Origin of the sequence: Chryseobacterium sp. S90, from assembly GCF_047444895.1 — a bacterium.
Classification (GTDB): Bacteria; Bacteroidota; Bacteroidia; order Flavobacteriales; family Weeksellaceae; genus Chryseobacterium.
In genome coordinates this window covers 115,344-173,014 of sequence record NZ_JBLGCX010000007.1, presented here as the reverse complement: position 1 = coordinate 173,014, position 57,671 = coordinate 115,344, and the positions used below count along the sequence as shown (strand labels likewise).

Genomic DNA, 57,671 nt, shown 5'->3' with positions numbered 1-57,671 from the left:
TAAAGCCTTTGAATTTCATTCATTTCTGCCTGTTCAGGAGTATTAGTATTATCCTGTTCATTATTGCATGATAGAGCAATAATACTTGTAATAAGAATTACAAAAACTTTTTTTATCATTGTGTTTTTTTGGTTGGTTAATAAAAATTTGATTTCATAAAAAAAAACAAATATAGAATTTTAAATGTAACAATATTTATTACATTTAAAAAAAGATGAAATTTAACATTATTTTAATATAGATTACAAGGAAATAAGGTCTGTTTTTTTGTTTAATATACTTTACGTATTTTTGAGAAAAACCGATCAATATGAATTTTAAACCTATATTGTTAACAGCTGGAGTTTTATTTTCAGCATCTTTTTATTCTCAGAAAATGAATTATCCTAAAGCGTTAAAAGGAAGCCAGACAGATACCTATTTCGGAACTGCTGTTTCTGATCCTTTCAGAGATCTGGAAAACGATTCTGAACCTACAAAAAAATGGGTAGATGAAGAAGTAGCTTACAGTCAGAATTACCTTTCTAAAATTCCGTTCAGGGATAAAATTAAAAATCAGCTAAAGGAAATCTGGAATTATGAAAAAATTTCAGCTCCTTTTAAAGAAGGAGATTATACTTATTATTATAAAAACGATGGTTTGCAGGCGCAGTCTGTTTTGTACAGAACAAACAACAAGACCAATACCACAGAAGTATTTTTAGATCCTAATAAATTCTCGGAAAAGGGAACAACTTCACTTTCCAATCTTTCATTCAATAAAAAAGGAAACCTTGCAGCTTACTCTATTTCTGAAGGAGGAAGTGACTGGAACAAGATTATCATCATTGATGCTGTTACCAAAAAACAGATTGATGAGACTTTACTGGATGTGAAATTCAGCGGGATTTCATGGCAGGGAGACGAAGGATTCTATTATTCAAGCTACGATAAACCGAAAGAAGGAACAGTGCTTTCCGGTATGACCGACAAGCATAAAGTATACTTTCATAAATTAGGTACAAAACAGTCTGAAGATAAATTGATCTTCGGAGGAGATAAAACACCAAGAAGATATTTAGGAGCCGGAGTTTCTGAAGACCAGAGATACCTGATCATCTCTGCTGCTAACGCTACAAATGGTAATGAATTATATATCAAAGACCTTCAGAAAGGAGGAGATTTTGTACAGATTGTAAACGGATTTGATATCAATGCCAGTATTGTAGATACACAAGGTGATGACCTTTTCATTTTCACAGATAAGGATGCTCCGAATATGCGTCTTGTAAAAACTACGATAAGCAATCCGGCACCGGCAACATGGAAGGATGTAATCCCACAAACTGAAAACGTATTGGGAATTTCTTCAGGTGGAGGATATTTCTTTGCAACCTATATGATTGATGCCATAGATCAGGTAAAACAATTTGATAAAACAGGAAAACTGGTTAGAGAGATTACACTGCCTGGTAAAGGGAATATTTCAGGATTTGGAGGAAAAGAAAAAGAGAAAGATGTTTACTTTTCTTTCAGCAATTATATTACACCGGGAACCACTTATAAATTTAATGTAGACTCAGGGAAATCTGAAGTGTATCAAAAACCTAAAGTGAAGTTTAACCCGGATGATTATGTTTCAGAACAGGTATTCTATACTTCAAAAGACGGGACAAAAGTTCCTATGATGATCAATTATAAGAAAGGAACTAAACTTAACGGTAAAAACCCTACGATCCTATATTCTTACGGAGGTTTTAACATCAGCTTACAGCCTTCGTTCTCTGTAGTCAATGCGATCTGGATGGAAAATGGTGGTATTTATGCCGTTCCAAACATCCGTGGAGGAGGTGAATATGGTAAAAAATGGCACGACGCAGGAACAAAACAACAGAAGAAAAATGTTTTTGAAGACTTTATCGCTGCCGGGGAATATCTTCAAAGCAAAGGATATACTTCAAAAGAATACATGGCCCTTTCAGGAAGATCAAATGGAGGATTATTGGTCGGTGCAACAATGACGATGAGACCGGATCTTGCCAAAGTAGCATTCCCGGGAGTAGGAGTGTTGGATATGTTGAGATATAACAAATTTACAGCAGGAGCAGGCTGGTCTTATGATTATGGTACGGCAGAAGACAGTAAGGAAATGTTTGAATATCTTAAATCATATTCTCCAGTACACAATGTAAAAGCAGGAACTTGCTATCCATCAACAATGATCATCACCAGTGATCATGATGACAGGGTTGTTCCGGCGCACTCATTCAAATTTGGAGCAGAACTTCAGGAAAAGCAGGCATGTAAAAATCCTATTCTTTTGAGAATTGAAAAGAACGCAGGTCACGGAGCCGGAAGATCAACAGATCAGGTCATCAGTGAAAATGCAGATCTTATATCATTTGCTTTATTTGAGATGGGAATAAAGAAATAACTCTAAAAAAGAATAATATTTAAAAAAACAGTCAATTTTATTTAAAATTGACTGTTTTTTTTATGCGGTTGTGTTTATAATTCTTATTTTTATGCCGGATATTTAAAGTTTATTAATTCTAAATTAATTAAGTAATTATGAAAAAAAGAATTTTACTGGTTTGTGCATTGGCTGCTGGGCTGTCCAGCTTTAATGCACAGAGGTGGGAACCGGCCTCACAAAGGACATCACAAATCAGAAAAGAAGTAGAAGTTCAGTATTCTTACAGATTTGATTTGCAGTCGCTTAGAAACATTCTAAAAGATGCTGTAGAAACAGGGAAAGGAGCTCAGGCTGTTATTGTATCTCTTCCTACTGCAGAAGGAAAGATTGAAAAGTTTGCGGTATATAGTGATCCTGTTATGGAAAAATCTATGGCTGACAGATACCAATTGGGATCTTATATAGGAGTAGGAGTTGATGATCCAGGCAAATATGTAAGATTCAGTACTGCACCTACTGAAATGCAGTCAATGATTATAAAAGACGGAAAATTCCAGTTTATAGAGCCTATTACTACAGATAAGCAGGTGTATGGAGTTTTTTACAAAACGAAAAGAACAGATGCTGACCACGGCTTTGAATGTTCTACAGAAGAAAAAAGCTTAAAAGATATCAAGTCTTTAGAAGCTTTCGGGAAAAAGAATCTTTCTAATGTAGGAATTACAAACAGACCGGCAAGTACAAAATACAGAACGTATAGATTAGCACTTTCAACAACAGGAGAGTATACAAAGAAATTTGATCCGTCTGGAGGAATAACCAATACGGTTACCCAGATGAATGCTACGATGACCCGTGTAAACGGTATTTTCCAGAAAGATTTTGCCATCAAGCTTATTATTCAGGATCTTCAGAATATTATCTATACTGACCCTGCAACCGATCCTTATACAGGAAATTTAAACCTACAACTTCAGCAAACTTTAACAAGCGCGGTAGGAAATGCTAATTACGATATGGGGCATGTTTTCAATGCTTCCGGAGGTAACGGAAACGCTGGATCTATCGGATCTACATGTGTTGATCCTGCAACATCTACTTCATTGGCAAAAGGATCTGCATTTACACAGAATACAAACCCGGTAGGGGATTCTTTTGATATTGACTATGTTGCTCATGAAATGGGGCATCAGCTGGGAGGTAACCATACATTCTCACATGTTTCAGAAGGTTCAGGAGTAAATATCGAGCCTGGAGGAGGAACTACTATTATGGGATATGCCGGAATTACAGGAGATAATGTTCAGGATTTTACTGATGCTTATTTCCATTATTCTTCCGTTAATCAGATTCTTAACAGCTTAGACAGCAAGCCTGGCTGTGGAACATCAGAAAATATTACAACAAATACTGCTCCGGTAATTTCAGCTCTTCCTGCTTACAGTATTCCAAAAGGAACAGCATATTATCTTGATGCTTCAGCTACAGATACTGATCCTATTAAATATACATGGGAACAGTATGATAGTGTTGATTCTTACAACTCAATCTCAGGAGACAGCGGTTGGGGGTATAGTGCTCAAGGTGCTTTAACAAGATCTTATTTTGGTACAGCAAGTGGAAGAAGATACTTTCCAAGTCTTCCTGTAGTAATGGGAGGAGCTTTAACTGATAAAACGAAATGGGAAACTGTTTCTTATATTCCAAGAGTACTTAAATATGCAGTAACTGTTAGAGATGAGAATGCTGCTAAACCAATGTTGGTATCTGCTGAAACTACAGTAACTGTTACCAATGACGGGCCTTTCAAATTTAGTGGTCTTATTGATAATACTACGTTATATAACAATGCAGCCAATACAATTTCATGGGATGTAGCTAATACCAATGCTGCGCCTTATAATGCGGCTAATGTAAAAATTGAATATACCACAGATCTTGTTAACGGATCAACATGGACAGAACTTGTAGCTTCTACTCCTAACACAGGAAGTTATACAGCTCAAATGCCTTCAGGTTTAACAGGTCCTGTTAAATTGAGAATTTCTGCCATTGGAAATGTATTCTACGCTGTATCTCCTAAGATTATAGTTGGAACTGCTCCTACTTCAACTACAGACGCTCCAACAGGGGTAGGTTCAATAGCTGCAGGGATTTTGAAAACATCTGCTACTATCGGATGGAATAGTGTACCAGGAGCAACATATGCTATTAAATATAGAAAACTGGGAGAGACTAACTGGACAAATACTACAAGCGCTACTAATTTTGTATCGTTAAGCTCCCTTGAAGATGAGACTAATTATGAAGTTCAGGTGGCTGCAGTAGTGAATACAGTTCCTGGAACATTCTCTTCTACTTATGCATTCAAAACAAAAGGCTTAAGAACTGGTTCAGACTATTGTTTAATGACAACAGGTGGAAATAGCTTTGCAAGCTTTAGCTTTAACAGTGGTTTAGCTCAATTAAACTTAGCGAACTTAGCATATTCTCAATTAACCTATAAAACTATTTTCAGTACTTATCAGGATTTTACTGAAGATGTAACTAAACAAGTTAATTTAACCAAAGGAACGCAATATACATTGTCTTATTTCAATGTTGGTAACACAGCAGGTTATAACGACAAAATGGAAGTTTGGATTGACTTTAACAGAAACGGAGTTTTTGAAGCTTCAGAGAAAATAGGTACTAAAACAACTGTTCCTCCAGCCAATGGACAATATACAGGAACTATGGTATTCACTGTACCAGCTACAGCATATGCAGGAGATAAACTCCTAAGAATGAGAGTGGCAAATACTTTCTTTAATGCAGCTACAGGACCATGTGGCAGCCCATCAGTTCCGGTACAGGGAGGTGGTGTTATTTCACAAGGTTCGTTCAAAGATTTCTCTGTAAAAATTACAGAAACTCTTGCGGTAAATGAAACAAAAGACGTTAAATCAACTGAAATTTCAATTTATCCGAACCCTGCAGATACTTTCGTAGAAGTGAAAAATCTTAAAGGTAAGGCAGATTACAAAATCTACACTGCTGACGGAAGATTAGCTCAGGAAGGTCAGATTGATGGACAAAGAATTAATGTTGCTTCATTAATCAAAGGTATGTATGTGATCACGATAAAAGATGACAAAAACACTTACAATACGAAGCTTATCAAAAAATAAGCAGACGATATACCAATAAGAAAGGCCGGGCATTTGTCCGGCCTTTTTCTTTTACTAAATTGGAGTAAAACAGAACGTTAACAGAAGTTTCATGTTTCGTTCAAAAAAATTAACTTTACGGGGACAAAAATAATTGGAATGCGAAAGACAATTTCTGTGAAAACCCCGGATTTTAATGTATTACCTCAGGAAAGAGAGATTTATAATTTTGAAAAAGACGGCCTTGAACTCAAATCATCCTATGAGAAAAAAGATGTAAAAGATGAATCATTAACGCAGACTTCTCCAGGAATTGCTCCTTATCTGAGAGGACCGTATTCTACGATGTATGTACAGAAACCCTGGACGGTTCGTCAATATGCCGGATTTTCCACTGCAGAGGAATCTAACGCTTTTTACAGAAGAAATCTTGCCGCAGGTCAGAAAGGACTTTCAGTGGCATTTGACTTGGCAACGCACAGAGGATATGACTCTGATCACTCAAGAGTAGTAGGAGACGTAGGAAAAGCAGGAGTTGCCATCGACTCTGTGGAAGATATGAAAATCCTTTTCAATGAAATCCCGTTAGATCAGATTTCAGTATCCATGACCATGAATGGCGCGGTGCTTCCTATTTTGTCTTTCTATATCGTAGCAGCAGAAGAGCAGGGAGTAAAACAGGAACTGCTTTCAGGAACTATTCAAAATGATATTCTCAAGGAGTTCATGGTAAGAAATACTTATATTTATCCGCCTGCACCTTCCATGAAGATTATCGCAGATATTTTTGAATATACTTCGCAAAACATTCCAAAATTTAACTCAATTTCTATTTCAGGATACCATATGCAGGAAGCAGGTGCCACACCGGTACTTGAAATGGCATATACCTTGGCCGATGGGCTTGAATACGTAAGAACAGGAATAAAAGCAGGAATGAATGTAGACGATTTTGCTCCAAGACTATCATTCTTCTGGGCAATCGGAATGAATCACTTCATGGAAATTGCTAAAATGCGTGCTGCAAGATACATCTGGGCAACCCTTTTAAAGCAGTTTAATCCTCAGAATCCAAAATCTCTGGCATTAAGAACCCACTCTCAGACGTCCGGATGGTCTCTGACAGAGCAGGAGCCTTTCAATAATATTACAAGAACAGCCATTGAAGCTTTGTCTTCAGCTTTAGGAGGAACACAGTCTCTTCACACCAATGCACTGGACGAAGCCATTGCTCTTCCTACAGACTATTCAGCAAAAATTGCAAGAAATACACAGATCATTCTTCAGCAGGAAAGCGGAATATGTGATGTGGTAGATCCGATGGGAGGAAGTAATCTGGTAGAAAGCCTTACTCAGCAAATGATCGAAGAAGCGATGAGATACATCGATGAGGTAGAGCAGGAAGGAGGAATGACCAAAGCCATCGAAGCCGGAATTCCAAAAATGAGAATTGAAGAAGCTGCTGCTAAAAAACAAGCTAAGATTGACAGTGGAGAAGAATTCATCATTGGTGTTAATTCATTTAAATCTTCATTAAAACAGGATCAGATAGAAATCTTAGATATTGATAATACAGAAGTTCGCAGAAAGCAGATCGAAAGATTAAACACGATCAAAACAGACAGAAATGCTGATGCTGTTGAACAAATTCTGAATGATATCCGTGAAAGTGCGAAAACAGGAAAAGGAAATCTACTTGCATTATGTATTGAAGCTGCAAGAAGAAGAGTTACCCTTGGCGAAATGAGTGATGCCATGGAAGAAACCTTTGGAAGATATAAAGCAAATATTAAAACAATCTCTGGTGTATACGCAATGAATGCCGGTAAAAACGAATACTTTGAAAAAGCCCTGAATCTGACTCAGAAATTTGAAGAAGAAGAAGGACGCCGCCCAAGACTAATGGTAGCCAAAATGGGACAGGATGGGCACGACAGAGGAGCAAAAGTAGTAGCCACAGCATTTGCTGATATGGGATTTGATGTCGATGTAGCTCCATTGTTCCAGACTCCGGAAGAAGTGGCTAAGCAAGCTGTGGAGAATGATATTCACATTTTAGGAGTTTCTTCACTGGCTGCAGGGCACAAAACATTAGTTCCTCAGGTCGTGGAAGAACTATCCAAACTGGGGGCAGATGATATCACCATTGTGGTAGGAGGAGTAATTCCTCAACAGGATTATGAATTCCTTTATGCCAACGGTGCAGACTTTATTTTCGGACCTGGGACCAACCTTCCGAAATGTGCAGTAGAAATTTTAGAGAGATTTTTAGAAAAATAAACAGAAAAGCTTTAATTTCAATTTGAAATTAAAACGCAGCCTATGAATCTGAAAAATATAATAAAGCCTACGAGTAAAAAACTGTTTCTTCTCGTAGGCTTATTTATTATCGCTGGTGTTTTCCTGTTAGCTTCAGGGAAGAAAGATATATTCATACAAAGCTCGAAGGTCGTTGCAGATACATCTTTGGTTAAAAAGCATTTGAGAGCGCTTACCCAAACACCACAATTTAGAAATCATAAAAATATAGAGCAGCTGAATGCAGTTGCAGACTATATCCATCAGACTTTCAATACTTATGGTGACAGTACTGCTTATCAGGAATATAAAGTAGATGGAAAAATATATAAGAATGTAATTACTTCCTTTGGAACAGAAAACAAAAAGCGAATCATCATAGGGGCCCATTACGACGTTTGCGGAGATCAGCAGGGTGCAGACGACAATGCAACCGGAGTTACAGCCCTTTTGGAACTGGCAAGAATGCTTAAAGGACAAAAGTTGAAGTACAGAGTAGATCTTGTAGCTTACACCTTGGAAGAACCTCCTTATTTCAGGACTGAAAATATGGGAAGTTATGTCCATGCAAAATACTTAAAAGACAATAATATCGATGTATATGGAATGGCCAGCGTGGAAATGATTGGATATTTCAGAGATGAAAAGGGATCGCAGAGCTTTCCTTTAGGGATCCTTTCATGGTTTTACGGTGATAAAGGAGACTTTATTACTTTGGCTAAAAAGTTTAGTGGGGCAGGTCCGTTTGTAAAAAACTTTATCAACAACTTTAAAGGCTCTGAGCAGATCAAAACAGAAACCTTCTCAGCACCTAAATTTATGGCTGGAATAGACTTTTCAGATCATCTCAACTATTGGAATTTTGATTTTCCGGCACTCATGATCACCGATTCATCTTTTTTCAGAAATAAAAATTATCACAAACCCACAGACACTCTGGAAACCCTCGATACCAAGAGAATGACCAAGGTTATTGATGCTGTTTTTCTCAGTATTATTCACCTGAAGTGAAAAAAATAATTTTGATTCTCAGAAAAATTTATATATTTGCACCTGAAAATCAAGTTTAACCAATAAAAAAACGACGAAGCAATGTTCAGAACTAAACAGAATTCTACAGTTGGATTGCCCCTTATGGTGGTAAGGCTTCGCGGTTTGGTACATTCTTAGAATAACAGTACAATAAAATATCAAAACCCGAAGTCGTAGAGATTTCGGGTTTTTTATTGCGCAATATTTCAAACTCCCAGGTTTACCCGAAATCTTTTTTAGTGTCATTACAGACGAAACACGTGAATTATATCCTCACACTGTAGCCGTCTATTATTAATCCATTCAACTAATATTTTAGTTGATTAAAAGTTGTGTGAGAAAAAAACTTTACAATCTCACATCAGACTTCTGTGAACAATGGAAAATGATAACCTTCTGTTTTCCCGGCTGAGAAGCGTGAGAAGCAGAAAAAGAACAATTAGAAAAGATGTAGAAAAACAGATAAGAAAAAAATATCAACGTAGTGATGAGCTTTGGGATATCAGACGAAATATCCCATGGATTCCTTTGGATAAGCCTTATCAAAGAGGATTTGTAAGATTCTTTGTGGTAAGAGAAGATGTAATGAGATCCAAAGACGGAGATTTCTTTGAAGGAATATTGAAGAAAATTAATACTTACATGTATTCCGAAAGCCGCCAGTTTTTAAAAAAGAGAAGAAAATTCGGGCGGAGAATATATGTAGAAAGAGTACAGAAACTCAAACATATTTCTTCATATTCCTGGAATGATCCGAAGCTGGGGTTTACAACAAGAGAGAGACAGTATTTTTTGAAACAGGAAGAATATTGCCCGGCCCGGAAGTCTTATGTTCCTTACTACGAATTTATTGAACCCTGGAGATTTGCCCTGCGTACAAGACCCAATATGATTACCCATTATAAACCCGTAGACTTTGAATTGGAAAAAGAGTGTGCAGAACTGGGAGATTATTTAGGACAGCATAAAATTGTAGGAATTATCCATAAAACAATTGATGGCAGATCATATCCATGGAGAAGAAAAAGAGAAGATATTCCACTTATCAAAAGCAGGAAATATGTTACCTGCACAATGTCTGCAACAGAGATTGCAGAAAGCTTACAGGACGTATAAGTCCAACTGTTATTTAAAACAAAAACAATGGGAAATTTAAAACTAAAAGGAAAAGATATATTAAAACTGGGCTATCCAAATAATCAAAGCGTAAACGTAGCATTGGAAGTCATGAAAAGAAATTTTGCGACGAAGAATATTCACCATGTAAAAGCTCTTTTAAAGGAAATCCTGCTGAATCCGGAAGAATTTGAAAAAGATCTGACTTTCGGACAAATTGCAGAAACCCTGCTTTCATCCAAAAAAACAGAAAAAAGAATGTTGAATTCACAACGTGCTACATTTCAGATTTTTGGTAACAATATTTCAGAAGAGGCAAAAAATCAATTGTACACAGCTTTGAAACTGCCTATTTCTACTCAGGGAGCATTAATGCCCGATGCCCACAGCGGCTACGGACTTCCAATTGGTGGAGTTCTGGCGGTGGAAAATGCAGTAATCCCTTACGGAGTAGGAATGGATATTGGTTGCAGAATGAGTCTCAGTATTTTGGATACACCCATTTCATATCTTGAAGGAGCAAGAGATAAATATGAAAAAGCGCTTGCCGAACATACAAAATTTGGGATGTATGAAACGCACAAGTCTCACATAGACCATGAGATTTTTGAAAGAGATACATTCGATATGATCCCGATCTTAAGAAGATTAAAGGGAAAAGCCATTAAACAGATGGGTTCCTCAGGCGGAGGAAATCACTTTGTCGAATTCGGAGAAGTAGAAATCACCGAAGAAGATGAGCAGATTGGCCTGCCGAAAGGAAAATATCTGGGAATACTTTCTCACAGTGGCTCAAGAGGTCTTGGAGCAGAAATTGCCCAATATTACTCAAGAGTTGCGGCAGAACAGTGTCCATTACCAAAAGAAGCCCAAAACTTCGCCTGGCTGGATCTTAGCACACATCTGGGATTGGAATACTGGACGGCAATGAATCTCGCAGGAGATTATGCTTCAGCCTGTCACGATGATATTCACAGAAGGCTGGTAAAAGCGGTCGGCGGAAGGGTAAAAGCCAGAATTGAGAACCATCACAACTTTGCCTGGAAAGAAATCCATAACGGAAAAGAAGTAATTGTTCACCGGAAAGGAGCAACACCTGCCAACGAAAATGAACTGGGAATGATTCCCGGATCCATGACAGCGAAAGGATTTATCGTTCGCGGAAAAGGAAACCCGGAATCCCTGAATTCAGCATCTCATGGCGCAGGAAGAGCACACTCCAGAGGAGAATGCAGAGCCCTTTTCACTCAGCATGATATCAAGAAAGAATTAAAACTTAAAAATGTCACACTGATGGGCGGAAATGCGGAAGAAGCGCCAATGGCCTATAAAGACATCAATGAAGTAATGAATGCACAGAGTGAACTGGTAGATATTCTGGGAACATTCCAACCGAGAATTGTGAGAATGGACAGGTAATTAATCTAATACTTTACAACCTTATAGGCTTCAAAAACCTATAAGGTTTAGTAAAATGCAAAAAAAATGGAAAAATTAATACAGATCACTTCAGGAAGAGGACCTTTAGAATGTCAGTGGGTTGCCGCAAAGGTTCTGAAGACCTTTCTTGAAGAGGCCAAACAAAATACAATAGAGTACGAAATCATTCATCGTGAAAACGGTGATGAAAACCTGACATTAAAATCAGTAACCCTGCTTTTAAAAGGAAAAGACATAAACCTGCTCCTTAAAAACTGGTTGGGAACTATTTGCTGGATAGGAAAAAGCACATTCAGAAAACTCCATAAAAGAAGTAATTGGTTTATTGGAATTTTTGAATTAGAAAATGTAAAAATGATTGATTTCAATGAAAAAGATATCAGATTTCAAACAGCGAGAAGTCAGGGAAGTGGAGGACAGAATGTAAACAAAGTGAATACAGCGGTGCGTGCTACTCATATTCTGACCAAAGAAACAGTGTTTGTACAGGACTCACGTTCCCAGCTGGAGAATAAAAAACTTTCTGTTATCAGATTAAAAGAAAAGGTAATGGCAGTTTATATCCAACAGCTGGAAAGAAAACTGAAAGAAACCTGGTCTCTTCAGATGCAGGTAGAACGCGGGAATCCTGTTCGGACATTTTCAGGAACAGATTTCAAAAAGAATTACGAAGACAAGACATTCAAAAAACAAAGGAATGCCTTGAAAAATGAACTTAAAAACTACAACAATGACCTTAACTAAAAGTAAATATTATTTTGAAGCACTAGACTACTTTCCATTCAATCTTTCTGAATGTATGGATGCACTGAACTATGCTTTGTCTTACGAACCTGAAGACGCAGACAGTCTTTGCCTGATGGGAAGAGTATATTCCGAAGAACTGAAAGATTATGAAACCGCAAAGAAATACTTTGATGAAGCCATGCAGAGTAACATAGGAAATATCAATACGCCCAAATATTACATTGAATGTCTTTTGAATAATGAAGATTATAAGGAAGCCGAAAAATTAATTGAATTCGCTCTGAAATTAAAAGGAATTGACAAATCAGAAATTCTGAACTGTCTCTCCCTTCTTCATGAAAGAAACTTTGAGTATAAACAGGCCTTAGGAACACTTAAAGAAGCCAAAAAATTTGCTTACAACCGCGCGGCCCTCGAAATACTTGAAGATAGAGAGAAACTTGTCAAAGGAAAGGTAACCAGAAACAGAACTATAAAAAAGACGGAATAATCTGCTTTTTAACTTATAATAAAAATAGTATGACTGCCTCAAGAGTCAAATCATTTGACTTCTGTCATTCTGACGAAGGAAGAATCTCATTAATAACCATAAGCGTGAGATTCTTCACTCCATTCCATTTCGTTCAGAATGACAATTTTGAGGCAGTCTTATTTTTTGTTAACAGAGATCAGATAATCATACACCATTTGATGTTGGTCATCGCTCAGTTTAGCCTTTGGAGCCATTCTGCTTAATGTGTTGATCCATCCCTTGTCGTCATGTTTCGTTGGTTCTGGCAGCTTATGGCATTTTGCACAGGAATTTTCAAAAATGGTTTTTCCTTGTGCCAGCTGCTCAGATGAGGTATACTTTGGCCCTGTTACAGCCACACTTTTTGGTCCGCAGGATACCAGAAATGCTGATGCTGCGATACCGGTTAAGATGAATTTTTTCATATCCTATTTTTGTTTGATGATTACTTCTTTACAGAAACAATATAATCATAAACCCATTGGTGCTGTTCATCCGTTAATTTTGCCTTTGGAGCCATAGAATTCATGATTCCTACCCATTGCACAGGGTTATGTGAAGCAGGATCAGGTAATTTATGACATCTTCCACAAGAGTTTTCAAAAATAGTTTTCCCCTGAGCGATCTGTTCCGCAGTAGATGTTGAAGTACCTGCAGTAGCAGTGGATGTAGCAGCTTTCGGCGTACAGGAAACCAGCAAAATACCAGTAAACGAAGCCGCAGCGATGAGTTTTTTCATGTTTCTTCTTTTTGATATATAACAAATGTAATAAATTCCTTAAGCCGTTGATACAGGGCTTTCTAGTTTTAATTTAGAAGAAATAAAAATTAAATTCATGAAAGAATCAGTAATCCCGAATGAAAATATTTTAAGTCTTTTATCTCATCATTATCAGCCGGCTATTGATCATTCCCATTTTAATTATTAATTTTGAGTCAATGAAATTTTCTACAGAAGAGCTAATAGACGGAATACAGTCAGGAAACAAACGCCTGATTGCAAAAGCTATTACATTGGTTGAAAGTAAAAAAGCAGAACATAGAGTACAGGCAGAAGATCTTTTGAAGAAGATTATGCCTCTTACCGGAAATTCTGTGAGAGTAGGAGTGACAGGAGTTCCGGGAGCCGGAAAATCCACTTTTATAGAAAACTTCGGCCGGTTGGTGATTGCACAGGGTAAAAAAGTAGCTGTTCTGGCTATCGACCCAAGTTCAGCAATTAATAAAGGAAGCATTCTGGGAGATAAAACCAGAATGGAAGAACTAGCCAAAGAAGAAAATGCTTTCATTCGTCCTTCCCCAAGTTCAGGTTTTTTGGGCGGGGTAGCCAATACTACTTTTGAAACCATGATGATCTGTGAAGCAGCAGGATACGATTATATTTTGATCGAAACAGTTGGAGTAGGGCAGTCAGAAGTCCTTGTTGCTGATATTACCGATGTTTTCTTATTCCTTAAAATCATTGGAGGCGGAGACGAACTTCAGGGAATAAAGCGCGGAATCATGGAAATGGTAGACCTTATTTTCATCAATAAAGTAGATCAGGACAATCTTCAGAAAGCAAAAAATACAAGACTGGAACTGAAAAGAGCCCTGGATTTTATTCCACCTAAAGAAAAAGGCTGGAAAATTCCTGTTTTATTAGGATCAGCTTTACATAACGAAGGATTACAGGACGTTTATGATAAAATTTTCGAGTTTATTGATCTGAAAAAGAAGAGCGGTCGTTTTGAAGAAATCCGTGTTCAGCAGGCAGAGAAGCGATTTGAATATTGGGTTCAGGAATATATTTTATCCCTGATGAAAAAGAGCAATGCTGTAGAAGAAGCCTATCATATGCACAAAAAAAATGCTTCAGCGATGGTTTCCAATCCAAGTACTGAAGCAAAATTATTTGTTGAAAAATTTTTATCGAATGAAAACAGGGATTAAGGTTTCTCTTTTTCCTGTTTCACTTCAGTTTTTGAAACATATCCGTCATAACTGATTGGCTGTCTGTCATTACTTCTCATTGAGACGAAAGCTTTACCGTTTTTAAAGATCTCAATATTCATTTCTTCAACGGTTCTTACATCTTTTGGCTTAAACTTTAAAGTCCATTTTCCCTTTTTATTCTGAGTTTTAGTTACTGTAAAATCTTTTGAAGTAAATCTGTAGCTGTTATCACTTGTATTTCCATAAGTTGGATTGAATAATCTTCCGAAATATGGCAACACTACGTCCAGCGTGTTTTTACTCACATCAATAGTATAATCGCCATTCAAATTAAGCATTCTCGTTGCAGTAGCATTTGGCATTGAGTTCATGACATTGATAACATCATAATTTGTAGGATTGGCTCTTTCTGCGTGGAATGTAAATTCCTGGGAATCAATTAATGTGTCCACTGTTTTCGAGTCTAATGAGCCCTGTGATGCACAGCTCTGAAAAAAGAACAGGAATCCAAAAATCATTAGTAAAGAAATATACTTTTTCATAATGAGATAATTATTAAATTTAAACAGCAAAATGTATGCAAATATATTCTTTCTGAAATATTTTGGAATAAAAATTGTTAAGGTTGAATTATTAACACTCAAACTATGAAAGTTACACATCTATTAGGAATGGGAGCTATTGCTCTGTCGGCTGTTGCCTGTACTACAAACCCGATTACCGGAAGATCGTCTTTACAGCTGGCCAACAACTCGGAAATTTTAACAATGTCTTCGCAGGAATACAAGACGACATTGTCTAAAGGTAAAGTAATTACCGGTACGGCAGATGCAAAGAGAGTGGTAAATGTAGGAAACAGAATTAAAAGTGCAGCAGAAAGGTATTATCAGAGTATTGGAAGATCAGCAGATCTTGCGAGCTATAGCTGGGAATTTAATCTTCTGCAAAGCAATGAACTGAATGCCTGGTGTATGCCTGGTGGTAAAGTAGCCGTTTATACCGGAATATTACCGGTTACAAAAGACGATAACGGACTTGCAGTAGTACTGGGACATGAGGTTTCCCATGCGCTGGCAGGCCACGGTAACGAAAGAATTTCTCAGGCAATGGTAGCCCAGTACGGAGGTGCTATCCTGGGAGGAACAATCTCAAATTCACAATGGGCGAGTGTTTTCCAGAAGGTTTATCCTATTGGTTCACAGGTAGCTTTATTGAAATACGGAAGAGGTCAGGAATCTGAAGCAGATGAAATGGGGCTATATCTGATGTCTATGGCAGGATATGATCCGAGAGCGGCAATCCCTTTCTGGAACAGAATGGAAGCAGCTTCTACAGGAGCAAGACAACCGGAATTCTTATCCACCCACCCGAATCCAGAAACAAGAATTTCAGATATCAACAAAGATCTTCCGAAAGCTTTAGAATATTATAAGGCTGCGGGAGGAAAATTATAATTAGAATTTTAATCTTGAATAAGGCCTTATTAAATTTTTAGTAAATTTGATAAGGCTTTTTTATGTAACCACCTAAACACAATATTATGAAGAGTTTATCAATTACCGGACTTATACTTTTGGCTGTTTCTGCATTACTTTTCTATTTAACTACTGATTTTGCCGTAGAACAAATAAAAATCTCTCATATTATGGGAGTAATGGCAGGAGTAGGAATAGGGCTTATCATTGGAGGAATGGTAGGGTATGTAAGTAAAGGAAGCGCTATAAAAGCAGAACAGAAAAAAAAGGAATTCAAACAGCTGCAGAAAGACAAAGAAGAGCTTGAAAAACAGGCGGCAGACATTGCAAAACGCCAGGCTGAACTTGAAGAACAAAATAAAAACCCTCAAATTTAATTTGAGGGTTTAAAGTTGTTATTTTCGATATTAAATTAGAATTTATATCCTAAGCCTACCATAAAAAGGTTAGGTCTGTTATCATATCTGATTTCCGAACCGGAAACTCTGTTGATAAAGTTTCTTTCATCCTTACTGAAAGCTCCTTCATATCTTGCATTTACAATAAGCTTTTTGATTTCAAGCTGTGCTCCAAACTGATAACCTACTGTAAAGTCATTTTTAGCATTTTCTTTGAAATCGTTGTAAGTATTGTCTTTATTTAAATTAAAACTTCCAACAGGTCCTACAAAAACACCTAACATATTCCCCAATAGGTTGTATCCTAAAAGAACCGGAACATCAATACGGTTGCTTTTAACATCAAAAGTAGTGTTCTCTGTAGTAAACTCATTTTTAAAGTGAGTATAATAGATCTCCGGCATCACAAACAATGAAGTAGGAAGCCCCACTTTTAATGAAAGTCCGACATTGAACCCTACATTGTTTTTACCCGTTCCGTCAATGGCATCATTCACTGTTCCTTTAATATTAGACCAGGAAGGAGAGCCGGTAGGAAAAATTAAGTTAGCCTTACCTGCCAGTGAAATCTGTGCAGAAGCCCACATTGAAAATCCTATTAACGCTATACTAAGTACCTTTTTCATTATCGTCTATTTTTGTATTTGAAGTTTCAATCGTTTTATTATTCTCAAGTAAATATTCTCTCAGCTCTTTAAACAGTTCTGAAGAATAAACGAAATCAATCAGATTTTTATTGCCTGCTGTAATCAGGATATCTTTATTCCCTTCCCATTCTTTGATTCCCAGTCTTAGGTATACAATTTTCTCGCCAATCGTCATTACAGAGTTCATGTCGTGAGTATTGATGATGGTTGTGGTATTATATTCTTTGGTGATCTCGTAAAGAAGATCATCAATGATCTTTGAAGTATACGGATCCAGTCCGGAATTGGGCTCATCACAGAACAGGTATTTGGGGTTGTTGACAATCGCCCGGGCAATAGCAACTCTTTTCTGCATTCCTCCTGAGATCTCTGAAGGGTATTTTTTATCTGCCTTATCAAGGTGCACTCTTCCTATAACTTCAAAAACCCTTTTCTTTTTTTCTCTGTAGGTAAGATTGGTAAACATATCAAGAGGAAACATAATATTCTCTTCCACAGTTAAGGAGTCAAATAATGCACTTCCCTGGAAAACGGTTCCGATTTCTGAACGGAGATGTTGTTTTTCTTCCCTGTTCATGGTATTGACATTTCTGCCATCGAATAAAATTTCTCCGGAAGATGGCATATAAACATTCAATAAACTTTTTAAAAAAACGGTTTTACCGGAACCACTCTGCCCAATGATTAAGTTTACTTTTCCTTTATCAAATGAAGTTGAAATTCCCTTCAATACTTCAACATCATCAAAACTTTTCTTAAGATCTTTTACCTCAATCATCAGCTTAATATTAATTGGGTTAAAATTAATTCAGAAATGATAATGAATACCATTGTCCATACCACCGCCTGCGTACTCGCTCTACCTACTTCCAGTGATCCTCCTTTTACATTGTATCCGAAATAAGAAGGAACCGTTGCAATGATAAAAGCGAAAACTATAGTTTTGGTAAATGCATAGTAAATAAATAAATTCGGCATATACATTTGAATACCAACGATATAATCATTTTCTGTCCAGTTTCCTGTTAAAATCCCGGCAATATATCCACCACCAATACCAAATACGATACTGATAGCAATAAGAAGGGGATTAAACAGCATACAGGCAATAATTTTAGGAAATATCAGAAAATTGGGTGAGTTTACTCCCATGATATCCAATGCATCAATCTGTTCGGAAACTCTCATTGTTCCGATACTTGATGCAATATAGGAACCTACCTTACCCGCCAGAATAAGACTGATAATGGTAGGCGCAAATTCCAAAACCAAAACCGCTTTCGTAGCATATCCTACAAAAGAAGGCGGAATAGGAAAGGAAGAAGCATCAAAGTTGTTGAACATCTGAATAGCCACTACCGCTCCAACGAATATGGATGTGAAGATGACAAGTCCGAAAGAATTTACTCCCAAATCATTAATTTCTCTCATGAACAGCTTCCAGAAAACCCTCATTTTCTGAGGCTTCTGCAGGGATTTTCCCAAGAGGATCATGTATTCCCCTACTGCTGTGAAAAACTTTTTTAACATACTGCTAAATTAGACTTTTTTATTTAATTGGGCTACAGTCGGGAAGAAGACTAAAGCCTGGTTTTGTGTTAAAATTATTTCAATATTGGTCTGGTCCTGTTCTTTATTTTGCATTTTTATCTCCGCCTATCACCAGGAAAACGGTTTTTAAAATAATCACCAGATCAAGGATAAAACTCCAGTTTCTTACATAGAAAGCATCGGCCAGAACTCGTTTTTTCATCTCTACTTCCACATCTCCGAAGTCGCCGCGAAGTCCATTTACCTGTGCCAATCCTGTGATACCGGGATTTACCATACTTCTTAAGCTGTATCTCCCTATTTTTGGCTTATAATAATTATCTACGGCAAGCATATGAGGACGCGGACCTACTACAGACATTTCCCCTTTCAGTACATTGATAAACTGCGGAAGCTCATCAAGACTGGTTTTTCTTAAAAACTTACCTACTTTGGTAATCCTTGAATCATTTATTGATGTGGTTTTGGTTGTTGATTCATCATTTACAACCATTGTTCTGAATTTAAAACAATTGAAAACCTCTTCATGGAAACCATACCTTTTCTGAAGAAAAAATACGGGACCTTTGGAAGTTGCCTTGATTAAAACCGCAATAATCGGGAACACCCACGAACAGATGAAAACCAGTATAACAACAGAAAACAAAATATCAAACGTCCTTTTCATTATAAAATTAGAATAATAATCTAGAGGATATCTTGCCTGGTTAAGGACCGGCTGAGTTTGTATATATCCAAGATCATACAAGAAAAAATCGCTTTGTGTGATACTTGGAATAAGTGAAATATGAATCTTATTATCTTCTGCCAATTTAAAAATCTCATTCTGAATCCATTCACCATAGGAATTTTCCATAGATAAGAATAAGGTATGAATCCCATTCTTTTTCCAGAAAGTAACCAGCTCATTACTATTGATCTCAGAATTTTCGTATTCAAATATTCTGTATCCGTAGTCTTTACGGTCTGTAAAAATATTCTTTAGAATTTCTGTGGAATGATTATCTCCTAAAAACATCACATTCCTGTAATTAGCTCCAAGGGAACGTAAGTACTTGATCGCAAAATAGACCAATGATTTTACAAGAAAAATGAAAATGAAAAGGTAAAGCGAGAGCCAGTATATATCTGAATTGAAAAATACATTGTTACTTACCTTTCCTATAAGCAGTACGCCAAGTATAAAAAAGAGGAAGTGGATTAAAAGGCGTTCAAGAAACAAGGTGTACGTAAGGTTTCTCGGAATGTTGTATATTTTTGTCCTACCGCTAAGAAGCACCCAGAACAAAAACAACAGAATCAGAGAAAAAATATTCTGATACCAGGTTTCTTTATGGTATTTTAAACTTTCGTTTCTGCTTATAAAAAAGAATATGAAGATAGATGCAATAACCATGAGGTCAAGCAACATAATGATCGATTTCAGGTATCTAGAGTATCGAATTCTCTGCATCTATCGGTATTATAGCGGATAAGCCCAGCTAATTTAAGCTTTTTTACGGGATATTCAGATATTTGTGAGTCTGAACTGAAGCCTGCCATTCCGGGTGTTCCAGGATGAAATCTGTGATCTTAGGATACATCTCATCTCTTTTACTCCATTCACTTTGAAGATAGAGCTTACAATTTTCAGAAACTTTTGAGGCCTGTTCCTGTGCAAACGTAAAGTCATGCTGATTGAAAATGATCACCTTAAGTTCATGAGCTTTTTGATACATCTCTTCTTTAGGCAGTCCTGTTTTCTTTGGCGAAAGGGTGATCCAGTCCAGCTGTCCGCTCATAGGATAAGCTCCTGAAGTTTCAATATGCACTGTGCATCCCAGCTCTTTCAATCTGGAAGTCAGTATGTCTAAGTTCCACATCAGAGGTTCACCACCAGTCAGAACGATTGTTTTACAATGTTTTGCAGCTGTTTCTGCAATTTCTGCTGCATTCATCAGAGGATGGAGTTCCGGATCCCAGCTTTCTTTTACATCACACCAGTGACATCCTACATCACAACCTCCCAGCCTGATAAAGTAGGCGGCTTTTCCGGTGTGTGCTCCTTCTCCCTGTAAAGTGTAAAAATGCTCCATTACAGGGAGCATTTTACCTTCTTTTAATAAAATATCTTCTTCTTTATTCATTTTAAAATTAGTCGTTATAGACCGAAGTTTTGTAAGCAATGATGGTATTTTTCATCAACATCGCTCTTGTCATTGGGCCTACTCCTCCAGGTACCGGAGTAATCCAGCTTGCTTTAGCTGCACAGCTGTCAAAATCTACGTCACCTGCAAGGTAATATCCTTTTGGAGAGTCATTGTCTACTCTTGTAATACCCACGTCAACAATTACAGCTCCTTCTTTGATCATATCTCCTTTTAAGAAGTGAGGATCTCCCAAAGCGGTAATTACGATGTCTGCTTTTCTTGTATATTCTTCAATGTCTTTCGTATAAGAGTGTGTAAGGGTAACGGTAGAGTTTCCAGGGAAATCTTTTCTACCCATCAGGATACTCATAGGTCTTCCTACAATTTTACTTCTTCCGATAATTACACAGTCTTTCCCTTTAGTTTCAATATTGTATCTTTCCAGTAATGTTAAAATACCGAAAGGAGTTGCTGGCAAGAAAGTATCCATTTCAAGCGCCATTTTTCCGAAGTTTTCAGGGTGGAAACCATCCACGTCTTTTCTTGGATCAATTGCGTTGATGATCTTTTCCTGATCTATCTGGTCCGGTAAAGGCAACTGAACGATAAACCCGTCAACTGCTTTAGACTTATTAAGCTCGTCAATTTTTTCCAATAGTTCAGATTCCGAAACTGTGCTTGGGAATTTGATTAAGCTAGATTGAAATCCTACTTCTTCACAGTCTTTTACTTTTGAGTTTACATAGGCCTTGCTAGCTCCATTATTCCCTACAAGAATAGCTACCAAATGTGGAGCTCTTTTTTTGCTTGCGAGAATCTTTTCTACTTCAACCTTGATCTCTGCTTTAATTTCCTTGGATACTTTAAGTCCGTCAAGAATTTCTGCCATTTTTACTTTTTTACTTTATAGATTTACTTTTACTTTCTTTTTACTTACTATTTATTTTCTTTATAGTAATTGATCAACCCGTTGGTAGAGCTGTCATGAGAGCTTATTGCGTCATTATTTTCAAGCTCAGGAAGGATTTTGTTGGCTAATACTTTTCCTAATTCCACTCCAAACTGGTCAAAGCTGAAAATATTCCAGATAACTCCCTGAACGAAAATCTTATGTTCATATAAAGCAATCAGCTGACCTAATGAAAAAGGAGTTAATTCTTTGAATAATATAGAGTTAGTGGGTGTATTTCCATGGAAGACCTTGAAATTGATCAGTCTGTCTATTTCTTCATCAGACTTTCCAGCATTTCTAAGTTCCTCTTCAACTTCTTCCTCCAGTTTTCCGAAGGCAAGTGCTTCAGTCTGAGCGAAAAAGTTCGCTAATAATTTATCCTGGTGATCCGAAACTTTGTTTGGACTTTTTGTATAAGCAATGAAGTCTGCCGGAATCAATTCTGTACCTTGGTGGATCAATTGATAGAATGCATGCTGGCCGTTTGTACCCGGCTCTCCCCAGATGATAGGTCCCGTTTCATATTCTACAAATTCACCGTTTCTGTCTACACATTTTCCGTTACTTTCCATATCTCCCTGTTGAAGATACGCTGCGAATCTGTCCAGATATTGAGAATAAGGTAAGATAGCATAAGTAGTTGCTGCATAGAAATTACGGTACCAGATTCCAAGAAGTCCCATTAATACGGGAACGTTTTCAGAGAAATCGGCAGTCTGGAAGTGTTGGTCAGTATCAAAAGCACCTTTAAGAAGCTGCTCAAAGTTTTCATATCCTACAGAAAGTACGATACTTAATCCGATAGCACTCCAAAGAGAATATCTTCCGCCTACCCAATCCCAGAACTCAAAAATATTTTCTTCTGCGATTCCGAACTTCTTAACTTCTTCAATATTAGTGGATAAAGCTACAAAATGCTTTGCTACATCTTCCTGCTTTCCAGCCTTAAGGAACCAGTCCTTTGCTGAATTTGCATTCGTCATTGTTTCCTGAGTCGTAAAAGTCTTGGAAGCAATGATGAATAAAGTGGTTTCAGGATTTAAGTTTTTCACCACTTCTGCAATATGATTTCCGTCCACATTGGAAACAAAGTGAACATTTAATCTTGTTTTAAAATGTTTTAAAGCAGAACAAACCATTACGGGACCCAAATCTGATCCACCGATCCCGATGTTTACCACATCTGTGATCTCTTTTCCGTTGAAACCTTTATGTTCTCCTGAAATGATTTTTTCAGAAAAAGATTTCATATGATCGAGAACTCTTTTGATCTGTGGCTTGATATTTTCGCCATCCACAAGAATTTCGCGGTCTGAGAAATCTCTCAGTGCTGTATGAAGAACTGCTCTTCCTTCTGTTTCATTTATTTTATCACCGGAGAACATTCTGGAAATGGCATCCTTTAGCTGGCTTTCTTCAGCCAGTTGTAATAAAAGACCCTTCGTTCTTGAATCGATTAAATTTTTAGAATAATCAAAAAGATAGTTGTCCTTTTGCAGGGAAAACTCATTAAAACGGTTCGGATTGTAATGAAAAAGGCTTCTAAGATCAAAGTCATTTCCACCGAAGTGTTCGTCAAGTGCTTTCCAGCTATTAGTTTGTGTTGGATTTATTTTTGATAGCATATTACAGAATTTTTATCGTTCAGAAAGTCATATATCGGATGAAAATAGCTCATAATCCATAATGATTTATTTCTGATTTGCAAATTTACGGAAAAATAAAACCTCAGATAAATTTGGAGACGATAAATAACATTTTTTTAAAAAACAAAACCTCAGAGTTCATCTGAGGTTGTATAAAAAGTGTTTGGTGATAAGAATTTAAGATCTTATTCGTCCATTTCGTTCAGAATATTTTCCAGTTTTTTGGCGCTTCCTCCATAAATATATTTTGTCCATAGAACAATACTTGTGATAACCCCTAAAGTCCCTAGCAGTACGGCGATGATTAATCCCTGCTGATGAGAAGCGGTAAGCTCTGTCAAAGATTTTCCGTGCTCTTCCATTGTGTTATAGATGATAAGTCCTATTGTTACCAGGAAATGAGGAAGCAATAAAAATCCGAAAGACTGGTATCGTTCCATATTCAGGCGCAGTTCATGATATATTTTCCAAAGACTGTTTTTGGTGTTTCCTGTGTAAAGCTCCGTCTGTTTGTAAAACTTATAAAATCCAAAGAGATAATATGAAGATATTACAACCATCATGGTATAGGATACATAATAAATAATGTATTGTGAAGAAGGAAACTGAAACTGAAGAGGGAAAAAAGCCATGAGAATAATCGCTAGAATCTGCATAGGGAATTCTCTTTTCATGTTTTTCTGGATTTTTTCTATAGGGTGTTTGCTTTCCTTTAATTGCTTTATAGTGTCAGGAATATGGACATCGCTGTCTTCTTTATTCCATTGTTCTTTTAATTGATCAAAATTCATAGCCTGATTTTTTTATGATTTGCTGTATTTTTTCTTTTGTTCTGTTGAGTTTTACGCGGGCATTGCCTTCGCTGAGCCCTAGATTATTTCCGATTTCTTTGTGTGACATTCCTTCCATGAAATAAAATATGACGGCTTTTTCTAAGGAATTCAGCTCCTGAACTGCGCTGTAGAAAATTTCCAGCTGCCTGTCTTTTGTGGGATTATAATCTTCCTGCAGTACCTCAAAATGATGAGGAGCATCTGTATGATTATTGGATCTCTGTTTTTCCTTTTTTAAAAACGTAATCGCAGTATTGATGGCAACCCGATACATCCAGGTGGAGAACTCGCTGTTCCCTTTGAAATTCTGATAGGACTTCCAAAGCTGGATAAGGATTTCCTGCTGCAGATCTTCCCGGTCTTCTACAGAATCTGCATAGATCCGCGAGGCTTTGTATAAAATACCTTTGTGCTGGTTGACAAGCTTTAAAAAGGCAGTTTCAGTTGGATTACTCACTATAATTTCATGGTTAGGTTATTGTTATAAACTCGTCACAGGTTTTACTGTATAGCCCTTTGACTGAAGAAGTGGAATGATACCATTTTCACCCATCAGATGAGAACCGCCTACCGCAAAGAAGGAGCTTTCTTTTTTCATCATTTCCGGCATTATTTTTACCCAGTTTTGATTTCTGTTGGTCAGCATTGCTTTTTCCTGTCTTGCATTCATGAATCTTTCATCTTTAAAAAGACTGTAAAGAGATTGTACATTTTCATTTTTGAAAGCTTCAATCATCTGTCTGAAGAGGATTTCATATTCTTTACCCATTTTTAGTTGAGCTATGGTGCTTTTCAGATCATAGGCTTCGTTGATGGATTTCATCTGATCATCTACTTTTTCAAGCCCTTTAATACTTTTTTTATCTTTTATTGCTTTTTGAAGAAGTTCCATTTCGTAAAGCTTTACTTCGGTCTGAGGACAAGGAATTGCTTTGGTAGAAAGCAAGGCATAAAGAGTCTGCGGGTTTGAAGTGTCTACACTTTTCAGATCAGTTCCGTAATTGGCGAGAATGGTATTCAGTTCTTTGGCTTCCTCCGCAGAAAGCTGGTCAGAAATTTTTTTATCAGTCTTTTGATACATTTTTTGTAGTGACATCATTTCAGCTTGATCTGTATAATTGATTTCCATAACAAAGTTGTCAGATTTCTCCAGAGCTTTTAATACCTTAGGTTTTATTTCAAAATCTTTACTGCATAAGATATGAAAAGTCCCGGTAATATAAGAAGGCTTAGAAAGACCATTTCCGGAAACCTCCCAAAGCAGGCTGTTATCTTTGCTGTTGGTGTTGCTTTGTGCATTGGTAGTCATAGAACTCAATGATAATAACGCTGCGAATCCAAGTTTTACTAAATTTTTCATAATATTAATTTTTTTGATTTTCTGTTCTTTTAAACAGTAGGTAAAGCAGGTATTACAATCGTTACAGTTTTTTTTCAAAAAAAATAAAAACCTCCCGAAAACAGGAGGCTGTAAAATCTAAAATTATGATGATAACCAATTGGTTAGTAGAGTTTTTTATTGTTGGATTTTCGGTTGATCAGGTTTTGAAATTTTTCTTTTTCTTAAGAAATAGATCAGAGCCGCTGCAATTAGTAGAATTGGCCAGATGTTGATAAGGGCAACTATGATTCTCTGTATCAGATAAAAACCATAGACAAAACCATCTTTCGCGTCATAGATGAAATTGTATTTATATTTATTATCAATGCTTGTGGTATTGGCAACGGCAATTTCAGCGATACGCAATTGAGGTTCTTTGATATAGATGTCGATGGTGCTGTATTTCAGGTCGTCTGTCATATTCATACTCGCCAGCTTTTGAAGGTTCCCTTCAGACATATTCTCATCATCCAGCGTTACTTTATCTTTATTTGTCTTTAATTTGTTGATGTTCTCAGAAGTCTTTTGATTTCTTTTTCCTTCCAGTTCAGAATACTTGATGTTGGCCGTCACATCTTCCGCATTGATGGATCTTGAATTAAGAAATAATTTGTTTGAATTGATTGCTGTTAAAAGTTCGCCAAGCTTTTCAGTAGGAATACGTACCTGCATTCTATTTTCCGACTGGTACTTTTTAATTAACATAGCTTCTTCGTTGGAAGTGTTGTAAGTATCTTCAGAAATTACATTGCTTTGAAGATTACTGTTGGTAACAAAACCTCCAAGTTCCTGAACCGATTTTTCAATGGCGATGGTTGCGTTATATACATCTTTCACTTCCATGCTGACATCTGCTGTCTTGATGAACTGTTTGTCCTTTACCTTCATATCGGCAACAGATGAAATGCTGTCTGAAACAATAGCAGAAGCTGAATCTGTTGTAGCATAAGCATTAAGATCTGTTTCAGCAACTTCACCTTTTTTACATGAATAAATTCCTAATAAAAGCACAGCAGATAGAGATAATTTAATGTAAGTCGTTTTCATAGCGTTGATTTTTGTTGTTTTCCTTGAGTCAAAGTTCAGTCAGAATGTTTTGTAACGCTTGAAAATCAAAAGTAAAAAACTTGTAAACGGAATATTCTATTTTAATTGGTTGAAATTAAGTGTTTTGTAAAATAATAAAGGGCTTCGTGCTTTGCTTTCGGAGCAATTTTTGCTTATCTTTTACAAACCAAAATTATAATCTATCACTATGTCAAATACCTTTTCCAAAATCAGAAACGCAATAGGACTATTCACCTCCATAGATTTTGATCAGCTGAGTGCCATTTCTCAAAAAGTGGATCTTCCGAAACTGATGCATAATTTCTCAAAACTGGATGATAAACAGCTTTCCGGGCTTATGAAAATGCTTGATCCGGGAAAGAAAAAGAAAGAATTACCACCTATTGATGGCGACTTTTATGATATCTACCATACCCTTACTCCCGAACAACGTGAAATTCAGCTTAAAGTAAGAGCTTTCATGGAAAAAGAAGTAAAACCTCTGGTAAACCATTACTGGCTAAGGGACGAATTTCCATTTGAATTGATTCCAAAATTCCAGAAACTGGATATCTGCGGTGTCACTTACGAAGGTTATGGCTGCCCGGGAATGCCTTTCCTGATGGAAGGAGTCATTGCAATGGAAATGGCAAGAGTAGATGCTTCCATAGCAACATTTTTCGGAGTACAATCAGGGCTGGCAATGGGTTCTATCTATATCTGCGGGTCTGAAGAACAGAAGCAAAAGTGGCTTCCGCAGATGCAGAAATTTGAAAAAATAGGCGCTTTCGGGCTTACAGAACCGGAAGTTGGTTCCGGAGCTGCAGGAGGTCTTACTGTAACCTGTAAAAAAACACCTGAAGGCTGGGTTCTGAACGGTCAGAAAAAATGGATAGGAAATGCGACTTTTGCTGATATCATTATTATCTGGGCAAGAGATCTGGATAGCGGAGAGGTGAAAGGATTTATTGTGGAAAAAGATAATCCAGGATTTTCTGTAGAAAAGATTAAAGGAAAAATGGCTTTAAGGATTGTCCAGAACGGATTAATTACTTTAAAAGACTGTATTGTAACCGAAGAGAACCGTCTTCAGAACGCGAATTCATTTAAAGATACCGGAAAAGTACTGAGAATGACCAGAGCAGGAGTAGCATGGATGGCCACAGGCTGTGCACGAGGAGCTTATGAAAGTGCTTTGGATTATACCAGAAAAAGAGAACAGTTTGGAAGACCTATTGCTTCATTTCAAATGATTCAGGGACATTTGGTTGAAATGTTATCTAATCTTACTGCGATGCAAACTATGGTGTTCCGGTTGTCTGAAATGCAGGATGAAGGAATTTTAAAAGATGAGCATGCCTCATTGGCTAAAGTTTTCTGTACGCTCAGAACCAGAGATATTGTTTCCAGAGCAAGAGAAGTAATGGGAGGAAACGGAATTTTGCTGGAGTACGATGTAGCCAGATTTGTTGCAGATGCAGAAGCTATTTATTCCTATGAAGGAACGAAAGAGATCAATTCATTGATTGTAGGGCGTTCTATTACAGGTTTCAGTGCTTTTGTATAGCAGGTAGCAGATAATAGGTTATAGGTAGTAAAGACTACTGGTGCTGCAACCTGCAACCTATTATCTGCCATCTTAAGAAACTAAATGTTTATACTTCTCTTTGTTGTCAATAATCATCCAAAGGTTGATCAGGAACATCACCCCGGCAATACCCATTCCCATTGGAGATTTGTCCATAGTGAAAACATGGGTAACAATTCCTACCATCACTGGTAAAATAACAATAGCTCCCAATGCTCTTGTTTTTGGGAAAATAAACAGTAATCCGCCAATGACTTCTACGATACCCACTAATGGCATCAGCCAGCTGATTTCTCCGAAAGCAGAGAAGAGTTTCATTTGCTCCGGAGTAGGTTTCTCCATAGGCATATAGTTAAAAAACTTGTTTAATCCGGCATTAATAAACATAAGACCGAACAGTAAGCATAAAATGAATTTTATTATTTTCATGATTGATGATTTGATATCAAATGTAAAATAAAAATAGAATATTTTGTTATTTATTTAACATAAAATATTAAATCAATTGTTAATGTGCGTTAATTAGTGTTTTTGTATAATTTTATTGCATATCTTCGAAAAGCAAATCAAAACTATAAATCATGCTAAAAAATCTTAAAAAATTAAATCGTACGGATTTAAGAGAAATCCAAGGGGGAGGAGGTGTTGGAAAATGTGATATAGGACCGATTGGATGTCCATGTAAAATTCCACCTGGTGATCCTTGTTTAGGTGGCCCGGGAGGAAATCCTGAAGGCCCGACTTACGGATATTGTCCAGACAATCCATCTTATATCCTATGTACAGAAACTTGTCCAAATGGAACGAGTCCCTTGTGCCCTCTTCCATAACAATAAAAAAGACTGTCTTTAAAAAGGCAGTCTTTTTTATTTAAATTTAAAAGCTCAAGTCTTTAAAATAATATTATTTATTACTCATTACATATTGCTCTTAGTAATGATCAGTCCATTTCCTTCAGCGTAATATTCTTAGAAATCTTATAACTTTTCTTCTTTTTATCAGGTCTCTGTTCTTCCCCGAGTAATCTTCCCCAAGGTTTGAGATCGTCAACTCTTTCACAGATAATTTTTATAATAGCAATCGCCGGAATACACAGGAACATTCCTGCAATTCCCCAAAGATGCTCTCCTAAAAGAATTCCAATAAATGAAAATAAAGCATTGATTTTTACTTTGGAGCCCACTACAAATGGCAGGACAATATTTCCATCTACAGCATGAATCGCAATATATCCCAAAGCAACATAGATACATGTTGAAGGAGTAGACGTTGCAAAAGCTATAAAACAGGAAATTAGAAGTGAAATAAAAATTCCCAGATAAGGAATAACATTTAATAATCCGGTAAGAACTCCTAAGAGAATGGCATATTTTACTCCTAAAACTGTAAGGAGAATAGATGTTAAAACAGAAACGATAATTACCTGAAGAAAAAGCCCGAAGATATACTTCTTGGTCATGATACGGATCTCATTTACAGCTTCCTGTACACTTGTTTTATGTCTTTCGTTGAAAACGGTGACGATAAAATTATTTAAAAGCCTTCTGTAATTTAAAATAAAGATAAAAAACAGGGTGAAAAATATAATAAAGCCGAATCCCGTTGAGAAAATCCCAAAAGTAAATCCTAAAATGACTCCCGAAGAAGATAACAGTTTCGTTAATCCCTGGTTAATATAATCCACCTGTTCATCCACTTTTACATTAAATGTTTTGGAAACCCAGTGCTGCAGGCTGTTGAAAACAGTGGTAAACTGCTCCTTGAGGTGTGGAAGATCTTTGCTGAAGTCAGACAGCTGATTGGTGAAAAAATAAATAATACCACTTAGAATTATCAGCATAATAAATACTGAAGTCATTGTAGACATAGATCTCGGAAATCTTAACTTTCTTTCCATAAAAGTGGCTGCCGGCAAAAATAGCATAGCCATAAGGAATGCCAGGAAAAACGGAGCTAAAATACTCTGTCCTAATGCCAGAAGATAGCCAAGACCAATGATGGAAATGACCACAAGTGTAAGCTTGACAAGGAAAGGAAGTCTAAGAAAATTCATAATCTAAAAATCTGCAGTGTGGAATAAAAATAAGAAAACCCCTTTGAATTGAAAAATTTTTTATTCAATCCTTCAGGATTTTCTTCTATTGTATCAAATTTTATTCCATGCAACGAAGAAAAGAATGTATTTGTTGATAAAACAGAAACACGCTCTGATACTCAGAACGTGTTTCCTTATTGAGAAGTTAATATGTTATAAATTGTTTTATTCTTCAATGGCGATGTCAATGACTTCCTCCATTCTGCTGACGTAATGTACTTTCAGATCTTTTAAATAATCTTTTTTGATCTCTTCAACATCTTTTCTGTTAGCTTCACAAAGGATAACATCTTTAATTCCGGCTCTTGTAGCAGCAAGAAGTTTTTCTTTGATTCCTCCTACAGGAAGCACTTTTCCTCTTAAAGTAATTTCTCCCGTCATCGCAAGGTGAGGTTTTATCTTTTTGTTTTTAAAAGAAGAAACCATTGATGTAAGCATTGCAATACCTGCAGACGGTCCATCTTTAGGAGTTGCCCCTTCAGGAACGTGTACGTGGATGTTTTTTTTGTCCAGTTCCTCCTGTGGAATTCCCAGTTCGTCATGCTTGGCTTTAATATATTCCAAGGCAATAGTTGCAGATTCTTTCATTACCGTACCAAGGTTTCCGGTCATCGTTAATGCTCCTTTACCATTGCTTAAAATACTTTCAATATAAAGAATATCTCCGCCTACGCTTGTCCAGGCAAGACCTGTTACAACGCCGGGTACTCCGGTAATTTCTGACAAACTTTTTGGTCTTGGAACTCCAAGGATTTCATCTACTTTTTCTACTGAAATTTTTGGATCATATTCTTTTACCAAAGCAGTCTGAAGGGCTACCCATCTTCCAACGGCAGCAATTCTTTTCTCCAGAGTTCTTACACCGCTTTCCGAAGTGTGTGCTTCTATAATATGCTTAAGCTCTGCATTTCCAAGTTTGAATGACTTTGCATCCAGGCCATTTTCCTCCTGTTGTTTCTTGATTAAATGTCTTTTCGCAATCTCAATCTTTTCCTCTAAAGTATACCCGGCAATCTGAATAATTTCCGTTCTGTCCAAAAGAGGAGTCTGTATCGTTGAAAGAGAATTGGCTGTAGCAATAAACATTACTTTTGACAGGTCATAACCCATCTCAAGGAAATTGTCATAGAAAGACTTATTTTGTTCAGGATCAAGAACTTCTAATAGTGCTGAACTTGGATCACCATGAAGACCCTGCCCGATTTTATCAATCTCATCAAGTACGATTACCGGGTTTGACGTACCGGATTTCTTGATCGACTGTAAAATTCTTCCTGCCATAGCACCGATATAGGTTTTTCTATGTCCGCGGATTTCACTTTCGTCATGAAGACCACCTAAAGATAATCTCACATATTTTCTTCCTAAAGCATCTGCAATAGATTTTCCTAAAGAGGTTTTACCAACTCCCGGAGGCCCTACCAGCAATAAAATAGGAGACTTCATGTTATTTTTTAATTTTAAAACAGCCATGTGTTCCAAAATTCTTTTCTTGATATCTTCCAGCCCAAAGTGAGCTTTGTCAAGCACTTTTTCTGCTTTTGCAATATCAAAAATATCTTTTGTATACGTTTCCCAGGGAAGATCTGTAAAGAAATCCAGATAGTTTCTCTGTACATTATAGTCGGGAGAATTAGGATTCTGGCGTTGTAGTCTTCCGATTTCCTTCTGGAAATGTTCCTCTACTTCCTTATTCCATTTTTTTGTTTTAGCCTTGGCAATCAGATCTTCCACATCGCTTTCAGGTCCTCCGCCCAATTCTTCCTGAATGGTTCTGATCTGTTGATTCAGGAAATATTCTCTCTGCTGCTTGTCAAGATCCTTTGAAGTTTTCTGATGGATCTGGCTTCTCAGTTCCAGTTTTCTGAAATCTTCATGCATCATTTCGTAGCATTGATTAGCTCTTATCATCAGGTTTTTCTCTTCAAGAAGCTTTTGTTTTGCTATTGAAGAAAAATTGGCATTGGTGCAGATGAAATTAAGAAGATCATCATTATTATTGATGTTTTTGATCGCAAAATTGGCTGCATTAGGAATATTCGGATCCAGTTCAATGATCTTTAAAGCAAGATCCTTGATATTCTCAAGCAATGCTTCATATTCCTCCTGATTTTTAGGACGTGTATCTTTTAATTTTGATATTTCTGCCCTGAAATAAGGTTGATTTTCAACAATCTTTTTAATCTTGAATCTATGGAAACCTTTCGTGATCGCCGTAATATTTCCTTCCGGAAGCTTAATGATCTTAATGATCTTTGCTAAGGTACCGGTAGTATAAATATCTTTTTCGGCAGGCTGTTCCATATCCGAATTTTTCTGGCTTACAATTCCAATGAAATCTCCGTTCTTCTGGGCTTCCTCAAGAAGCTGTATAGAGGTTTTTCTCCCGGCAGTAATAGGAATTACCACATTGGGGAACATTACCATATTTCTTACGGGAAGTATAGGGAATATTTTCTGTTCGGAATTTTTATCAGTCTCAGCGAAGTCGGAAAGATTGATTTCTTCAGTTACGATATCAAATCCGTCACTGATCATTTCTTCTAAACTAATATCTTCAAATTCTATCATAGTCAATCGAATGACAAATTGTCATTTTCGTTTTTTATCGTTAAAGGGATTTTTTATAATATGCTCTGAAAACGTGTGGCATATTATAATATTCTAAAAATGCACAATACTTATGCCATTTGTTTTTTACTTAAAAATACGGTCAAAATTTCCTTTTTTAGATAATCTTTGCATTAAAAATCAAAATAAAGCAGTTCTGTTTCTGTAATTTCTTAAAAATGTGTATTTTCGCAAACTGATAAAAAACTATAATTTATAAAATGGCAATTTTAGGACAGATTAGGAGTAAGCCTTGGCTTTTAATGGGAGTAATAGCCTTAGCGCTTTTGGCGTTCTTGGTGAACCCGGATAGTATCGACAAGGTTTTTGGTAAAAATCCTGACGTTTTAGGAAAAGTAAATGGTGAGAAAATCACCCGCGAAGAGTTCAATGATCAGCTTTTCGTGTTGCAGCAGCAGGCTGAACAACAAGGTCGTCCGAAAGCCGGTCTTGAAGAGCAGGCGTGGCAGTTACTTGTACAATCTAAACTTATCAAACAACAGTTTGAGAAACTAGGCTTTGAAATGACTGATGATTATTTCTGGAACCAAATCCAGTACGATCAGATGTTTGCTCAGAATCAGCAGTTCTTTGATGAGAAAGGTAACTTTAAAACTCAAGATCTTAAAAAAGAAATTGAAACATTAAAAAACACCAATCCTGAAGGATATAATCAATGGTTGAAAACTAGAAAGACGATTGAGTACAGACTAATGGCAAGACAAGTGTTTACCAATATTTCAGCAGGTATCACTACCGGTAAGAAAGAAGCAGAAGAATTGATGAAGCAGAGAGATCAGCTTGCAGATATCGACTTTGTGAAAGTGGATTATGCGGCATATCTTCAGAAAACCAAGATCAATGTTACAACACAGGATCTAGCAGACTACATCCAGAAGCACCCTGTAATGTTCAAAGCTGAACCAAGCAGAAATATCGGTGTCGTATATTTTCCATCCAAACCTAGTGCAGCAGATGATGCAGCAACCCTGAAAGAAATTACAAAATTATATTCAGGAGGTACAGATGCAAGCGGAGGTACTGAAAATTTCCAGAATACGAAAAACGATTCTATGTTTGTAATGGCAAATTCTGATGCGCCATTCAATCCTCAGTATATGAATCCTGCTCAATTGCCTCCAACGATCAAAGATCAGATTACAGCAGCAGCAGTAGGACAGACTTTTGGACCTTATAAAGAGCAAGACGTTTATGTAGTTTCTAAACTTGTTGGTAAAAGAGCTTCAGATTCTACTTTATCAAGACATATCCTTATCGCATTCAAAGGAAGTCCTGCAGGTGAAGGAGTAACAAGATCGAAAGAACAGGCTAAGAAATTAGCAGACTCTATTGGTGCTATTGTAAAAGCAACTCCAGCTAAATTTACAGAATTCCTTAAGCTTTCCAGCGATCCGAATTCTGCAGCTCAAGGAGGTAGCTTAGGATGGACAACTCCGGAAACGCCTTTCGTTCCAGAATTCCTTGCTTACCTTGCAAGCAATCCTAAAGGAGCTACAGGAGTAGTAGAAACACAGTTCGGTTACCATATCATCAATATTGAAGATAAAAAATCAGGATCAATGGGGTATAAAGTTGCCAACCTTGTGAAAGCAATTAAACCTTCAGATGCTACTGAGGCTGAATCAGACAAAAAATCAAGAAAATTCATTCAGCAGGTTCAAGGAAAATCTTTCAACGATTTCGTGAATATTGCTAAAAAAGGAAATTACCAGTTCTCTAATCCAAAAGCAGCAAAAAGATTTGAAGGTCAGATTCAGGGCTTAGGTACTGAAAAAGATGCAGAGATTCTTACCTGGGCTTTCGATAAGAAAAGAACTAAAGGAGATACTGAACTATTTACTGTAGATGGAACAGGTGATAAAATTGTAGTTTATCTGAATGGAAAACAGGATGCAGGTCTTGCTGATCCGGAATCTGTAAGAGATCAGATTGAGACTATCGTTAAAAATAAACTGGCTGCAAAACAAATTTCTGATAAAATTACAGCAGCAAAAGCTTCAAGCTTAGATCAGGTAGCTAAATTATTTGCAGCTCCAAAACAATCTGCTCAGGTAAATCTATTGAACCCTTCAGTAGCTGGTGCTATGGAACCTAAAGTTGCCGGTGCAGCATTCGGTGTTGCAAAAGGTAAGCTTTCTAACCCGGTTGAAGGTGGAACAGGAGTTTATGTTTTGATTAAAAAATCAGAAACAATCAACAAACAACCTGGAGATCTTAAGCAGTTTACAGAGTCTCTTACTCAGAGAAGTTCTGGAATGTTCGGACAGGCTTGGATGAAGAGTCTTCAGGACAATGCAGATATTGAAGATTTTAGAATTGAGATCTGGGGTAAACTTGGAAATCAACAACAATAAAAAAATCATTTCAATGATATAAAAAGCGACAATTTTTTTTGTCGCTTTTTTTTGTATTTAACGCAGAACAATATTGGAAAAGATTTATTTAAAATGTGTTATATTTGCTTATTAGAAAAAAATTAGCAAGTGAAGTTCAGTAAAGAATTAAAAGCTGGTGTGATCACACTTCTGGCTATTGTAGGCTTTGTGGTATTGTTTCAGTTTATGAAAGGGAAAAGCCTTTTTACTACCGACAATATATTTTACGCAAAATATGATAATGTAGAAGGTCTGGCGCAGTCTTCGGCAGTTTCTATCAACGGATTGAAAGTAGGGCAGGTGGATAAAATTATTCCTCTAACCTCAAAAGACGGTAAAATTAATTTTGTTGTAAAAATTACAGTAGATAACAAATTTGAATTTTCAAAAAATTCATCATTAGAAATCTTTGAACCAGGATTAATGTCCGGCAAAGAAATGAGAGTAAACCTTGCATACGGAGGTCAGACCGCTAAAGACGGTGATACCCTGCAGGGTGCTTTCAAACTGGGAACGTTGGGAAGTCTTTCTTCTCAGGTAGGTCCGGTAAAAGATCAGCTGCAGGTAGTTCTACACAGAGTAGACTCTTTGATGGCTAATGCCAATCTGCTTGTTGATGCTCAAAACAGAGCTGAAATAAAAGCTTTATTATCCAATCTTAATAAAACCGTAGGTGCATTACAGACTACAGCAGGAAGTGTAAACAGCCTGGTAGGACACAATGATCCTAAACTTCAGAAAGTACTGGATGATGCAAGCCTTACGATGCAGAGTGGAAAAGTGACGCTGGATAAATACGGAAATCTGGCACAGAGCATTGATACTAAACAATTGAATGCAACTATCGCCAACTTGGATGCTACTGTAGGAAAACTGAATCAGGTGATTGGTGGAATAGACAAAGGAGAAGGAAGTTTAGGTAAACTGATGAAAGATGATCAGCTTTACAATAATCTGAATTCAGCTTCTTCCAACCTGAATACATTAATTGAAGATATGAAAGCGAACCCGAAAAGATATATCAACTTCTCGGTTTTCGGTAAAAATAATAAAGACTAATACACCGTATGCAGTACATCGATAACATTATTTTCCTGATTTTATTAGTGGCCGGATTTGGTTTGTTTGCCAAAAGCCTTTTAAAGATCTATAGAAATATCAGGTTAGGTCACGAAATCAACAGAAACGACAGAAAAGGAGAACGTTGGGGAACGATGGCTCGTGTAGCAATGGGTCAGAGTAAAATGACGGCACGTCCTGTTGCGGGAGTTTTGCACCTTTTTGTATATGTCGGTTTTGTGATTATTAATATCGAATTAATAGAAATCGTTGTTGATGGAATATTTGGGACACATCGTTTCTTATCAAGCATTTTAGGACATACATTTTATAACTTCTTCACTGCAACACTAGAAGTTTTAGCACTTTTGGTGGTGATTGGTGTTGTTATTTTCTTTATTCGTAGAAATTTTTACGGAGTGAAAAGATTGACAATGAAAGAACTTTTCGGATGGCCTAAAAATGATGCAAACTGGATTTTGATCATTGAATTTGCTCTGATGATGGCTTTCTTTATGATGAATGCTTCAGATTTTATTTTACAGGCGAGAGGTGTTTTTCCTGAACATGGAAGCTTCCCGATTAGTGAAATGACATTCGTTCCGTTTTTGGAAATTTTCAATTTTGACAGCGGATTTTTGATGTTCACAGAAAAAGGAGCCTGGTGGTTCCATTTTGTGGGGATTCTTTTCTTCATGAACTATCTTTATTACTCAAAACACTTACATATTATTCTTGCATTTCCAAGTACGTGGTATGCAAATCTTGATAAAAAAGGAAAATTCAATAATCTTGACTCTGTAACAAAAGAGATCAAATTAATGATGGATCCTAATGCAGATCCTTATGCTGCACCAGCTGAAGGAGCTGAAGCTGATGTACCGTCTAAATTCGGTGCTGAAGATATCTTTGACCTTAACCAGGTACAGCTGCTTAATGCGTATTCATGTACAGAATGCGGACGCTGTACTTCCGTTTGTCCGGCTAATATTACCGGTAAAAAACTTTCTCCGAGACTTATCCTGATGAAAACCAGAGACAGATTGGAAGAAGTAGGACGAAATATTGATGCAAACGGAAAATTCGTTGATGACGGTAAAAAACTGTTGAACGATTATATCACAAAAGAAGAACTTTGGGCTTGTACAACATGTAATGCATGTACAGAAGCCTGTCCGGTATTGCTTGATCCGCTTTCCATAATTTTTGAAATGAGAAGATTCCTGGTGATGGAACAGTCTGCTGCTCCACAGGAACTGAATCTGATGATGACCAATGTGGAAAATAATGCAGCTCCTTGGCAGTACAATCAGGCTGACCGTCTTAATTGGGCATCGGAAAACTAGATAATTAATCGATTTGAAAATTTGAAATTGATACAATTCTAATCATTTCAAATTTCCAGATTCTCACATTTTCAAATTGAAAAAGAAATGGATTTCAATATAAAAACAATGGCAGAATATGCTGCCGAAGGAAAAGCCCCGGAAGTTTTATTTTGGGTTGGATGTGCGGGAAGCTTTGATGACCGTGCTAAAAAAATTACAAAAGCATTTTGCAAGATATTAAATAAGATAGGGGTAGAATTTGCAGTTTTAGGACAGGAAGAGAGCTGTACCGGAGATCCTGCAAAAAGAGCAGGAAACGAATTCGTTTTCCAGATGATGGCCCTTACGAATATTGAAGTGCTGAACGCTTACGAAGTAAAAAAAATTGTTACGGCTTGTCCACACTGTTTCAATACCCTGAAAAATGAATATCCAAGCTTAGGCGGCCATTTTGACGTAGTGCACCATACTCAGTTCCTTAAAACCTTAATGGAAGAAGGAAGACTGAAAATAGAAGGAGGCGCATTCAAAGGGAAAAAAATTACTTTCCATGATCCTTGTTACCTGGGACGTGCCAATGATGAATATGAAGCTCCAAGAATGCTGCTTGAGAAACTGGATGCAGAGCTTGTAGAAATGAAGCGTTGCAAGACCAATGGGCTTTGCTGTGGAGCAGGAGGAGCACAGATGTTTAAAGAACCTGAAAAAGGAAAAAAAGACATCAACATCGAAAGAACAGAAGAAGCTTTATCTTTTGAGCCAAAGGTAATTGCTACAGGATGCCCATTCTGTAATACCATGATGACGGATGGTGTGAAACACTTTAACAAAAATACAGAAGTAGCCGTAAAAGATATCGTTGAACTTCTTGCTGAAGCAGAAGATTTATAATTGTAATCTTATACAGGTTTATGAAGGTAGAATGGAGACTCTCCTTTTTGTTTATAATTTCGATACTTGCTGCTCTTACATTCTGGAATTACCAAAACAGAGTATATGACTGGGATATGCCGGGGTATTTAGGAAGTATGTACACTTCTGAGTTCCCGAATTCACCGGATAAAGTTCGGATCATCACTTATGATGAAATAAAAAAAGAAGCTCCTGCGGACCATTATACAGACATCATCGGAATAAAGCAGTGGGATATTCCAAGGCAGTATTTCGTAAAAAATACACAATCTTTTACAGAACAATTACCCTATTTTCAAATCAAAGTAGGGTATATTCTTGTAATAACCCTTTTTTATAAGCTGGGACTTAGCTCTCCAATGGCCGTCCTGTTTACCAGTCTTATTTCTTACTTTTTTTCCGGATTATTATTGTTTTATATTCTAAAACTTCTGTTTCCGAAGAAATACTGGTTGGCAGCAGGATTAACGGTTGCCTGTATGCTTTTGCCGCCAATGACATATATGTCCAGGGTTTCCACACCGGATATGTTCATTTTTCAGTTTATCCTGATCTTTATCATCGGTTTAATAAAAAATTGGGATAAATGGGCGATGTTTGTGCTTCTGTTCTCTATTACTTTTATACGACCGGATTATATTACATTTACCCTTACTTATATTATGGCAGTTTTCTTCTTTTACTATTTCAGAGAAAAGAAGATTGATATTTCCCTTATTGCACAAGGCGCAGTACTTTTAGCGATGTATCTGACGATCATTAAATTTTACCATTATCCAGGCTGGAAAGACGTTTTTTACGACACTTTTATCGACAGAAGACCTATTATTTCGACACATCCCATCGATGTAAGTTTAAAAGACTATCTGAGTATTATTTATATCAAGATTATCTACTTTAAAAAGGTAACTTTATCTGTAAGCATCATGATCGCAATAGTATTTTGGCGTTCCAAAGATGCATGGGTAAGGATGATTTCAGTACTTTTCCTTGTAAACGTGTACATCAAATTCTTTTTCTTTCCACAGTCGGCAGCATTGAGGTTCTTCTTTCCGTTTATTTTTCCGCTTTTTATTATGATGCTCTATGTGCTGAGTAAAAAATACAATGATCTCAAACTCGAGAAAATTGCGTAATTTTGCCTTTAAGATAATAAGGGTTTGATATCATCATTTCAGAAATATCTGTTCAAGAATCAGAACTGAAAGTAATTACGCAGATCCTTGAAAAATAAATACTTACATTATGAAAATCGAAGAATCTAATATTGTAGAAACCAACGACTACAGAGTCATTATATATCCGGCTTCAAGACCTTTTGAAACTAAAGAAGCAAAGACAATTACCGAAAAACTATTTGATTTCCTTGCTACATGGGCCGCTCATGGAAAACCGCTTTCTTCTTCATTTAAAATTGAAAAGAATCAGTTTATTGTGGTGTGTGTAGATGAAGAAAAAGAAATGGCTTCAGGATGCAGCATTGATGCTTTAGGGAAGGTAATGAGAGAAATTGATGAAGAATATCAATTGGGGCTTTTCGACAGAATGAAAGCTAGTTTTGTAGAAAATGGTGAAGTGAAAACTTTAAAGCTGATTGATTTTAAATCAAAATTGAGAAATGGAGAACTTTCAGACGATATCCAGGTTTTTGACTTCTCAAAAAACACTTACCTTGACTTTTTGAGCCACTTCCTTCTTCCTTTAGAGAAAAGCTGGGCGGCTTCTATAAAATAAACACTATTAAGCTTATACAGCTGAATAATCATAAAGTGAGAACGTGTTTCTCACTTTTTTGTTTTAATGTATCTTTGCATAGATTCGAGTAAGACTAATGCCTAAAGTACTTTTTTTAACGACATCCCACAGCTATAATGATGACCGTATTTTTTATCATCAGGCAAAGGCTCTTAGAGATAATGGGTATGAAGTAAAAATATGCAGTTTATATGCAGCGTACAATGGAGTTATTGATGGAATTGAAATAGAATCCTACGCCATTCTGGAAGAAAGTATAGAAAAGAAAATGGAAACATTCCGTAAGGTTTGTGACAATTTTCAACCTCAGGCGATTATTTGTTCCGAACCTCTTGCTGTGGTGGCTTCAAAGAAATTTGTAAAAGAGCATCATGCAAGCTGTATCTTTGATGTTACAGAATGGTATCCTTCTATGTCGATGCTGGACAAGTATCGGTTTCCGGCTAAAATCTTTCAGGCCGTTAAGTTTTCTCTTATTCAGTGGTATGCAGGTTTTTTAAGCACTCATCTCATTTTTGGAGAAAGTACAAAAAAGTTTCCTTTGGCGTATTTTTTTTGCTTTAAAAAACAAATGATTCTTCCTTATTATCCGGATCTTGTTTATATCAGTGAAAATATCAAGAATCCTGAGCCTAATGCCCTTACTTTATGCTATACAGGTCAGATTTCTAAAGATAAAGGGATTGAAAATTTCTTTAAAGCTGTAGATCTTCTCCGTCAAAAAGTTCCAGCCCTTCATATTAAGATTCTGATTATCGGATCAACAGTACAGGAAAGTGATGAACTCTATTTTTCAGCATTACTGAAGAAATATTCTTTTAATAATATCGAGATCAGAAAACCTGCTGCTTTTGAGCGGTTTACAGAAGCGTTTGCAGATGCAGACCTATGTTTTGACCTTCGGGAAATCAATTTTGAAAATAATCACTCACTGCCAATAAAATTGTTTTACTTTATGGGAGCGGGAAAACCAGTGATCTATTCAAACTTGAAGGGAATCCGAAAACATATGGGCACGCTTTCATTTGGCAGTTTGGTAGATCCGCAGAATGCTGAAGCCATTTCAGAAGTTATCCTCAAATATGTAAGAAACCCGGAATTGTATCATTTGCATGCTCTCAATGCACGGAATGAATTTGAAAGAAAATATAATTGGGGAACGATAAAAGATTCGTTTGTTGATTTTGTGAAAAAATCTATTGATAAATAATTGCTATGCAGCTTACTATTATTAAAACCTTTGTCTCACGTTTTCTTATTCTGATCCTGAGTTTCGGGCTGGTGATCTATTCTACGAATATGTGGGGAAGCGAAGGAAAGGGAACCATTTCTATTGTGGTTGCCAATGCTGCAGCAGTGAGTTTTTTCAGCAGTATCTTTTCGGGAAGCAGTGCTTCCTATTTTGCCTCAAGGTTTAAAATAGAAAAAGTTTTATTATTTGCCTACTTGTGGTCTCTTCTGACGGGGCTTTTGATTCCTTTTCTATTCAGCCTGGCTTCTATTCAGAGTGAATATCTTTTGTATCTTATCGGAATTTCTGTTTTTTCTTCACTGTTATCCACAAATATTAGTTTATTTATTGGAACACAGGATATTAGGAAGTTTAATATTTATACTGTTTTACAACAGCTTATACACATCATATTTATCGGGATATTGGTATATCTCTTCAGAAAGAAAGATGTTTCAGTATACTTTCTTGCACAGATAGGATGTCTGGCGCTTCTTTTTCTGACCAGTTTTTTTCAGATCATTAAGAAATGTGATATTTCCGAAATATCATTCTGTAAAGATGTTGCCAGAAATATGTTTGAATACGGCTGGAAAACCCAACTGAGTGCATTTGTCCAGTTTCTGAACTATAGACTTTCATTTTATTTTCTTGAATATTTTGAAGGCATTGCCAGCGTAGGGATATTTTCTATCGGAGTGACTTTTTCTGAAGCGATCTGGACGATTACCCGCAGTATTGCCGTGGTTTTATATTCAGATGTAGTGAATAGTAAAAGCAGGGAAGAATCTGTAGATAAAACCAAGGATTCTTTAAAACTGACCTTTATTCTGATGATAGGTTTTGTACTGGGAATCATTATTATTCCGGCGCAGGTCTATGAAATGATTTTCGGAAAAGAATTCAGAAATACCAAAGAAATTATGCTTCTCTTATCTCCGGGAATTTTTGCCATCGCTGTGAGTGATATGGTAGGACATTACTTTTCAGGAATGAGGGAGTTAAAAATTCTCAATATAAAATCAATTGTAGGACTGGTTGTTACTGTAGTGTTTTCTTTCATTGCAATACCAAGATGGGGAATTTGGGGGGCTTGTCTTGCCACCACATCATCATATTTGGTTTCTGCCTTTCTGCTGTTCAGAAAATTTTATAGTTCTACCACCTTCAGTTTGAAAGATTACATGGTATCAAAAGAAGAGATTCAGCTTTTAAAAGAAAAATTTTTGAAGAAATAATTTACTCAGTTCAGGGGCGGAAAACAAAGTCATTTTCCTATTTTTACAAATCTATTAATTCATTGTATGTGCGGAATCAGCGGTTATTATTCATTTCATAAAAGTATTTCCTCTACAAATATTCTGGAAATGAATCAGGCGATCCAACATCGCGGGCCGGATGATGAAGGATTCTGGCTATATGACCATGAGCAGGGAATTTCTTTCTCAGGAAATGATTCTACTCCGAAAATTAAAGAACAGTTTCCGGTTTTACAGGAAAGAAGTTCTGATATTGCCTTGGGCTTCCGCAGATTATCTATTATTGATCTTTCTGAAAAAGGCCATCAGCCGATGCTTTCTGAGAATGAACAGATCATTATCACTTTTAATGGAGAGATTTATAATTTTAAAAAATTAAGAAAAGAACTTGAGTCCTTAGGCCATTCATTCCGAAGCAATTCTGATACTGAAGTTATCCTAAAGAGCTACCAGGAGTGGGGGAACTCAACCTTTGCAAAGCTGGATGGGATGTTTGCAATCTGTATTGTTGACCTTACCAATAAAAAACTTATACTGGCAAGAGATAGAGTAGGAATGAAACCACTTTTTTACCATCAAAGTGAAAAGGGAGTGGTTTGGGCTTCGGAGATAAAAGCGCTGCTGAAAAATGAATTTGTAAAGCCTGAAATCAACTGGAATGGCGTTTACACCAATTTCCTTTTTCAAACGACATTAGCTCCGCAAACATGCTTTCAGGATATTTTATCCCTGGAACCTGCTTCTATTATAACTATTGATTTAACAGGTCATAAAATTACCAAAGAAAAATTCTGGACACTGCCCCCGCCGTCTGTAAAAAAAGTTTCGGAAGAAGCAGCTGTAAGAAAAATAGATGAACTGCTTTCTGAAAGTATATCAGAACAGTTATATGCAGATGTTCCTGTAGCAGTGATGATGAGCGGTGGGATAGATTCTACTTTAATTGCTTCAAAATCAAAACCTTTCAACCCCAATATTAACACATACACCATCTCTTACCAGTTTTCTGAAGAAGAAGTGAAAAATGCATCTCTGGCTGCCAGCCATTTTGGTGTTTCACATGATATAAAAGAAGTGAGCGATGATGAAGCGCTGGAACAGCTTAAGGAAAATATTCAGCACTTTGAAGAACCTTACAGCAGTTTTGAAGTTTTGATCAATGCCGCAAAATATGCACATGACAAAGATTTTAAAGTGGTATTAAGCGGAAATGGTGCCGATGAACTTTTTGCCGGTTATTCCCATACCTTAAAGCTGAATAGATGGCTGTTGATGAGGAATTTTAACTTTGTAAAGCCTTTTATTTTTACCAAAGATAAATTTTCGCAACGGATAAAAAACTACTTTTCTCAGGATGATATGTTTGATTTTTTCAGACAGAGCCAGATCAGTATGATGCCTTCGGAAGTAAAAAGTCTTTTACAGAAATCTATTTTTAAAAACATTAACACTGATTTATCCGGTTACCATGCTTCTGAATCAAAAAGCTATTCCGGATATTTTGAATACGATATGAAATATTCCCTGTCTTCCCATCATGTATTCAGGGATGACCTGAGTGCTATGAAATATAGCGTGGAATTTCGTTACCCTTATCTGAGTAATAATCTGATCAATTATGTAGCGTCATTACCTGAGAATATCAGATTTAATGGAAGTAAGAACAAACCACTGCTGCGTAAAACAGCTGAAAAATATCTTCCTGAATCCGTTTTGAATATGCCTAAGAAAGGATTTTCTTTTCCGGTTCATTATTTCATTAAGCATGAAAAAAGAGTAAGAGATTTTATTGTTGAAAATCTTGAAAGTTTAAAAAAGAGAAACTTCTTCAATAGTGCAGTAATTGATGAGTGGTGGAATTATCAGGAACATGAGTATGACTGGGTGAAAATCTGGCAGCTGGTAACTTTTGAACTGTGGTATCAGAAATATTTTGAAAAATAAAGAAGCAGCCTAAAGATTAATATTTTACCTTTGTATTTATGATGAAATATTTTTGGAGCATACTTGTTGCAGTTTTTGCACTTGTAAGTTGTAAAAGTGATGATGATTCTTTGCAGAGAATAGATCAGTTACTTAATATCTATGTGAAAAACAGCACTGGACAGGATCTTCTGAACAGTAAAAAAACCGGATCTTATACTGGATTCTCGGTAAATGATATGTTTGGAACCAAAGATATTGCTCCGGTAAGTGTTTCTTTAAGAATGACAACGGATTCCTTATTCTATATGGAGTATCTGGCAGGAGCCAAAAGAAGAAGGCTGGATTCTATAAGTCCTGATAATCCGGGGACAGGAAATTCTTACTACTCCAGAATGCAGATTACGTATACAAAAAGTACTAATGCAAGTGATAATGTGATTGATACTTTGGAAGTTCAGTATCGTAATACACCAACGGTATTCCAGGTTTCAAAAGTTTTATATAACAAAGTTCCGGTATTTTCTAAGGATGAAAATGCTCCCACTTCGATAAATACTGTCACTATCACAAAATAATTTTTAAATTTGTACAATTGTTAGCTTATTATAAGCTAAACATCTAATATTTAACATCTAAATAAAATGTTACAAGTCAATTTTTTGCGCGACAATAAAGAACGCGTTTTAGAAGGTCTTAAGAAAAGACAATTCAAAAATCTTGAGTTGGTAGACGAGGCTATCGCTGCCGACGACGAAAGAAAAAGAATCCAGTTTGAACTAGATTCCCAGCTATCCGAAATCAACAAAATTTCGAAAGAAATCGGGCTTTTGATGAAAGAAGGGAAAAAAGAAGAAGCGGAATCTGCAAAATCTAAAACAGCACAATACAAAGAGTCGAGCTCAGAATTGAAATCCCAGTTAGAAGTTAAAGAAAATGACTTACTGAATATTCTGTACCAGCTTCCGAACATTCCAAATGAATTGGTAAAAAGCGGAGCTTCTGCTGATGACAACGAAATGATTTTCCAGTCTCATCCGGTAGAAGGTCTTGGTGAAGGAGCTATTCCTCACTGGGAACTGGCCAAAAAATACAATCTTATTGATTTTGAATTAGGGGTTAAAATTGCAGGAGCAGGTTTCCCGGTTTATTTAGGAAAAGGGGCAAGATTGCAGAGAGCTTTGGTTCAGTATTTCTTAGATAAAAACGTAGAAAAAGGATATACAGAAGTAAATCCTCCTCACGTCGTGAATGAAGCATCTGGATTTGGAACCGGGCAGCTGCCGGATAAAGAAGGACAGATGTATTATATCAACGAAGATAAACTATACCTTATTCCTACAGCAGAAGTTCCTGTAACAAACCTTTACCGTGATGTATTGCTTGAGGAGAAAGATCTTCCAATTAAAAATACTGCATTTTCTCAGTGTTATAGAAGAGAAGCGGGAAGCTACGGAGCTCATGTAAGAGGATTAAACCGTCTTCACCAGTTTGAAAAAGTAGAGATTGTAAGAATTGAAAAACCTGAGAACTCTTACGCTGTTTTGGAAGAAATGGTAGAGCACATTAAGGAAATCCTTACAGATCTTGAGCTTCCATTCAGAGTATTAAGACTTTGTGGTGGTGATACTGGTTTTGCATCTGCAATGACTTATGATTTTGAAGTATGGAGTGCCGCGCAGGAAATGTGGTTGGAAGTAAGCTCTGTTTCTAACTTTGAAACTTTCCAAGCGAACAGATTGAAATGCCGTTACAAAGGTGATGGTAAATCTCAATTGGTTCACACTCTGAACGGATCTGCAATGGCACTGCCAAGAATTATGGCGGCATTGCTTGAAAACAATCAAACAGCGGAAGGAATCAAGCTTCCTAAGAAGATTGCAGAATATGCAAGATTTGAGGTAATCAACTAAATTAATCAGTTAATTTAGTATACAATAAAAACCCACCGGATATCGGTGGGTTTTGCTTTATTCTGTAACGATAATTATTTTTTTATCAGCGTTTTTGAATTTTGAATCTTTGTCATATAGGGCTTTCAGGTCATATTCTATTCGTACAGAATAGTCGTCAACCTGTTTTAACCAGTCATGTTTACCTGTGATTGACTTTATTTTATTTTCAAATTTTAATGTTGTTCCTATATTTTTGAAAAACATCATCATCATTCCTTCCATTTGTTGAGTTTCCTCTTTTGAACCTTTAGATTGAAGAACTTCTTCAATGTTTTTAACGTTGAAAAAATCTGTATTAATGGTTAGCGTTTTTCCATCCCAGATATTGAGTAAATTTTGATCAAAGGGTAACTTTTCGTCTTTATTAAAATTTTTAATTAATTCATAATCATTAGGCGTGATATGATCCATTTTAAAGGAATAGCCAACAGGAACAGGTTTGTTGTCTTCTTTTACAGATTTCAAAAAAAACTTTTTCAGGATTTTAATAGTATCCTGATTTTCAGTTTTCAGTTTTCCTTCTTTCTTTAACATATCATACATACTTGTCCAGATGGTTGGAAATCTATCCATATCCTTGAACTTCTCCTCTTGTAATGAATCTGGTGTCATGGCCTGCATCTCAGCCATAAATTCCCTGGTATCAATATCAGTAATCATAGATGAAGCTGCATCTTTATGGTAGATTACTTCAGTATTAATGTTGCAGGATTGCAGCATAAAAAGGCTTATCAGAAATAAGACAATGGTTTTCTTCATGGTGTATTTAAATACGAATTAATGGCAGTTAACAGCTCCGTTTGGATCTTTAGAGATTGTCATGGCTTCTGCTTTTGGAGAAACATAAGGAATTCCCAGTTCAAGACCTCTTAGAATAAATAATCCTCCTAAAATAATCATGATTACAGGAACCGCCTTCAAAACTTTCACTCTGAAAGCCTGATTCATGAGATTTCCAGCCAGAACAATGGCAAACATGAACGGAAGGGTTCCCATACCAAATAAAGCCATATATAAAGCTCCCTGCCATATTCCTCCGCCTGCGAGGCTTGCTGTAAGTGCCATGTAAACCATTCCACAAGGTAAAAAGCCATTAAGAACGCCAGTAGAGAATCTTGAACGGTAATCTGCCTTTTGAAGAAGTTTTCCTAAGTTTAATTTGACAGAGTATAAAAATTTGGAAAGGAAAGGAATTTTTGATGCAAAATCTTTTCCGCCAAACGAAAATACAGCCATAATGATCAGAAGAACTCCTGCTGTTATAGTCAGATATTTCTGGAAACCTGCCATTTCAAATCCCTGCCCGATAATTCCAAGAAGCGCACCCAATAATGAATAGGTGAATATTCTTCCGAATTGATAGGTAAGATTCTGAAGATAGAAGTTGGCAGCCTGTTTTTTGGTTAATCCCATCGATAAAGCAATAGGTCCGCACATTCCGATACAGTGAAATCCGGAAGCAAAGCCTAAAGCAATAGCCGATACAATAAGTCCTATTTCCATATCACATCATAATCCATTCGGTAGTCTGTTTTATCTTTTGTCCAACTTAATCTTAAGGTGTAGTTTCCTACTTTCAATACCTGTGAAGGAATTGTGAAAGATTGGCTGGCATCAAGCTGCACAGATTTTTTGATATCTAAATTCTGGTCGTCGGTTCTGTTTAAAACAAATTTTACCGTAGTATTTGAGTTGTTATATTCTTTTGGAAAAGTAATTTTAATCCCTTTAGGATCCTGGCTGTATACAGGTTTTTCCGGTAATTCATCTGCCTTTTTCTTAGCATCAATGACATCCTGATATTTCAACTCCTCTTCATAATAATTATCCGTTACCATTTCAGAGTTCTTCTGCCCGTTCGGGAAAAGGAACATCATGGATAATATAAAAACTATAAATGCTAATAATGCAATTACAACACCGTGTCCCCAACTAAAGTTCTTCATTTTTATCTAATTAAAATTGCAGTTTGAATGGCCCTTCAAAATAAGTCTGATATGAATCGATCAATTTACCTTTCATATCGTAAACGCCAATGGTAATATTCTGTTTAGAAAGCTTCATTTCATCTTCCGGGAAGCTGATATTAATTGTCCCTTTAGAAATTTTATCCCGGTCTACCTGAATCTTACTGGACGCACTGTAAGTGATTTCACCATGTGCAGGATCAATTACTTTGATGGTAACGATCTTTTTCTCGTTTGTCTTATTCAGGAAAGTATAATTATAAGTATTGGTAATTTTACCTTCTTTTACAAAGAATGTACTTCCTGCCGGTTTAATGAATTTAGCCTCCATTTCACCACGGCTGTAAAGAAGGTATCCTAAGAATCCTACCAGAAGGAATAAGAATACGGTAAATCCTTTCATTCTTCCTGTAAACTTAAATTGAGTTTCTTTTTCAATTTCGTTTTCAGAAGCATATCGGATCAATCCTTTTGGAAGTCCTACTTTTTCCATTACTTCATCACAGGCATCAATACAGGCTGTACAGTTGATACATTCCAATTGTTGTCCGTCTCTGATGTCAATCCCCGTAGGACATACCACTACACACTGGTGGCAGTCGATACAATCTCCTTTGCCTGCAGCCTTACGGTCTTCTCCTTTTCTCCATTTTGATCTGTTTTCTCCTCTTTTGAAGTCATAGAAAACGTTGATTGTATCTTTATCAATTAATACTCCCTGAAGTCTTCCGTACGGGCATACCAATGTACAAACCTGCTCTCTGAACCATGCAAATACAAAGTAAAATGCAGCAGTAAGAAGAATCATTACGATAAAATTGGTAGGGTGTGCAAATGGCCCTTCACCAATGATCTTGAATACTTCTTCATATCCTACGATATACATGAACATGAAGTGGGTGATTATTAATGAAATGATGATGTAAACAGTCCATTTTAAACTTCTTTTCCAGATCTTTTCGCTGTTCCACTCCTGTCTGTCCAGCTTCATTTGCTTGTTTCTGTCACCTTCAATCAGATATTCTATTTTACGGAAGATCGATTCCATAAAAATTGTCTGAGGGCAAATCCACCCGCAGAAAATTCTTCCGAACGCAATCGTAAAAACAATAATAAAGATTAAAGAGGCAATAGCACCTAAAGTTAGGATAAAAAAGTCTTGTGGATAGAAAGGCTGTCCAAAGATGAAAAATTCTCTGTCTATGACATTGAACAATAATAATGGATTACCGTTGATTTTGATGAACGGCAATGTAAAATAAATAATTAATAATAAATAGCTTACAATGTTTCTATAGTTGGTATATTTCCCTTTAGGCTTTCTCGGGAATACCCATCTTCTTTTTCCGGATTGCTCCATTGTCCCTATAGAATCTCTGTAAGTTTCAGGGTCCAGAACCTGTCCCTGTCCGCCGCGTACTTCTATTTCTTCTATGTCTGACATATGTAATAGGTTTTAAAAAAGAAAAAACATAATTCGTTACTATTTTAATCTAATAACAAATTATGTTTTTTTCATATGTTTCTAATTTTTTAAATTATTCTTTTTCCCAATGTGCTTCAGTTCCTTGAGGAGCTGCTCCTCCTTGAGCCTGAGTCACTGGTGGTTGCTCTTGATTGATATGATATACATACGCTGCAATCTTTTCAATTTCTGCACCTGAAACTTCTCCGTTTTTACCGAATGCTCTCATCGCAGGGTTAGTAGGAGAACCATTCCAGTCCATATGGAATACGTTTTTGAATAACGTTTTCTCAGGCTGGTTGATCCAGTAGTTATCAGTAAGGTTTGGTCCGATACCTCCACTACCGTCTTCTTTGTGACAAGATGCACAGTTTGTTTTGAATAATTCTTTACCTTCTGCAATGTTATCAGCTGAATACTTAGCCGTTTCTATTGTTACAGGAGGTTGAGTTTTTTGGTATTCTTCAATACTGGCTAACTGCTCTTTATATTCTTTTTCATATTCGCTTAACGGGTGAGCGAAGTCTGTGAAAGAGTATGCAGCAATATATACAATACAAAAAGCGGTCCCAAAATAGAATAAACCTACCCACCATTTTGGTAATTGGTTATCCAGCTCCATGATTCCGTCGAAACCGTGGTCGATAAGGATATCTTTTTCTTCAGAAGCCGTTTGCTTTTTGAAAGCACTTTGGTACATTCTTTTTAAGAAAGGAACTTTCTTTTCAGCTAAATAAGCTGCTTTCTCCTCCGGAGATAATTTTTTGAATTTGTTGTTTTCAATCAGATCTCCAATGGCGCTATGGATATAGGCAAGGATACCAGCGATCACAACAGTTCCCCAGAAGTAAGGCGAAGCTAGGAACGCGTAGCTCTGTACAAATAAATAATAAAAAACTATTAAAAGCCCGATTATTATTAAGATGTTTACTACAACAGGTGTTCTTTGTTTCATAAAAAATAGTTTAATTTTTTAAATTAAAATCGTCATCCTCATCATCCCCAAGTGGTGCTTCTTCTTCTTCTTTGTAATATTTCTTAGGCCTGCTAAAAACATAGATTACTAAAGCTATGAAGAACAGCATAAAGAAAATCAGAGCCAGCGTCTGGTAGAAACCAGCGTTTTCTGTATTGGATAATATATCTTTAAAGTTCTGAGGAATCATAATATGAACCTTTTAATGTTTTTTAGTTATTACTTGCTGTTTTGATTTCAGTAGTTTTGATATCTGTACCTAGTCTCTGAAGATAAGAAATAAGAGCTACAATTTCTTTTTTCTCTAGTTCTCCCTGAGGTCTCTTAGCATAAGCCTGCTTAAGGTCATTTGCTTCAGAGAAGATATCTTTTACAATTTTTGCTGATTGGTTGTTTGCCCATTTGTCTGCAGAATCGATTTCAGCCTTAGAATAAGGAACATCGAATACATTTTTCATCAGCTTCATTTTGTCTACCATCTTAGTTCTGTCTAAGTCTGTAGCAATTAACCAAGGATAACGAGGCATGATAGAACCTGCAGAAGTTGATCTTGGGTTATACATGTGTTTGTAGTGCCAAGAACTTGGATTTTTACCACCTTCTCTATGTAAATCCGGTCCTGTTCTCTTAGAACCCCATAGGAATGGTCTGTCGTATACAAATTCTCCTGCTTTAGAGTATTGTCCGTTTTTACCGTTGAATCTTGTGATCTCATCTCTGAACGGTCTGATCATCTGAGAGTGACAAGCGTTACATCCTTCACGGATATAGATATCTCTACCTTCAAGTTCAAGTGGTGAATAAGGTTTTACCGCTGAAATCGTAGGTACACTTTTCTTAAGAGATAGTGTAGGAATGATTTCAATTGAACTACCAATAGATATTGTAATGAAAGATAAAATACCTAATAATACCGGAGTTCTTTCCAGCCAAAGGTGAGTACCTTCTCCTTCTTTTCTGTTTTTACTGATGTTTGCTAGTGCAGGAGCTTCAGCAGGAACTTCTTTCTGGAACGATCCTTTTCTTACCGTAGCAATTACGTTGACGATCATTAGGATAGATCCTGAGATATAGAATAAACCTCCTACGAATCTCATTTTGAAGTAAGGGATAATAGCCGTTACTGTATCCAACCAGTTTTTCCATAATAAGGTTCCGTCCGGGTTGAATTGCTTCCACATTAATCCTTGTGTGAATCCTGAAATATACATTGGAACTGCATAGAAAATGATTCCTAAAGTACCTAACCAGAAATGCCAGTTAGCTAATTTTACAGACCAAAGTTTTGTTCTCCACATAATTGGTACCAAATAATAGATAACCCCGAATGCCATGAAACCATTCCATCCAAGAGCTCCTAAGTGTACGTGACCGATAACCCAGTCTGTAAAGTGACCAATTTTGTTGATGTTTTTAGTTGCCAAAAGCGGTCCTTCAAACGTTGCCATACCATAACAGGTAACAGCTACTACGAAGAACTTAAGGATAGGATTTTCTCTTACTTTATCCCAAGCTCCTCTTAATGTAAGAAGACCATTTAACATACCTCCCCAAGATGGTGCAATAAGCATGATAGAGAAACCTGTTCCTACCGCCTGAGCCCAAGCTGGAAGAGCTGTATACTGAAGGTGGTGAGGACCAGCCCAGATATATACGAAAATTAATGACCAGAAGTGAATAATAGACAGTTTATAAGAGAATACCGGTCTGTCTGCAGCCTTCGGAAGGAAGTAATACATTAAACCTAGAACCGGAGTCGTCAATACGAATGCAACCGCATTGTGTCCATACCACCACTGTACAATAGCATCTTTTACTCCTGCATATGCTGAATAAGATTTCCAGCCTGTGAAAGATAAAGGTACTTCAAGGTTGTTGAAGATGTGAAGCATTGCTACTGCAATCCATGTACCGATGTAGAACCAAATTGCTACATAAAGGTGTCTCACTCTTCTCTTTGAAATAGTCAGGAACATATTGATACCAAAAATGATCCATGAGAATGCGATCAATATGTCGATCGGCCACTCGTGTTCAGCATATTCCTTAGAGGTATTGATCCCCATAAAGAACGTAACGAACGTAGCAACGATCATAAACTGCCAAGTCCAGAAATGTAACCAAGACAAAGTGTCACTGTACATTCTTGTTTTTAATAATCTCTGTAATGAGTAATAAATACCCGTGTAAACAATGTTACAAACGAATGCAAAGATTACGGTGTTGGTGTGCAGCATTCTGATTCTACCAAAACCAAATGCACCATGAGTGTTTATTAAACCTTGAATATTTCCTGATGCCAAACTTTTGATGGTTGTGTCATCTGTCCCGAAAAAGAATTCAGGTAATTCAGGGTAGAAAAGCATTAATGCCGCCGTAAGCCCGAACGTAAACCCTATAAGACCGAAAACTAAGGTCGCATAAAGGAACGCACGGACAATACTATTGTCATAACTAAACTTCTGTGTTTCCATATCAACTATTCACTATTTTTCTCAATTTTTATTATTTTCTCCTATTTCTTTCTCGTCTTTATCTTTGTTGCCAGATTCATCATTTTCTTTGACTTTTTCATCATCAAAAAGGATTCTGACAGCCGGAGATTCATCATCTTCAAACTGTCCTTTTCGGGCATACACTATAAATACGACCAAGAAAATCGCAGCCAAAGAAACACTGCAGAGGATCATTAAATATAGAATATCCATTGGACAACAAAATTAACCTATTTTCGGGGTTCAAATTTAGTGAAAAATAATGACTTTCATCACGAAAAGACGATTTCAGCTAATTTAAAATCAGTCTAAATAAGGGCTTTTAAGCCTGTTTTTTGAAATACTTCCGACCTAAAATCCAGGTTGAAAGTGTAGTAAAGGTAACCACGGTGATCGAACTGATTGGCATGATGATTGCAGCGAAGAGCGGATGCATATGCCCTGTGACAGCGTAACTTAAACCAACAATATTGTATAGAAAACTGATTATAAATGTCATTTTCACAATGGTGATAGAGCCCTTACAAACGTTCAGGTAATTGTCTAAGGTGACCACTTTATCACCGTTCATAATCACATCAGAGGATGGTGTAAAACTATTTGTATCGTCAGCAATTGCAATTCCTACATTACTTTGTTTTAAAGCTCCGGCATCATTAAGACCATCTCCAAGCATTGCAACTTTCATGTGTTGATCCTGAAGGTTTTTAATGTAATTCAGCTTGTCTTCCGGGTTTTGGTTAAAGGCCATTCCTTTGTAATTTGGAATAAGCTCTTTAAGCTGGTTTTCTTCTGAGGAATTATCTCCACTCAGGATAAATATTTTGTAGCTGGTTAATTTTGTGAAAAGCTCTTTCAGTTTCGGACGGTATTCATTCTTAAAGATGAATTTACCCAAATACACTCCGTTTTTGCTGATATAAACCGCTGTTTCCAGATTTTTAGGTTCCTGATCATTATAACGGGCAGACCCGATTTTATAAAGGTTTCCTCTTACAATGGCTTCGTATCCTTTTCCTGAAATTTCAACAAAATTTTCTACAGGGAAGTAATCATCATTTACTTCGATGAATTCATATAATGATTTTGAAAGCGGGTGGTTGGAGTTCTTTAATAATGTTTTAATATTCAGGGAATCAAATTCGTTGATCTCTGGTCCTTCATATTTGATATTTGATTTTTTTCTGTGGGTAATCGTTCCGGTTTTATCAAAGACAATCGTATCAAGCTTCGCGATTTTTTCAATCGTTAAAGTATCTTTTACATAAAACTTATTTCGGCCTAAGATTCTCATAATGTGACCGAAAGTGAACGGTGCAGACAGTGCAAGAGCGCAAGGACACGCAATGATCAGAATAGCTGAAATCACCTGGAACATCTTCTCCAGATCAATAAATGCCCAGTAGGTTCCTGCAACAAGAGCAATACCTAATATAATGAATGTGAAATATTTGCTGATGTTGTTTGTCAGTGTGTCAAGCCCTGTTTCGTGTTTCTTAAAGGCTTCTTTGTTCCATAGCTGGGTAAGGTAACTTTGGTCAACATCCTTGATCACTTCCAGTTCCAGAGAAGATCCTATCTGCTTACCTCCGGCAAAAATCTTATCACCAGGTTGCTTACTGATACTTTCACTTTCTCCAGTGATGAAGCTGTTATCGATATTTCCTTCTCCGTTGATCAGAATAGCATCTACCGGAATGATTTCCTGATTTCTAACGAGAATTCTGTCACCCACTTTTATTTCGGAAAGTAAAATATTATCCTGTTTTCCTTCAAAATCAACTTTTGTTACAGCAATCGGGTAGAAGGATTTGTAATCTCTGTCATAGGAAAGTGCATTGTATGTTCTTTTTTGGAAAATTTTTCCGAGAAGCATGAAGAATAAAAGTCCACAAAGAGTATCGAAATATCCTGGGCCATAATCTGTCACGACTTCATAAATACTTCTCCCGTATAGAACGAAAATTCCTAAGACAATCGGAACATCAATGTTGACGATTTTATTTTTTAAACCATACCATGCAGATTTATAATAATCTGAAGCTGAGTAGAAAACAACAGGCGTTGCCAGAAGGAATATCAGAGTTCTGAATAAGTCTTTATAATGGTCCATCCAATAATCTTCACCTCCGATATATTCAGGAAAGGCAAGAAACATTCCGTTACCGAAAGCAAAAGCAGCAATGGCAAATTTTACTAATAAAGATTTGTCAAGATGATCTTCATTTTTGTCAGCGGTTTCAAGGCTGATAACCGGTTTGTATCCTAGGTTAGTTAAAAATTTAGCGAGTTCGCTTAATTTCAGATCGTTATGATTGAATGAAATCTGTAAGGTCTTTCTTGTGAAATTAACCTGCGAATATTTAATATGCTTATTTAATGTATGAAGGCTTTCTAATAGCCAGATACATGAAGAACAATGGATTACAGGGATTTTGAATGTAACGAGACTGGTATTTCCTTCAGAAAAATCAGTCACTTTTTCAAAAATTTCCGGTGTATCTAAGTAGTCAAATTGAGTAGAATTTTCATCATTCGGACGAATTCCTGCCCCTTTATTAAGCTCATAGAAATTGCTTAAATTATTTAAATTTAGAATTTCGTAAACAGACTTACATCCATTACAACAGAAAGTCTTTTCATCAAATAAAATTCTCTCTTTTTCTATCCCTTGACCACAATGAAAACAGTTCTCGCTCACCCCATAAAATATTGAACTACAAAATTATAACAAATTTTTTTGTTTATCGCGTTAAAAAGTTCTATTTTTGTGATAAATATCATATAAAATGCCGCAGGAACAACAGATAGCAATTGAAGAGAGGTTCGCCAGAGTTTTTAATGATAAATCATTTAAAGAAAGACTTTCTAGCGCAGATTTTGAAAAATACATTAATGGCAAAAAGAAACTGAGTTTTCAGAAACATGATACCATTTTCGAGGATGGTGAAACTCCAAAAGGAGTTTTTGTTCTGGAAAAAGGGGCTGCCAAACTTTCGAAATCAGGAGCGTTCGGAAAAGATCAAATTTTAAGATTTATCAAAGAAGGGGATATCATCGGCTATCGTTCTTTGCTTTGCGGGGAAAATTTCCAGGCCAAAGCAGAAGCTATGACAGATATTGAATGTGTTTTCTTACCCGCAGATATTTTCATGTATCTTCTGGAAGTAGATCCGCAACTGTCTTTCGTAATGCTTCAGAAAATCTCATACGAATTAGGAGAATCTTCAAATACCATTACTTTCCTTGCCCAGAAAACAGTAAGAGAAAGACTGGCTGAAATACTGCTGCTTTTGGAACAGAAGCTGGGAGTAGATCCTGAAGGCTTCATCAAGATCTCATTAACGAGAGAAGAAATTGCCAATATCATTGGTACCGCTACAGAAAGTGCCATCCGTCTGATCTCAGAATTCAAACAGGATAGTCTCATTGAAGTAGACGGAAGAAATATCAAGATCTTAAATCACGACAAACTCATGAAACTCGGTCACGTAGTTTTATAAATCATACAAAAACTTAAGTCGGCTGAAGGCCGACTTTTTAACTTTTAAAAATAGATAAATTATGTCTGTTCACTCTGAAATTAAAAAAGTTACGACTGAAACCTTGCGTAAAATGAAATTCGACAAGGAAAAAATAACAATGCTTACAGCTTATGATTTTACCACAGCAAAGATGGTAGATGCAGGTGGAGTAGATGCTATTTTGATTGGAGACTCTGCAGCAAATGTAATGGCTGGTTTTGAAACTACATTGCCTATTACGCTGGATCAAATGATCTATCATGCTCAAAGTGTGGTAAGAGGAACCGACAGGGCTTTGGTGGTAGCAGATTTACCTTTCGGAACTTATCAGAGTAATCCTGAAAAAGCATTGGAATCTGCGGTAAGAATGATGAAGGAAGGTGGAGCACATGCCGTGAAAATTGAAGGCGGAAAGGAAATCTCCAAGTCTATTAAAAAAATCATCAATGCA

53 protein-coding genes (2 of these 53 cut by a window edge) are annotated in these 57,671 nt (G+C 36.6%); 26 read left to right on the top strand and 27 right to left on the bottom strand.

Going from position 1 to position 57,671, the window contains the following annotated elements; genetic code table 11:
* Positions 1-119, bottom strand: the beginning of a protein-coding gene (locus ACLMCG_RS18505) for an ABC transporter substrate-binding protein (protein WP_413960725.1). 979 nt of this gene lie to the left of the window's left edge; only the first 119 of its 1,098 coding nucleotides appear in the window; the start codon lies at positions 117-119; its stop codon lies off the left edge, out of view.
* 191 nt (positions 120-310) lie between these two features.
* Here ACLMCG_RS18505 and ACLMCG_RS18500 point away from each other — a divergent pair, with 191 nt between their 5' ends.
* The 8 genes from ACLMCG_RS18500 to ACLMCG_RS18465 all read left to right on the top strand — a co-directional run bounded on the left by ACLMCG_RS18500 (position 311) and on the right by ACLMCG_RS18465 (position 12,667).
* Complete coding sequence (locus ACLMCG_RS18500) at positions 311-2,413, top strand: prolyl oligopeptidase family serine peptidase (protein WP_374200565.1); 2,103 nt, start codon at positions 311-313, stop codon at positions 2,411-2,413.
* A gap of 137 nt (positions 2,414-2,550) precedes the next feature.
* Positions 2,551-5,565, top strand: coding sequence for a reprolysin-like metallopeptidase (locus tag ACLMCG_RS18495; protein ID WP_413960724.1), 3,015 nt, complete (start codon positions 2,551-2,553; stop codon positions 5,563-5,565).
* A 138-nt stretch (positions 5,566-5,703) separates the two neighbouring features.
* Positions 5,704-7,824: a methylmalonyl-CoA mutase gene (gene scpA, locus ACLMCG_RS18490; protein ID WP_413960723.1), complete on the top strand. Its 2,121-nt coding sequence runs from the start codon at positions 5,704-5,706 to the stop codon at positions 7,822-7,824.
* A gap of 42 nt (positions 7,825-7,866) precedes the next feature.
* Complete coding sequence (locus ACLMCG_RS18485; RefSeq protein WP_413960722.1) at positions 7,867-8,853, top strand: M28 family peptidase; 987 nt, start codon at positions 7,867-7,869, stop codon at positions 8,851-8,853.
* Between the two features lie 399 nt (positions 8,854-9,252).
* Positions 9,253-9,990, top strand: a complete 738-nt coding sequence (locus tag ACLMCG_RS18480) for a hypothetical protein (RefSeq protein ID WP_413960721.1) — start codon at positions 9,253-9,255, stop codon at positions 9,988-9,990.
* 27 nt (positions 9,991-10,017) lie between these two features.
* On the top strand, positions 10,018-11,409 hold the full coding sequence (locus ACLMCG_RS18475; RefSeq protein WP_413960720.1) for an RtcB family protein: 1,392 nt from the start codon (positions 10,018-10,020) through the stop codon (positions 11,407-11,409).
* Positions 11,410-11,475: 66 nt separating this feature from the next.
* A complete protein-coding gene (gene prfH / locus ACLMCG_RS18470) occupies positions 11,476-12,174 on the top strand; it encodes a peptide chain release factor H (protein ID WP_413960719.1) in 699 nt (232 codons plus the stop codon).
* Complete coding sequence (locus ACLMCG_RS18465) at positions 12,161-12,667, top strand: tetratricopeptide repeat protein (RefSeq protein WP_223601345.1); 507 nt, start codon at positions 12,161-12,163, stop codon at positions 12,665-12,667. The genes prfH and ACLMCG_RS18465 overlap by 14 nt, the downstream gene beginning before the upstream one ends.
* 158 nt (positions 12,668-12,825) lie before the next feature.
* On the opposite strand, the gene ACLMCG_RS18460 is transcribed toward ACLMCG_RS18465, so the two are convergent.
* Positions 12,826-13,113 carry a c-type cytochrome gene (locus tag ACLMCG_RS18460; RefSeq protein WP_047424621.1) on the bottom strand — a complete coding sequence of 96 codons (288 nt, stop codon included), beginning with the start codon at positions 13,111-13,113 and terminating at the stop codon, positions 12,826-12,828.
* A gap of 20 nt (positions 13,114-13,133) precedes the next feature.
* Positions 13,134-13,427: a c-type cytochrome gene (locus ACLMCG_RS18455; protein WP_213277385.1), complete on the bottom strand. Its 294-nt coding sequence runs from the start codon at positions 13,425-13,427 to the stop codon at positions 13,134-13,136.
* A 200-nt stretch (positions 13,428-13,627) separates the two neighbouring features.
* Here ACLMCG_RS18455 and meaB point away from each other — a divergent pair, with 200 nt between their 5' ends.
* Entirely contained in the window at positions 13,628-14,620 is a 993-nt protein-coding gene (meaB, locus tag ACLMCG_RS18450) for a methylmalonyl Co-A mutase-associated GTPase MeaB (protein WP_413960718.1), read from the top strand.
* Here meaB and ACLMCG_RS18445 read toward each other — a convergent pair.
* A complete protein-coding gene (locus ACLMCG_RS18445; protein ID WP_223601347.1) occupies positions 14,617-15,165 on the bottom strand; it encodes a DUF4251 domain-containing protein in 549 nt (182 codons plus the stop codon). The two genes, meaB and ACLMCG_RS18445, sit on opposite strands and share 4 nt — an antisense overlap.
* 105 nt (positions 15,166-15,270) lie before the next feature.
* On the opposite strand from ACLMCG_RS18445, the gene ACLMCG_RS18440 reads away from it, so the two are divergent.
* Positions 15,271-16,077 carry a M48 family metallopeptidase gene (locus ACLMCG_RS18440; RefSeq protein WP_223601348.1) on the top strand — a complete coding sequence of 269 codons (807 nt, stop codon included), beginning with the start codon at positions 15,271-15,273 and terminating at the stop codon, positions 16,075-16,077.
* A gap of 86 nt (positions 16,078-16,163) precedes the next feature.
* A complete protein-coding gene (locus ACLMCG_RS18435; RefSeq protein ID WP_047424626.1) occupies positions 16,164-16,475 on the top strand; it encodes a hypothetical protein in 312 nt (103 codons plus the stop codon).
* Between the two features lie 35 nt (positions 16,476-16,510).
* Here the strand turns inward: ACLMCG_RS18435 and ACLMCG_RS18430 are convergent, their stop codons facing one another.
* The 11 genes from ACLMCG_RS18430 to ACLMCG_RS18380 all read right to left on the bottom strand — a co-directional run bounded on the left by ACLMCG_RS18430 (position 16,511) and on the right by ACLMCG_RS18380 (position 26,682).
* On the bottom strand, positions 16,511-17,122 hold the full coding sequence (locus tag ACLMCG_RS18430; protein WP_047377301.1) for an outer membrane beta-barrel protein: 612 nt from the start codon (positions 17,120-17,122) through the stop codon (positions 16,511-16,513).
* Entirely contained in the window at positions 17,106-17,921 is an 816-nt protein-coding gene (locus tag ACLMCG_RS18425) for an ABC transporter ATP-binding protein (RefSeq protein ID WP_213277382.1), read from the bottom strand. Before ACLMCG_RS18425 ends, ACLMCG_RS18430 begins: the two co-directional genes overlap by 17 nt.
* A complete protein-coding gene (locus ACLMCG_RS18420; protein ID WP_047381748.1) occupies positions 17,921-18,673 on the bottom strand; it encodes an MlaE family ABC transporter permease in 753 nt (250 codons plus the stop codon). Before ACLMCG_RS18420 ends, ACLMCG_RS18425 begins: the two co-directional genes overlap by 1 nt.
* 103 nt (positions 18,674-18,776) lie before the next feature.
* Positions 18,777-20,147 (bottom strand): exopolysaccharide biosynthesis polyprenyl glycosylphosphotransferase, encoded by a 1,371-nt coding sequence (locus ACLMCG_RS18415; RefSeq protein WP_413960717.1) that lies wholly within the window; start codon positions 20,145-20,147, stop codon positions 18,777-18,779.
* Positions 20,148-20,190: 43 nt separating this feature from the next.
* Positions 20,191-20,820 carry a 7-carboxy-7-deazaguanine synthase QueE gene (locus ACLMCG_RS18410; protein ID WP_413960716.1) on the bottom strand — a complete coding sequence of 210 codons (630 nt, stop codon included), beginning with the start codon at positions 20,818-20,820 and terminating at the stop codon, positions 20,191-20,193.
* 7 nt (positions 20,821-20,827) lie between these two features.
* Positions 20,828-21,712, bottom strand: a complete 885-nt coding sequence (locus ACLMCG_RS18405) for a bifunctional 5,10-methylenetetrahydrofolate dehydrogenase/5,10-methenyltetrahydrofolate cyclohydrolase (protein ID WP_223601352.1) — start codon at positions 21,710-21,712, stop codon at positions 20,828-20,830.
* Between the two features lie 47 nt (positions 21,713-21,759).
* On the bottom strand, positions 21,760-23,400 hold the full coding sequence (pgi, locus tag ACLMCG_RS18400; RefSeq protein ID WP_413960715.1) for a glucose-6-phosphate isomerase: 1,641 nt from the start codon (positions 23,398-23,400) through the stop codon (positions 21,760-21,762).
* Between the two features lie 206 nt (positions 23,401-23,606).
* Positions 23,607-24,212 (bottom strand): hypothetical protein, encoded by a 606-nt coding sequence (locus tag ACLMCG_RS18395; RefSeq protein ID WP_223601354.1) that lies wholly within the window; start codon positions 24,210-24,212, stop codon positions 23,607-23,609.
* Positions 24,202-24,711: an RNA polymerase sigma factor gene (locus ACLMCG_RS18390; protein WP_413960714.1), complete on the bottom strand. Its 510-nt coding sequence runs from the start codon at positions 24,709-24,711 to the stop codon at positions 24,202-24,204. The genes ACLMCG_RS18395 and ACLMCG_RS18390 overlap by 11 nt, the downstream gene beginning before the upstream one ends.
* 24 nt (positions 24,712-24,735) lie before the next feature.
* A complete protein-coding gene (locus ACLMCG_RS18385; RefSeq protein WP_413960713.1) occupies positions 24,736-25,614 on the bottom strand; it encodes a TraB/GumN family protein in 879 nt (292 codons plus the stop codon).
* A 156-nt stretch (positions 25,615-25,770) separates the two neighbouring features.
* Positions 25,771-26,682 (bottom strand): DUF4349 domain-containing protein, encoded by a 912-nt coding sequence (locus tag ACLMCG_RS18380; protein ID WP_413960712.1) that lies wholly within the window; start codon positions 26,680-26,682, stop codon positions 25,771-25,773.
* A gap of 208 nt (positions 26,683-26,890) precedes the next feature.
* Here ACLMCG_RS18380 and ACLMCG_RS18375 point away from each other — a divergent pair, with 208 nt between their 5' ends.
* The gene (locus ACLMCG_RS18375; protein ID WP_413960711.1) at positions 26,891-28,249 is read left to right on the top strand and encodes an acyl-CoA dehydrogenase family protein; all 1,359 of its coding nucleotides are present in this window, start codon (positions 26,891-26,893) and stop codon (positions 28,247-28,249) included.
* 72 nt (positions 28,250-28,321) lie between these two features.
* Here ACLMCG_RS18375 and ACLMCG_RS18370 read toward each other — a convergent pair whose 3' ends face one another.
* A complete protein-coding gene (locus ACLMCG_RS18370; protein WP_223601359.1) occupies positions 28,322-28,699 on the bottom strand; it encodes a DoxX family protein in 378 nt (125 codons plus the stop codon).
* Between the two features lie 152 nt (positions 28,700-28,851).
* On the opposite strand from ACLMCG_RS18370, the gene ACLMCG_RS18365 reads away from it, so the two are divergent.
* Positions 28,852-29,100 (top strand): bacteriocin-like protein, encoded by a 249-nt coding sequence (locus ACLMCG_RS18365; RefSeq protein WP_223601360.1) that lies wholly within the window; start codon positions 28,852-28,854, stop codon positions 29,098-29,100.
* A gap of 110 nt (positions 29,101-29,210) precedes the next feature.
* Here ACLMCG_RS18365 and ACLMCG_RS18360 read toward each other — a convergent pair whose 3' ends face one another.
* Both ACLMCG_RS18360 and lon read right to left on the bottom strand, forming a co-directional pair.
* Positions 29,211-30,323 (bottom strand): AI-2E family transporter, encoded by a 1,113-nt coding sequence (locus tag ACLMCG_RS18360; RefSeq protein ID WP_413960710.1) that lies wholly within the window; start codon positions 30,321-30,323, stop codon positions 29,211-29,213.
* Between the two features lie 207 nt (positions 30,324-30,530).
* Positions 30,531-32,936, bottom strand: a complete 2,406-nt coding sequence (gene lon / locus ACLMCG_RS18355; RefSeq protein ID WP_413960709.1) for an endopeptidase La — start codon at positions 32,934-32,936, stop codon at positions 30,531-30,533.
* A gap of 260 nt (positions 32,937-33,196) precedes the next feature.
* On the opposite strand from lon, the gene ACLMCG_RS18350 reads away from it, so the two are divergent.
* From ACLMCG_RS18350 to serS, 11 genes are all read left to right on the top strand, one after another.
* Positions 33,197-35,350, top strand: a complete 2,154-nt coding sequence (locus tag ACLMCG_RS18350) for a SurA N-terminal domain-containing protein (RefSeq protein WP_413960708.1) — start codon at positions 33,197-33,199, stop codon at positions 35,348-35,350.
* 129 nt (positions 35,351-35,479) lie between these two features.
* A complete protein-coding gene (locus ACLMCG_RS18345; protein ID WP_223601364.1) occupies positions 35,480-36,430 on the top strand; it encodes an MlaD family protein in 951 nt (316 codons plus the stop codon).
* Positions 36,431-36,438: 8 nt separating this feature from the next.
* Positions 36,439-37,776 (top strand): (Fe-S)-binding protein, encoded by a 1,338-nt coding sequence (locus tag ACLMCG_RS18340; protein ID WP_047424663.1) that lies wholly within the window; start codon positions 36,439-36,441, stop codon positions 37,774-37,776.
* 87 nt (positions 37,777-37,863) lie between these two features.
* Positions 37,864-38,649 (top strand): (Fe-S)-binding protein, encoded by a 786-nt coding sequence (locus ACLMCG_RS18335; RefSeq protein ID WP_047381714.1) that lies wholly within the window; start codon positions 37,864-37,866, stop codon positions 38,647-38,649.
* A gap of 20 nt (positions 38,650-38,669) precedes the next feature.
* On the top strand, positions 38,670-39,806 hold the full coding sequence (locus tag ACLMCG_RS18330) for a hypothetical protein (RefSeq protein WP_413960707.1): 1,137 nt from the start codon (positions 38,670-38,672) through the stop codon (positions 39,804-39,806).
* A gap of 109 nt (positions 39,807-39,915) precedes the next feature.
* Positions 39,916-40,404, top strand: coding sequence for a hypothetical protein (locus tag ACLMCG_RS18325; RefSeq protein ID WP_213277370.1), 489 nt, complete (start codon positions 39,916-39,918; stop codon positions 40,402-40,404).
* A 97-nt stretch (positions 40,405-40,501) separates the two neighbouring features.
* Positions 40,502-41,635, top strand: coding sequence for a glycosyltransferase (locus tag ACLMCG_RS18320; RefSeq protein ID WP_413960706.1), 1,134 nt, complete (start codon positions 40,502-40,504; stop codon positions 41,633-41,635).
* A gap of 5 nt (positions 41,636-41,640) precedes the next feature.
* Positions 41,641-42,894 carry an oligosaccharide flippase family protein gene (locus ACLMCG_RS18315; protein WP_413960705.1) on the top strand — a complete coding sequence of 418 codons (1,254 nt, stop codon included), beginning with the start codon at positions 41,641-41,643 and terminating at the stop codon, positions 42,892-42,894.
* 66 nt (positions 42,895-42,960) lie between these two features.
* Positions 42,961-44,859 (top strand): asparagine synthase (glutamine-hydrolyzing), encoded by a 1,899-nt coding sequence (gene asnB / locus ACLMCG_RS18310; protein ID WP_413960704.1) that lies wholly within the window; start codon positions 42,961-42,963, stop codon positions 44,857-44,859.
* A 38-nt stretch (positions 44,860-44,897) separates the two neighbouring features.
* Positions 44,898-45,416, top strand: a complete 519-nt coding sequence (locus ACLMCG_RS18305; RefSeq protein ID WP_223601370.1) for a hypothetical protein — start codon at positions 44,898-44,900, stop codon at positions 45,414-45,416.
* 66 nt (positions 45,417-45,482) lie between these two features.
* Positions 45,483-46,751, top strand: coding sequence for a serine--tRNA ligase (serS, locus tag ACLMCG_RS18300; protein WP_223601371.1), 1,269 nt, complete (start codon positions 45,483-45,485; stop codon positions 46,749-46,751).
* 57 nt (positions 46,752-46,808) lie between these two features.
* Here the strand turns inward: serS and ACLMCG_RS18295 are convergent, their stop codons facing one another.
* The 9 genes from ACLMCG_RS18295 to ACLMCG_RS18255 all read right to left on the bottom strand — a co-directional run bounded on the left by ACLMCG_RS18295 (position 46,809) and on the right by ACLMCG_RS18255 (position 56,397).
* Positions 46,809-47,552 (bottom strand): hypothetical protein, encoded by a 744-nt coding sequence (locus tag ACLMCG_RS18295; RefSeq protein WP_413960703.1) that lies wholly within the window; start codon positions 47,550-47,552, stop codon positions 46,809-46,811.
* A gap of 18 nt (positions 47,553-47,570) precedes the next feature.
* The gene (locus tag ACLMCG_RS18290) at positions 47,571-48,296 is read right to left on the bottom strand and encodes a sulfite exporter TauE/SafE family protein (protein WP_223601373.1); all 726 of its coding nucleotides are present in this window, start codon (positions 48,294-48,296) and stop codon (positions 47,571-47,573) included.
* Complete coding sequence (locus ACLMCG_RS18285) at positions 48,287-48,739, bottom strand: FixH family protein (protein WP_223601374.1); 453 nt, start codon at positions 48,737-48,739, stop codon at positions 48,287-48,289. The genes ACLMCG_RS18290 and ACLMCG_RS18285 overlap by 10 nt, the downstream gene beginning before the upstream one ends.
* A 10-nt stretch (positions 48,740-48,749) precedes the next feature.
* Positions 48,750-50,204, bottom strand: a complete 1,455-nt coding sequence (ccoG, locus tag ACLMCG_RS18280; protein ID WP_413960702.1) for a cytochrome c oxidase accessory protein CcoG — start codon at positions 50,202-50,204, stop codon at positions 48,750-48,752.
* 94 nt (positions 50,205-50,298) lie between these two features.
* On the bottom strand, positions 50,299-51,180 hold the full coding sequence (locus ACLMCG_RS18275) for a cbb3-type cytochrome c oxidase N-terminal domain-containing protein (protein ID WP_223601376.1): 882 nt from the start codon (positions 51,178-51,180) through the stop codon (positions 50,299-50,301).
* A 10-nt stretch (positions 51,181-51,190) separates the two neighbouring features.
* Positions 51,191-51,391 (bottom strand): cbb3-type cytochrome oxidase subunit 3, encoded by a 201-nt coding sequence (locus tag ACLMCG_RS18270; protein WP_002983870.1) that lies wholly within the window; start codon positions 51,389-51,391, stop codon positions 51,191-51,193.
* 22 nt (positions 51,392-51,413) lie between these two features.
* The gene (ccoN, locus tag ACLMCG_RS18265) at positions 51,414-53,675 is read right to left on the bottom strand and encodes a cytochrome-c oxidase, cbb3-type subunit I (RefSeq protein ID WP_047377333.1); all 2,262 of its coding nucleotides are present in this window, start codon (positions 53,673-53,675) and stop codon (positions 51,414-51,416) included.
* Positions 53,676-53,696: 21 nt separating this feature from the next.
* The gene (gene ccoS, locus ACLMCG_RS18260; RefSeq protein WP_223601377.1) at positions 53,697-53,909 is read right to left on the bottom strand and encodes a cbb3-type cytochrome oxidase assembly protein CcoS; all 213 of its coding nucleotides are present in this window, start codon (positions 53,907-53,909) and stop codon (positions 53,697-53,699) included.
* Positions 53,910-54,018: 109 nt separating this feature from the next.
* Positions 54,019-56,397, bottom strand: coding sequence for a heavy metal translocating P-type ATPase (locus tag ACLMCG_RS18255; RefSeq protein ID WP_413960701.1), 2,379 nt, complete (start codon positions 56,395-56,397; stop codon positions 54,019-54,021).
* 88 nt (positions 56,398-56,485) lie between these two features.
* Here ACLMCG_RS18255 and ACLMCG_RS18250 point away from each other — a divergent pair, with 88 nt between their 5' ends.
* Together ACLMCG_RS18250 and panB are read left to right on the top strand one after the other, a co-directional pair.
* A complete protein-coding gene (locus tag ACLMCG_RS18250) occupies positions 56,486-57,199 on the top strand; it encodes a Crp/Fnr family transcriptional regulator (RefSeq protein WP_034692595.1) in 714 nt (237 codons plus the stop codon).
* A 61-nt stretch (positions 57,200-57,260) separates the two neighbouring features.
* On the top strand, positions 57,261-57,671 hold the 5' portion of the coding sequence (gene panB / locus ACLMCG_RS18245) for a 3-methyl-2-oxobutanoate hydroxymethyltransferase (protein WP_047381678.1). The gene runs 405 nt beyond the window's last position; only the first 411 of its 816 coding nucleotides appear in the window; its start codon is at positions 57,261-57,263; its stop codon lies beyond the right edge, outside the window.

Excerpts from the sequence above, each read along its gene's own strand:
- ACLMCG_RS18500 (WP_374200565.1), top strand. The coding sequence starts at position 311 with ATGAATTTTAAACCTATATTGTTAACAGCTGGAGTTTTATTTTCAGCA.
- ACLMCG_RS18495 (WP_413960724.1), top strand. The coding sequence starts at position 2,551 with ATGAAAAAAAGAATTTTACTGGTTTGTGCATTGGCTGCTGGGCTGTCC.
- scpA (WP_413960723.1), top strand. The coding sequence starts at position 5,704 with ATGCGAAAGACAATTTCTGTGAAAACCCCGGATTTTAATGTATTACCT.
- ACLMCG_RS18485 (WP_413960722.1), top strand. The coding sequence starts at position 7,867 with ATGAATCTGAAAAATATAATAAAGCCTACGAGTAAAAAACTGTTTCTT.
- ACLMCG_RS18480 (WP_413960721.1), top strand. The coding sequence starts at position 9,253 with ATGGAAAATGATAACCTTCTGTTTTCCCGGCTGAGAAGCGTGAGAAGC.
- ACLMCG_RS18475 (WP_413960720.1), top strand. The coding sequence starts at position 10,018 with ATGGGAAATTTAAAACTAAAAGGAAAAGATATATTAAAACTGGGCTAT.
- prfH (WP_413960719.1), top strand. The coding sequence starts at position 11,476 with ATGGAAAAATTAATACAGATCACTTCAGGAAGAGGACCTTTAGAATGT.
- ACLMCG_RS18465 (WP_223601345.1), top strand. The coding sequence starts at position 12,161 with ATGACCTTAACTAAAAGTAAATATTATTTTGAAGCACTAGACTACTTT.
- ACLMCG_RS18460 (WP_047424621.1), bottom strand. The coding sequence starts at position 13,113 with ATGAAAAAATTCATCTTAACCGGTATCGCAGCATCAGCATTTCTGGTA.
- ACLMCG_RS18455 (WP_213277385.1), bottom strand. The coding sequence starts at position 13,427 with ATGAAAAAACTCATCGCTGCGGCTTCGTTTACTGGTATTTTGCTGGTT.
- meaB (WP_413960718.1), top strand. The coding sequence starts at position 13,628 with ATGAAATTTTCTACAGAAGAGCTAATAGACGGAATACAGTCAGGAAAC.
- ACLMCG_RS18445 (WP_223601347.1), bottom strand. The coding sequence starts at position 15,165 with ATGAAAAAGTATATTTCTTTACTAATGATTTTTGGATTCCTGTTCTTT.
- ACLMCG_RS18440 (WP_223601348.1), top strand. The coding sequence starts at position 15,271 with ATGAAAGTTACACATCTATTAGGAATGGGAGCTATTGCTCTGTCGGCT.
- ACLMCG_RS18435 (WP_047424626.1), top strand. The coding sequence starts at position 16,164 with ATGAAGAGTTTATCAATTACCGGACTTATACTTTTGGCTGTTTCTGCA.
- ACLMCG_RS18430 (WP_047377301.1), bottom strand. The coding sequence starts at position 17,122 with ATGAAAAAGGTACTTAGTATAGCGTTAATAGGATTTTCAATGTGGGCT.
- ACLMCG_RS18425 (WP_213277382.1), bottom strand. The coding sequence starts at position 17,921 with ATGATTGAGGTAAAAGATCTTAAGAAAAGTTTTGATGATGTTGAAGTA.
- ACLMCG_RS18420 (WP_047381748.1), bottom strand. The coding sequence starts at position 18,673 with ATGTTAAAAAAGTTTTTCACAGCAGTAGGGGAATACATGATCCTCTTG.
- ACLMCG_RS18415 (WP_413960717.1), bottom strand. The coding sequence starts at position 20,147 with ATGCAGAGAATTCGATACTCTAGATACCTGAAATCGATCATTATGTTG.
- ACLMCG_RS18410 (WP_413960716.1), bottom strand. The coding sequence starts at position 20,820 with ATGAATAAAGAAGAAGATATTTTATTAAAAGAAGGTAAAATGCTCCCT.
- ACLMCG_RS18405 (WP_223601352.1), bottom strand. The coding sequence starts at position 21,712 with ATGGCAGAAATTCTTGACGGACTTAAAGTATCCAAGGAAATTAAAGCA.
- pgi (WP_413960715.1), bottom strand. The coding sequence starts at position 23,400 with ATGCTATCAAAAATAAATCCAACACAAACTAATAGCTGGAAAGCACTT.
- ACLMCG_RS18395 (WP_223601354.1), bottom strand. The coding sequence starts at position 24,212 with ATGAATTTTGATCAATTAAAAGAACAATGGAATAAAGAAGACAGCGAT.
- ACLMCG_RS18385 (WP_413960713.1), bottom strand. The coding sequence starts at position 25,614 with ATGAAAAATTTAGTAAAACTTGGATTCGCAGCGTTATTATCATTGAGT.
- ACLMCG_RS18380 (WP_413960712.1), bottom strand. The coding sequence starts at position 26,682 with ATGAAAACGACTTACATTAAATTATCTCTATCTGCTGTGCTTTTATTA.
- ACLMCG_RS18375 (WP_413960711.1), top strand. The coding sequence starts at position 26,891 with ATGTCAAATACCTTTTCCAAAATCAGAAACGCAATAGGACTATTCACC.
- ACLMCG_RS18370 (WP_223601359.1), bottom strand. The coding sequence starts at position 28,699 with ATGAAAATAATAAAATTCATTTTATGCTTACTGTTCGGTCTTATGTTT.
- ACLMCG_RS18365 (WP_223601360.1), top strand. The coding sequence starts at position 28,852 with ATGCTAAAAAATCTTAAAAAATTAAATCGTACGGATTTAAGAGAAATC.
- ACLMCG_RS18360 (WP_413960710.1), bottom strand. The coding sequence starts at position 30,323 with ATGAATTTTCTTAGACTTCCTTTCCTTGTCAAGCTTACACTTGTGGTC.
- lon (WP_413960709.1), bottom strand. The coding sequence starts at position 32,936 with ATGATAGAATTTGAAGATATTAGTTTAGAAGAAATGATCAGTGACGGA.
- ACLMCG_RS18350 (WP_413960708.1), top strand. The coding sequence starts at position 33,197 with ATGGCAATTTTAGGACAGATTAGGAGTAAGCCTTGGCTTTTAATGGGA.
- ACLMCG_RS18340 (WP_047424663.1), top strand. The coding sequence starts at position 36,439 with ATGCAGTACATCGATAACATTATTTTCCTGATTTTATTAGTGGCCGGA.
- ACLMCG_RS18335 (WP_047381714.1), top strand. The coding sequence starts at position 37,864 with ATGGATTTCAATATAAAAACAATGGCAGAATATGCTGCCGAAGGAAAA.
- ACLMCG_RS18330 (WP_413960707.1), top strand. The coding sequence starts at position 38,670 with ATGAAGGTAGAATGGAGACTCTCCTTTTTGTTTATAATTTCGATACTT.
- ACLMCG_RS18325 (WP_213277370.1), top strand. The coding sequence starts at position 39,916 with ATGAAAATCGAAGAATCTAATATTGTAGAAACCAACGACTACAGAGTC.
- ACLMCG_RS18320 (WP_413960706.1), top strand. The coding sequence starts at position 40,502 with ATGCCTAAAGTACTTTTTTTAACGACATCCCACAGCTATAATGATGAC.
- ACLMCG_RS18315 (WP_413960705.1), top strand. The coding sequence starts at position 41,641 with ATGCAGCTTACTATTATTAAAACCTTTGTCTCACGTTTTCTTATTCTG.
- asnB (WP_413960704.1), top strand. The coding sequence starts at position 42,961 with ATGTGCGGAATCAGCGGTTATTATTCATTTCATAAAAGTATTTCCTCT.
- ACLMCG_RS18305 (WP_223601370.1), top strand. The coding sequence starts at position 44,898 with ATGATGAAATATTTTTGGAGCATACTTGTTGCAGTTTTTGCACTTGTA.
- serS (WP_223601371.1), top strand. The coding sequence starts at position 45,483 with ATGTTACAAGTCAATTTTTTGCGCGACAATAAAGAACGCGTTTTAGAA.
- ACLMCG_RS18295 (WP_413960703.1), bottom strand. The coding sequence starts at position 47,552 with ATGAAGAAAACCATTGTCTTATTTCTGATAAGCCTTTTTATGCTGCAA.
- ACLMCG_RS18290 (WP_223601373.1), bottom strand. The coding sequence starts at position 48,296 with ATGGAAATAGGACTTATTGTATCGGCTATTGCTTTAGGCTTTGCTTCC.
- ACLMCG_RS18285 (WP_223601374.1), bottom strand. The coding sequence starts at position 48,739 with ATGAAGAACTTTAGTTGGGGACACGGTGTTGTAATTGCATTATTAGCA.
- ccoG (WP_413960702.1), bottom strand. The coding sequence starts at position 50,204 with ATGTCAGACATAGAAGAAATAGAAGTACGCGGCGGACAGGGACAGGTT.
- ACLMCG_RS18275 (WP_223601376.1), bottom strand. The coding sequence starts at position 51,180 with ATGAAACAAAGAACACCTGTTGTAGTAAACATCTTAATAATAATCGGG.
- ACLMCG_RS18270 (WP_002983870.1), bottom strand. The coding sequence starts at position 51,391 with ATGATTCCTCAGAACTTTAAAGATATATTATCCAATACAGAAAACGCT.
- ccoN (WP_047377333.1), bottom strand. The coding sequence starts at position 53,675 with ATGGAAACACAGAAGTTTAGTTATGACAATAGTATTGTCCGTGCGTTC.
- ccoS (WP_223601377.1), bottom strand. The coding sequence starts at position 53,909 with ATGGATATTCTATATTTAATGATCCTCTGCAGTGTTTCTTTGGCTGCG.
- ACLMCG_RS18250 (WP_034692595.1), top strand. The coding sequence starts at position 56,486 with ATGCCGCAGGAACAACAGATAGCAATTGAAGAGAGGTTCGCCAGAGTT.